Below are 54,266 nucleotides of genomic sequence, written 5' to 3' on the forward strand. Positions count from 1 at the left end.
ATTTAGGAGATTTTGTTGTTTTTTTTAACTATTTATTTATACTATTGTTAAATAAATTCATAATTTTGTTACGGTCCATGGCTGCCTTATCAAAGTCATAATTTAAAAATATAGTATTATATATGTTTTTGTTGTTTTCTTTTGTTGATGTTGCCTTTGAATAATTAGATAAATTATCTGAAACTTCTTTTGATAATATAAAATCTATAAAACTTTCTGCTGCATCTTTATTTATACAATTTTTAAGTTCAGCAACTGAATCAACATTCCAACCAGTATCTTTAGGAACTATACTTATTATATCTTTATTAAATTTACTTTGAAGTAATTGATCACCTAAAAAATTTATAGTAACTGCATATTCACCTGATGAAACTCTCTGTATTGAATTAAATCCGCTTACAGTATATGCAGGAACATTTTTGGTGAATTTAGATAAATAATTTTTATAATTTTTTTCACCTAACTTTTGATAAAGTGATGCTAAAAATGTATAACCTGTTCCTGAAGTTTCAGGATTAGGCATTATTATTTGTCCTTTATAATCTTTTCCTAATAAATCATTAAAAGTTTTAGGAAGTTCAATACCTTTACTTTTAAAGTTTTTATCCCAAATTTTTTTATTTATTCCTATTGCTAATGTATCAATTTGAAATCCAGTCCAATAATCATCTGAATCTTTATATTTAAGTGGTATATCATTAGAATTTGGAGATTTGTACTTTGCTAAAGCACCACTTGATTTTAAAATTTCATAGGCATCACAACTTCCTCCTATGAATATATCTCCATTTGGTTTTTCTTTTTCAGCCAATATTTTATTTACAGCTTCTTCTGTAGGGAGTTTTATACATTCATATGTACAACCGGTTTCTTTTTTAAATTTTTCTAAAAGGGATATAGCTTCTTCTTCTCTTAATGCTACATAAACTGTTAAGTGTTTTCCTTTTAGGTTGAATTTCTCCTTTTTATTATCCTTAGGCTTAAAAGTAAATACGATAAAAAGGAATGATACAAGTATAAAAAAGATAATTATAATTTTTTTATTTAAAATCTTTTTCATTTAATTCACCTTTAACATAAATATTTTTTCCATTTTCATCACCTAAATATTGAATTGCTAAATAATTTTTATATATAGCAATATATATGGTGTTATTTGAATTATTATTATCTGCTCCGTCTATAAAAGTTTTTAATATTCCTTTTGGTTTTTCATTAAGGTCTGTATTTAGAAAATCTTTATTATCTTTCATAGTGCTAAATTTATTTAAGTGATTTAGTAAGTTAGTTTTTACTTCTTTATTAAGTACATAAGAAGAGTTTCCTTTTTCATAAATAATTTTTGCCTTAGGAGATTTTAATATATTTAATATGTTTGTATATGTATATAAGTTGTTAAATAGAGTATTTCTTAGAGTATTTATTAAATATGAATCATCATAAAATTTTTTATTTTCAATAGTTAAACAGTTATTTATTTTATATTTTTCAGAAGTTCCATTTGAATAAAATATTTCACCTGATATAGTTATAACATTAGTATCTTTAACATCAGTATCATTAGGCATTTTAGAAGATGTTATATTATTGAAATATTGAACTACATCATTCATAAGTAAGTTATCAGTTGATGTAGTAGTGCCTAAATATTTATTATGTATATTTATTTTTGTTGGAACTTTAGTTGAAAAAACTTTTTTGTTTGAATTAGAGCTATCTATAACTGTTAAATTATTATAAAGAGCTTTACTTGAATAAAATAAAATAAATAAAATGACAACTATAAAAGTTATATATAACATAAATATATTTTTAAAATTTTTATTCATAAAAAAATCCTTTCTTTTATAATAAAATCCTATTTACTTTGTTTAAAAAATGTTAGTGTTACAGTTGTTCCTTCATCTAGAACACTTTCAATTTTAAAACTTCCATTTTGAGTAGATAATATTTCTTTGCAGATATTAAGTCCAAGACCATTCCCTTTTATATTCTTTAAATTTTTTATATTATCTACATCAAATCCTATACCATCATCTGATATAGAAATTTCGATTTTATCAGAAAGATTTTTTGATGATATATTTATAGTTTCGCATCCGCTGTATTTAATTGAATTAATTAATATATTTATAAAAACTTGTTTTGTTTTATCATAATCACCATATATAAAAAGATTATCGTAATTTTTTATTACTTGAATATGATATTTTTGAAGATTTACACTTAAAATAGATAAACATTCATCAATTAAAGCTTTTATATCTATATAAGTTGATTCAATTGAAAAGTTTTCTTTATTACCTTTTGATATAGTTAATATTTCTTCAACTAAAGATAATAATCTTCTTCCTTCTTTTTCAATGAGAGAAGAACTATGTATTATTTTTTCTTTATCTGATAATTTAGGAATTATTTCAGAAAACCCAATTATTGCAGTTAAAGGCGTTTTAAATTCATGAGATATATTGTCAAAGAAGTTTTTTTGTTTAATTTTTGCAGATTTTAATTCTTTAACATAAGTATCTATATTTTCGCTCATTATATTAAATGTATTTGCTAAATCTTCTACTTCATCTCCACTTTTTATTTCTATTTTTTCACCAAAATTACCATTAGCAATTTCATGGGTTTTGTTTTTTAGCATAAGAAGTGGTGTTACTAATTCTTTTGAAAAATTATATATAAGTACTATACCTATACCTAATGAAATTAGGCTAACTAAAATCATTATTATTAATGTATTGTTTAGTATATTTGCATAAGAATCATTTTTTAGTATAAGTCTTAATACACCGCAATTAGCATTTTTATAAAATATTGGTGTAGATAAGAATATATAAGGAACACCATCTATTTTTTTTATTATGTAAGCTTCTGAACCTTCTAATGCTTTATCTACATCTGAATTATAAAGACTTACTTGATTTTTATCTGAATCATAAAATATTTGCCCAGAATTACTTATTATTTGAACTCTAGTATCAAATCTATTACTTAAGTTAGTGGCAATAAATGGGGAAAGTGATTTAAAAACTTCCTCTTTATTTGGATTTTTATTTGATTCTAATAAATTTTCTATGTAAGCGCCCATTGTAATATTTTCTTTAAGCAAATATTGGAGAGAATTGTCCAATAAATTTTCAGAAAGAGTATTGAAGGTTATTATGTATATAAAAGCTATGATAGGGATTAAAATTGATATGTTAGTTAAAATTATTTTTTGTTTAAGAGTTAGATTCATCTTCGATATCAAATTTATATCCTGCTTTATATAAAGTTTTAATGTATCCTTGGCAAGGACCTAATTTTTTTCTAAGTCTTTGAATTAAAATATCTACAGCTCTTGTTGTTCCTTCAAAATCATATCCCCAAATTTTATTTAGTAAATCTTCACGGCTAAATACTCTACCTTTATTTTCAGAAAGACAAAGTAATACTTCAAATTCTTTAAATGTTAAATCTACATAATTAGAATTTATAGAAACCTTTCTTTCAATAGGATTTATTTCAAGTTTTCCAAATGAAAGTAGAGTAGTTTTTTCCTCAGAAGTCTTATCTAATCTTTTTGAGATAACCTTTACTCTAAGTAGTAATTCAGTACTATTAAATGGTTTAGTAATATAGTCTTCTGCTCCAAGTCTAAATCCTAATATTTTATCATTAATATCATCTTTAGCTGTAAGCATTATTATTGGTACATCTTTAATTAATTTAATTTTATTAATAAGTTCAAAGCCACTAATATCAGGAAGCATGGCATCTAATATTATTATATCTGGTTTATTTTTAATAATAAGATCTAAAGCTTCATTACCACATGTTGCTGTAATAACATCGTAATTTTGTAACTCTAAATTCATTTTTATAAGTTGTAAAATACTAATTTCATCATCAACTACTAAAATATTCAATTTTTTTCTCCTTTTAATTAAATATTGTTAAATGTTATACAATAGATTATACAAAAGGAGTTCGATTTTTACAATTAGAAAGGTTTTCAATAATTAAATATTAACAAAAAATATTATAGAAAAACTTTTCAAAAGTGAGTAATAATCAGATAAAAATTTAAATTAATATAAAAATAAGTACAAATTTAACAAAGATTAATGAAAAGTTACAATTGTATTAAAGTAATAATTTCTTGTTGACGAAATTTGATTTAGAGAATATAATGGCATCATATAAAGTAATTTTTATAAATTGAATAAGTTCTCGGTAGGTGAGGCTACCATAGGGATACGGGTTGCTGCCGCGAAATAATGGAGACACTATTTTGATGGTTAGCAGTATACGTCGAATTCAAGGCGTATTCTAATGCAATTTCATTGCCCTACGGAGTTGAAGCTTGAACGGGTTAATTTTATTAAGATTTTATTATCCTTGTTTTGCTTCGCGTAGAATAAGGATTTTTTTATTTTTAAAAATTATATATTTTAAGAAATAAGTGAGGTGAGAATAAATTGGAAACTGGGAGTAGTCATTTGGGAATAGATGGGCACCTGAGAAGCCTATATTTGATAAAGCAAAACAAAAATAATCTATTAAAAAATACGAGGCCAGTATCTGGTTTATTTGTTTTGCCTAAAAATATAGATGCTTAGAAAATTAAGGATGCCTGTCTTACTAATATATTTAGTTTGGCAGGTTTTTTTACGCCCAATTCTCATTACTATTAAAAAGTAAGGAGGGTTTTAAAATGAAATTATTAAAGGAAAAAAATTTAAATAAAAAAATTAATTTAAAAAAAGAAGAAGCAAACAAAAAATTAATTCAATTTGGATTATTAGAAAAAAATGATTTTTTCAAGAAACTAGATACAAGAATAGAAGGGTTAGAAAATGAAGAAGCCCAAAGAAGAATAGAAGAATACGGATATAATAAAATTAGTTATGGTGAAGGAGTAACATGGTATAAAAGACTTTTTGACGCATTTATAAATCCATTTTCATTAGTATTAATATTATTAGCAATAGTATCATTTTTTACTGATTATGTTATTCCAGCTCCACAAAATAAAGATTTAACTACTGTAATTATAATTGTAGTTATGGTAACAATTAGTGGAGTTTTACGTATAGTACAAGAAGGTAAATCTAACAAAGCTGGTGAAAAGCTTAAAGAGATGATTGAAACAACAGCAACAGTTGTTAGAGGTGGTAAAACTATTGAAATTCCTATGGATGAAATAGTTAAGGGCGATGTAATAAAGCTTAATGCAGGTGATATGATTCCAGCAGATGTAAGAATTATTTTTGCAAAAGACTTATTTGTAAGTGAATCAGCAATGACTGGAGAATCAGAAGCTGTAGAAAAATATGGTGAGTTATCAGAAGAAACTAAAACTAAAGATATAAAAAGTAACTTTGAATTAGAAAATTTAGCTTTTATGGGAACTAATATTATAAGTGGTACTGCAATAGCCGTTGTATTAAGTACAGGCAATGATACAGTACTTGGAAGTATGGCAAATGTTATAACTGAAAAAAAAGAAATGACAAGTTTTGATAAAGGTGTAAACTCAGTAAGTTTCGTATTAATAAGATTTATGGCAATTATGGTTCCTGTAGTATTTGTTATTAATGGAATTACAAAAGGCAATTGGGTTGAAGCATTTTTATTTGCATTATCAGTAGCAGTTGGATTAACTCCAGAAATGCTTCCAATGATAGTTACAACAAACCTTGCAAAAGGTGCAGTTAAAATGTCAAAGTATAAAACAATAGTTAAAAATTTAAATTCAATACAAAACTTTGGTGCTATGGATATACTTTGCACAGATAAAACAGGTACACTTACAGAAGATAGAATAGTTTTAGAAAATCATCTTGATATACATGGAAATGAAGATATTAGAGTTCTTAAGCATGGATATTTAAATAGTTATTTTCAAACAGGTCTTAAAAACTTACTTGATGTTGCAATACTTCAATATGGTGATGAAGAAGGTTTTGATAACTTAAGTGAAAAATATACAAAGGTTGATGAAATTCCTTTTGATTTTTCACGTAGAAGAATGTCTGTTGTATTGAAAGACAAGAGTGGAAAAACACAACTTATAACAAAAGGTGCAGTTGAGGAAATGCTTGAAATATCTTCATATGCAGAATATAAAGGTGAAATAGTAGAATTAACAGAGGAATTAAGAGAAGAAATATTAGAAACTGTTAGTAATCTTAATGCAAATGGTATGAGAGTAGTTGCAGTATCACAAAAAAATAATCCATCACCAGAAGGTAGTTTTTCTATAAAAGATGAAAGCAATATGGTTCTTATGGGATATATAAGCTTTTTAGATCCACCAAAAGAATCATCAAAAGATTCTATAGAATTCTTACATGAATATGGAGTAGAAGTTAAAGTATTAACTGGGGATAATGAAAAAGTAACTAAATATGTATGTAGTCAAGTTGGAATAAATGTTAAAAATATTTTATTAGGTTCAGAAATTGAAGATATGACAGATGAAGAACTTAAAAAAATAGTTAGACATACAAATGTTTTTGCAAAATTATCACCAAGTCAAAAAGCAAGAATTGTTTCAGTATTAAGAGATGATGGACATGTTGTTGGATTCATGGGAGATGGTATAAATGATGCTCCAGCAATGAAGAAGGCAGATGTTGGTATTTCAGTAGATACAGCAGTAGATATAGCAAAAGAATCAGCAGATATAATTCTTTTAGAAAAGAATCTTATGGTACTTGGAAAAGGTGTTGTTGAAGGACGTAAGACTTTTGCTAATATAATAAAATATATAAAAATGACAGCAAGTTCTAACTTCGGTAATATGTTTAGTGTGTTAGTTGCAAGTGCATTCTTACCATTTTTACCAATGCTACCAATTCAAATATTAGTATTAAATCTTATATATGATATTTCATGTATAGCAGTTCCATGGGATAGAGTTGATATGGAATACTTAAGAAAACCACGTAAATGGGATGCTTCATCTATTGGAAGCTTTATGGTATGGTTTGGACCAACAAGCTCAATATTTGATATAACAACTTATGCTCTTTTATATTTTGTAATATGTCCATTAGTAGCAGGTGGACATTATGGAGATCCAGGAGTTAACAATGTATTATTTGTAGCATTATTTAATGCTGGTTGGTTTGTAGAATCATTATGGACACAAACTTTAGTAATACACATGATAAGAACACCAAAAATTCCATTTATTCAAAGTAGAGCATCAGGTCCAGTATTCTTATTTACAGGACTTGCAATATTAGTTGGAACAGTTATTCCATATACTCCACTTGGAAGAATTCTAGATATGGCAGCAATGCCACCAATATATTTTGCATATTTAGCAGTAACAATATTAGCTTATATGATTTTGGTAAATGTTGTTAAGAAAATATATATAAGAAAATATGGAAATTTATTATAAAATAAAGGTGCGAGAATTTATTCTCGTACCTTTATTTTTATTTTAAATTATAATTTTAATTTATTATTGGAAAATTGCTTTAAAAATAAACTATATTTTTTATTTAAGATAGTTTTTAATAAAGAGAATTTTTTATTAACATGCAAATGATAATATTAAAATATAATTATGAGAGTATATAATAAAAGCATAGAATTCAGTATTTGTAGAAGAATATATTTAAAACTTCAAATAAAAAGGAGGAAGACTATGTTTTCAGTATTTAATAAAAATTATAAATCTGTAAATGTAAATGAATTAGAAAATAAACTTAAATCAATAGATTTAATAGATATTAGGGAGCCTTATGAATATAAAAGTGGTCATTTACCTAATGCAAAAAATATACCAATGGAAAATATCATTTCAAATCCAGATAAATATTTAAATAAAGATAAAGAATATTATATAATATGTCAATCAGGAGCAAGAAGTAGTAGAGCTTGTAGTGCTTTAGATAAAGAGGGATATAAAATAATAAATGTTTCTGGCGGAACAGGAAGTTATAATGGAAACTTAGAAAAATAATAAAAAAGTTTGTACTAAATAAAATATTAGTGCAAACTTTTTTGCATAAAATATTATTACATTCATAATATAAAGTATATTAAGTGTAAGGGGAATAATATGGGAAAAAGAAGGAGAAAAATATGCTGTGATATATTTGATGATACCAGTTTGCCACCTTGTGCTCAATTTTTAGGTAATATCAATCCTATAATAAAGGATGGAAAAATAATATATAGAAATAATAATAGATTATATTTTTTCTTAAGTTTTGATATTAGTACAAATAAAAATTCTAATGTAGAGTATGATCCAGCAGATCCAAGTACCTTTATGAGTAATTCTATTGGGCATATTCAAATTAGTTCATATAATTTTTTTATTGGGATATTTATTAATGAAATACAAAAAGGGAATATTAAATATGATACTTTAAAAAAAATTCATGATGATTGCAATGCAGATAAATTTATAAAAGAAATATTAAATAATGATTATGAAATAGAAAATTCATTTACACCATCATTAAGTTATGCCATATCAAATTCAAATGCTATATTGCCTTTTTATTATAGTAACTATGTAATAAGTCCAATAAATTATTATATAGTTTTAATATTAAGTAGGCTTTATGGTGAATATGGACTTCTTTTTGGAAACAATTCGTATATAACTAATGATTATATCAATTATGTATTGTCTAATGTTTATACTGGATATAGCAATTATTAATATTAATGTAATAATACATATTGAAGAAAGTATTTTAAATAGTATACTTAATAATATGACAAAAATTAAGTTTAGGAGGATATAATGAACGGATTTGAATTTTATACTGATGTAATAAACATATATAGAGAAGTAGATTTAAAATTAAATTATAAGTTAAATGATCTTTTAAAAATGATAAATAATAAAGGAGCTATAAATGCAGCTAAATTCATTGTAAAAGAAGATCGAGATACATATGGATTAGAATTGTTAATGAAAAATGGTATGGAAGATTTAACAATAGAGAGACTTATTCTTAATGAAAAATATAAAAAACTTTTTAATGATGAAGATAGAGAATTGAGTAGGATTAGATTAAAAAAATATAAAAATGTTGAAATTGAAAATAAAGATTCTGAAGAAGAATAATAAACGCTATATCAAAAGAAGTTAATGTATATCTTTTGATATAGCGTTTTATATTTAAGTTTAAAATACCTTTCCTATGTAAGAACTTTTTTCTAATTTTTCAAAATCATAATTTCTAAGTTTATCTATTGAATCTATATAAGCATGTAAGCTATCACTTATCATTAAGTTTACTGGCTTACCAGTTAAATTAACAACTATAACTGGTTTACCTATAGCATGTGAATATCCACATTCCCAAGCAGTACCACTATCTGAATAATTACCGTTACTTATAATAGCAACAACAATATCAGCTGATTTTATGTTTTCAGTATCAGCTAAAAATGTTTCATGTCTCCATTCTAATGAACCAAATTCTAATTCGCTTTTAAGTTCGTAGGGTGCAAATACGTCAAATTCTTTTTCTTCTCTCAATACTTTAAGAACACTTTTCATTCTATTAAGCTCATCATCATTGAAAAATGGACTTGCTAAATAAACTTTTTTCATAATATTACCTCCAAGTTATATGTTTATCGATAAATATATTATGAGATATAAATAATAATTTTACAATAATTATTAATATTATGATGTAATAAAATAATACACTATAGTTATATAAAGCTATAATAGTAATAAAATGTTACAAAATATGAACTAAATGTTAAAATTGTATTGAAGTTTTAAACAAAATAATATATTATTTTAAACAAGATATAAAATAATTAAACTTTTTGTAAAACTTATGAGAAATGGAGTGAGAGGAATAAATGATAAAGCTAATTGGAGTTTTAATTGTAATATTAGGTTTTGTATTTAAATTAGAAACTTTATTTACAGTTTTAGTAGCAGGACTTGCAACTGGATTTGTTGCAGGAATGGATTTAAACGAAATTTTAACAGTTCTTGGTCAATCATTTGTATCAAACAGAGCTGTTTCATTATTCATATTAACATTACCAGTAATCGGAGTATTAGAAAGATATGGATTAAGGCAAAGGGCAATTTACTTAGTTAGGAAATTGGGCAAGCTTACTACAGGAGGAGTTTTAACAGCATATACAGCTATAAGACAAATTACAGGAGCTCTTTCAATTAGAATAAGTGGACATCCTCAGTTTGTTAGACCACTTGTTAATCCAATGGCTCAAGCAGCAGCTAAAAATAAATATAATAATATAGATGAAGAAGATGAAGAAAAAATAAAGGCTTTATCAGCAGCATCAGAAAACTATGGTAACTTCTTTGGTCAAAATCTTTTTGCAGGAAGTTCAGGAGTTTTATTAATATCAAGTACATTAACAGAGTTTGGATATAATGTTACAGCGTTAAGTATAGCAAAAGCTAGTATAATAATGGCTTTAGTGGCTTTCTTAGTTTCATTATTACAAAACTATTTATATGATAAAAAAATGGCAAGAAAATATTCAAAGAAATAGTTTAAACTAAAGAGGAGGAGAAATATGCAACAGTTTATAAATGTAGCTTTAGAGATTTTTTATGTAACAATGGGCTTGTTTATGCTTGTAATAGCATATAAGTCATTTAAAACTATAGATTCAAATAAAAGATATTTTACAGCATTATTTTGGTTTATGATGGCTATACCATTTATATTTGGAAAGTTACTTCCTTATAATGTGACTGGTGGAATATTAGTATTATCAAGTTTATTAACAGTTTCTAAAAAGGTTGTATTTGCAAAGTATGATACAGCAACTGAAGAGGAAGGACAAAAAGCATCAGAAAGAATTAAAAGTAAGATATTTACTCCTTCATTAGTATTAGCTTTTGCGGCAGTTATAGTAGCAATGGGATTATCTGATTACAAAAATTCATCACAATTTGCAATTGGAGTTGGAGCAATAGCTGCAATGGTGGCAGCTTTTGCAATAACAAAGGCTAAACCTAAAGAAGCAGTTAATGATGGAGCAAGACTTCTTCACCAAATGGGTCCAACAAGTATGTTACCACAATTACTTGTTGCACTTGGAGCATTATTTACACAAGCTGGTGTTGGTGAAGTTATATCACAATATATTTCAGGGGTAGTACCACAAGATAATAGATTTTTTGGAGTAGTTGCATACGTGCTTGGAATGGCATTATTTACAATGGTTATGGGAAATGCATTCGCAGCATTTTCAGTAATTACAGCAGGTATAGGAGTACCTTTTGTATTAGCTCAAGGAGCAAATCCAGTAATAGTTGGAGCATTAGCGCTTACGGCTGGATATTGCGGAACACTTTTAACACCAATGGCTGCAAACTTCAATATAGTGCCATCTGCATTATTAGAGTGTAAAGATCAAAATGAAGTAATCAAGGCACAAATACCAACAGCTATAATATTACTAGTTGTACACATATTTGCTATGTACTTCTTAGCATTTTAAAAACATAAGGGTATAGTAACAAAGGAGGAATTAAATTGAAAATATTATTAACAGGATTTGATCCTTTCGGAGGAGAAAAAATTAATCCAGCACAAGAAGCTGTAAATAGAGTTTCAGATAATATAAATGGAGCAGAAGTAATAAAGATTATAATACCAACTGTATATGAAAAATCATTAAAAGCCATAGAAGAAGCTATAATAGAACATAAACCAGATGTAGTAATATCAATTGGTCAAGCTGGAGGAAGATTTGATATAACTCCAGAAAGAGTTGCAATTAATATAAATGATTTTAGAATAAAAGATAATGAAGGAAATCAGCCTGTGGATGAGGTTATAAGAGAAGATGGAAAGGCTGCATATTTTTCAAGCTTACCAGTTAAGGGAATTGTAAAACATTTAAATAAAAATGGAATACCAAGCACACTTTCAAATACGGCAGGAACTTTTGTATGTAATCATGTAATGTATGGGGTTTTATACATGATAGATAAAAAGTATCCAAATATTAAAGGTGGGTTTATTCACATACCATATGTAACATCTCAAGTTTTAGATAAAAAGAATATGCCTTTTATGTCATTATATGAAATAGTAAAAGGATTAGAATTAGCTGTAGAAGCTTGTACTATATACGATAAAGATATAAAAGCTATAGGTGGAGAAATATGTTAGTGAATAAAGTATTTGTTTACGGAAGTCTTAGAAGTGGGATGTTCAACTATGAGAAGCTATTAAATGGCAAGGTTAAAGGGTTAGATAAAGGAACAATTTGTGGGGAATTGTTTCATATAGAAAATAAGGGATATCCAGCAGTAATTTGTGGGGATGAAGAAGTTGCTGGAGAATTAATGGAGTTTAAAGATTTTGAAAAAACGTTAGTTGAGTTAGATGAACTTGAAAATTTTAAAGAATTAGATAATAACTCAGAGTATTTAAGAGAAATAGTTGAGGTTTCTTTAGAGAATGGGACTAAAGAAAAAGCATATTTTTATAAATACAATACTAAGTCTATTTTAAATAAAAAAGATAAATTATTAAAAGTTAACAGTGGGGACTGGATTAAAAGATAAGATTTAAAGAAGTTATCAAATTATTGATAACTTCTTTTTTAGTATAAAAATATAATAGTTTATAATTATTACTAAAAATAAAAATACAAAACTATTTTTATATGTTTATAGATTATAAACTAAAAATACAATAAATATTAACAAAAATATAGTAAACTAGGAAAATATATATAAATATTAAATTTATTAGGGGGAACCATGGAAAATAAAGAAGAAAGAAAAAAGAAAAGTCCAATATCAATAATCTTTAATATTATATTTTATTTATTTATAATTGCAGTTTTAGTACTTGCAGTATGTAATATAATGGGTGAAAAAGAAGGAGAACATCCAAGTATATTTGGATATAGCACATATTACATAATGACAGGAAGTATGGAACCAAATATTAATCCAGGAAGCTTAGTTGTAGTTAAAAATGGGGTTGATCAATCAATAAAAGCTGGAGATGTAATAACTTTTAGAGGAATAACAGGTGAAACTATAACAACTCATAGAGTAAATAAAGTAATAGATAATGGAACAGAATTTATAACAAAAGGTGATGCAAATAAAATAACAGATCCAGTATCAGTTAAAGAAGGACAAATTATAGGTAAAGTAGTATTTCATATACCTTACTTAGGTAAAGTATCACAATTTATTCAAAAAAATTTAATTGCAGTAATAATAGTTATTTTAGCTTTATTTGGAATTGGAGTAATTATCGATAAGGCTAGGAGTAAATCAATAAAATAGTTTAGGATTAGACTTATATTTTTAATAAATTATAAACAAATTTAAAAAAATATAAAATGTATTGTATAGCAAAGTTATAAATGGTAATATCTTCTTAGTTAGTAATAATAAACAAGATTTAGGAGCTAAGAAGTATATTCTATATGTGGGCACTTGGAATATATGGAGCTAGTAGTGCAACCGACTAATTTATATTATTTTAAATATAGATTAGTCTTTTTTTATATAAAAATATATTAATAGACTAATGCGATAAAAACTAAAACTTTATAGAAGCTTCGAAGTATGTTCTGTATATGGGCACTTGGAACATATGGAGCTAGTAGTGCAACCGGCTAATTTTACATGATTAGCTTATTTTCTTAGCTAATCCTTACAAAAAATTCTAAAAAAATAAAAAAAAGGAAAATGGAGGATTAACAAATGAAAAAGAAAAAGATTATTAGTGCAATAGCAGCAGTCGTAGTAGTGGCATCATTAGCTGTAGGATCATTAGCTTATTTTACATCAAAGGAAACAGTGAAAAACTCATTTAGTACAGTAGCTCAAGGAAAAGAAGATAAAGGCGGAGATTCAGGTATAGACATAGATGAAAACTTCGATCCGGATCAAGCAAAGAATATGATTCCTGGAGATACAGTAAATAAGGATGTTCAAGTTAATAGTACAGCAAATTATCCACAATTTGTTAGAGCTAAATTATCACCAAATTGGGTTAATAATGATGGAAGTATAAATACTCAATTAAATAATACTGATTTAGATGATATTTTGTTAAATACAGTGAATGTATCAGGCAGTATTACAGAAAATCAATGGTTTAAAGGTTCAGACGGATATTATTATTATATAGGTGTTTTACAACCACAAGGTACAAAGGGAGCAAATACTCCAAGATTACTTGATTCAGTAACTTTAGCTAGTGATACTGAAAAAGCAGCACTTGGAAATGGATTTACAGTAGATGTAACAGCAGAAGCTGTTCAAGCAACTAATAATGCTGTAGGAAGTGTATGGCAAGGAGTACCAGATGATGTTTTAAATAAATTAAAAGCTCTTCAACCAACTGGAAAAACACAAGATAATACATCTGTAGATGCAGATAAAAGCACTCCTCAAGTTAATAAAGTTACTGAAGATAATAAGAATAAATAATAAAATAAATTATTAATTGAAATTTAGGAGTGATATTATGAAAAACGTAATTAAGGTTTTAGTAATATTAATTTCACTTCTTTTGGGTATAACTACTAAGGGGATGGCAGCAGAATTGTCATCCCCTAGTATTACAAGTGGAACTGATGGATTTAAATTTGTTTATACTAGTAATAATAAAAGTAGTGATGTTTTTTTAAATAAAAATGGAATGTTACCTGGAGATTCAATAAGTGGTAAACTTACTATATTTAATAATTTAAAAGAACCATTTAAAGTTTATTTTAAATCTAATCAAATTGGGGAAAATCCAAAAGTTGATTTAGGAGAGGTTATAAATATTTCTATAAAAGAAGGAGATAAATATATAGCAAATAGTACTATGAAAAATCAAAATGGTACTATTAATAATATGTATCTAGGAATAGTATATCCAGGAGAAAAAAAGGTGCTTGATGTAAGTGCAACATTAGATCCAAAAGCAGATGATAAATATAAAAATAAAAAAATAGAAAATGAATGGATTTTTACAGCAATAGGAACTAAAGACAATAAAGAAATAACAAGTTTAGATGACGGAATGGATAACTCAACTAAAATTTTAGAAAAATCAGTTAATAAAATTAAGGCGATTTTACCTAAGACAGGATATAACTACATAATTCTAATATTAATTGGAATAGTATTGTTGGTGATAGGTATTTTAGTATTAAAAAAAGAAAAGAAGAAGAAACTTCTTAATTAGAGCAAAAGATTAAATGGAGTGAGCTTAAATGAAAAAGAAAGTATTATTAATATTGGGAATATTTTTAGTTTTTGTAACGACTACTATATCTTTGGCTTATTTTACAAGTAAAGAAAATAAAGAAAATAAATTTTCTATTGGTAGCATACAAACTAAGATAAATGAAGATTTTGATAAGAACTCAGAAGAAGTAAAAAACCTATCCACTATAGCAGTAAAGAAAAAAGTATGTATAGAAAATACAGGCAAAAATCCAGTTTTAGTAAGAGTAATAATAACACCACAATGGGAAAAAACAGATGAAAATGGAAACATTATAGGTAATATAGTTTCTGCATCAAATCAAGTTCAATTAAATTTTTCAAATGATATAAGTAAAAATTGGATTAAAGGAAATAATGGATATTATTACTATAATAAAGTGTTGGAACCTAAAGAAACAACAAGTTATTTATTAGAATCTGTACAATTAAAGGATAATATACCAAGTGATGAAAAAGATGAGTACAAAGATAGAGAATTGGCAATTAATGTATCATCAGAGGCAACTCAAGTTAATGAAAAAGCACTTAATAATAAATGGAACTTAAAGGAAACTAATAAATCTTTAAATGATAAATTAGAAAGTATTATAGAGGAATATAATAAAAAATAAAAAAGAAAGGAGGTAACTTAAAATATATGAAGAAAAATAAAAAAAATAGAATTAATACTAATAGAATTATAGGTTTTAGTATTTCTTTTATTATATTAATAACTTCTATATTTTCAGGGAATATAACAATAAAAGCAAACTCAGCACAAGTAAAAAGTACATCAAATGAAAATGGTGTTATAGAAATCCCATTGAAGTGGTCAAGGAACAATATGAATTTTGTAAATTCAGATTATAAAACTACAAATTCGTATTATACTATAAATAGTAATAGAAATTATATTTCAGTAAATTATTTAAATATGATCAATGAAAATAATTTAATGTCACCTAAAGATAGTTATAATTGGATACATGATAAGTATTATATTGATGATGGGCATAATGGTGATGTAAATGTTACTGGTTTAACTGGAAATATTTTAAGAACACCTATGCTTGTTAATCCAGATGAAAGTAATTTATATACTATAGATTATAGAAATTTGGAGAGTTGGTTTGAACCTGTTGGATCTACTGGAGAAGAACCAGTAAGTTTACCTGTAAAAGGTAATGATATATGGAATGAAAATAATGAGAATTCTGTAGGGTGGCAACAATCCATTAATGAAGATTCTAATTTACAATATAAGACTCAAGATTGGTATATGTTTAGAGGAATTTTTGATTTAAGTAATGAAGGAATAAATAAGAATAATATAGATGATTATGAATTTTATTTAGCTATGCCAGATGGAAAGATGATATTAGGAGCTAATGATCTTATTTCAGTTTTTGTTGATGAACATTCTACAAAAATAAATTATGCAACTCCACCAAGACCTGAAGATAGATATGGAGATAGAAAAATAAATTTTATTACTAGAAATGAAAAAAATAGTAATGAATTTGTTAATAAGACTATTACATATAATAATTTATCAACAGATAGATATGGTGGTGAAACTGATGATAGTGGTAAGCATGGATATAATGGTTTAAGTTTAGGTTCATCAGATGGATGGCATGTTGACTTAAATAATGAAGAAAAAGATAGTAATGGAAATGTTGTCTTGGGAAATGTAACAGATATAATTAAACAAAATGTATACGGTAATAATAAACATATGATTGATATGTTAGCAAGTGAATGGTGTAATACTGGTGGGATGACAAGACTAGCACTTTATGCTGTTAAGAAACCTCAAATAACTGTTAAAAAAATTGCTTATATACATCCACAAGATGAAAGTAAGGTTAATAAATCTGAGTTAGTATTAGATAAGAATGGAAATATACTAAGGGATAGTGATGGAGATATTATTTTAAATACTGAAAATCATATACCAGAAATTCCGGCTGATGTTACTGTATATTTTAAATTTAAACTTACGAATACTGGTCAGATTACAGTAAATAATATAAAATTCAAAGATGCTATATTAAAGATTACTTACGATAATGAAAATTTACATGGGGCAAGGATAGTAGGCAGTTCAGGATATTATTCTAATTTGAATAATTTAAGTCCAGGAAAAAGTATAACTTTAAAAGATGAAAAAAATCTAAAGTATTTAAGTGATTCAAATAGGTATTCAGACTTAAACAAAGAATTTACTAATACTGTTGAAGCTAGTGGAACATATTTTAATAATCAAATAACATCAAAAAGTTCAAGTACAGTAAATATAAAAATAGTAACAGAGTCTCCTAAAGTTGATTTAACTAAAACTATATTAACTATAAATAGAGATGGAAAAGAAATTAATTATAATAAAGATAATCCAATATCTATAGTTGATGGAGATAAGGTTACTTTTAAAATATCATTAAAAAATAATACAAAATTAGGAGATGAAAATTTATCATTAAGTGGATTAAGTTTATCTGATATATTAAATTGTGATGACGGAAAAAAAGTCACATATAATAATGAAAAATGGAAGTTTAGGACAGATAAAAATAATTTAAATACAACGATTGATACTAATAAAATTAATATTGGAGCAGGAAAGACATTAATATTATATACGGATTGGATAGCAAAAAGTAATTCAGGAAATAGAGGAGTTAATTATGCATCTATAAGTTATAATGGGAAAAAACTTGATGAAGATAGAGTTGATTTTAAAACTAAAATAAAAACTGGAATAATAAATGTAACAAAAAATGTGGGAAATTATTCCGAATTAAATGCAAATCAAAAAGTAGATGTAGATAATCAATTATTTACAATAAATTTAATTGATAATAATGATGGTACAATTCAAAGTGTATCCATTAAAAATGGACAATCAGCTCAATTTGAAGGTGTTAAATATGGAGATAGTTATACAATAAAAGAAAGTATACCAATGAATTATAAATTAGATTCAATTGTAAATAATAAAACTAATAATGATACATTTACAATGACAAGTGATATAGATAATTCAAAAGTAACAATTACTAATTCATATTCAAATACTGGATTCTTTGATTGGGTTGAAAATAAAGTAAATCAATTAAAGACATCAAATAATATATAGTAGCCTATAAAGCATTATTTATATATTGAGGTATTTACTTAAATTTATTTAAGTAAATACCTCATTTTTTATTACAAAAATTTCTAATGAATATAGAATATTTTAAAAAGTTATGATATATTAAACACATAATTTATAAGAAGGAGTTGATTATTTGAAAGTTACAATTAAAGATGTAGCAAGAGAAGCAAATGTAGCCCCTTCCACAGTATCAAGAGTTATATCAAATAGTCCTAAAATAAGTGAAGAAACTAAAGAAAAAGTAAATAAGGCCATTAATAAATTAAATTATAAGCCTAATGCTATAGCAAGAAGTTTAGTTAGCAATAAAACAAAAATATTAGGTGTAGTATTACCTAATGAAGCTGATGATTTATTTAAAAACCCATTTTTTGTTGAGGCTATGAGAGGAATGAGTATTTCAGCAGAAGAATATGGTTATCATATAATGTATGCATTTAGCAAAAATTCAGAAGATGAACTTAAAAGTGTAAAAGAATTTTCAAGTAATAATTTATTAGATGGAATGTGTCTTTTAACAGTTAGAGAAAATGATAAATGTATAGAATACTTAAAGAGTATAAACTTTCCTTTTGTAGTAATAGGAAGACCTGATAATGAAGATGATGTATTATGGGTAGATAATGATAATTTTAAAGCTATGTATGACTTAGTAGAAAATCTTATAAATGATGGATATTACAATATAGCTTTTATTGGTGGTAAAAAGAATTGGAAGGTTTCTAAAAATAGATTAAATGGATTTAAAAAAGCTTTAGAAGATAACAATATAAAATATACTTTAGATAGCATTGTTGAAGGAAAAGATTTTACAGAAGAGTGTGGATATAATGCAATGAAAGAAATATTAGAAAATGATAAGCCTAGTGTAGTAGTTACAACAGAAGACCTTTTGGCATTTGGAGCAAATAATTTTTTAAGGGATAATAATATAGATGGAATTAAACTTATAGGCTTTAATAATACACCAATGGCAAAATATCAAAATCCTCCAATATCATCAATTGATATAAATGCAAGAGAACTTGGATATCAAGCAACTAAGTTACTTATAGAAAGTTTAAACTATAATAAAGAAAAAAAGAAAAGTCATTATATTGTTGAAACAGAGTTTATCGAAAGGATATAAATAATATCCTTTGCAATTTAAGGCAAACGTTTGCATGGATTTTTTAGGATTTAATAGAAATTAAGAGTATTTTAAAGAAAAATATATGAAATTAACTTTAAATGAGCTTTGATAAATATAAAAAATTTTGATAATATATAAAAAGAAAAGTATAGAAAATATTTACAAAAATGTTTTGTTAAATATAAAAAAACAGTTTAAGAAAAATTTTTTTGAATTTTGGACAAACGTTTGCATAAATGAGAATAAAGGAAAGGATTTAATAAAATGAAAAATTGGTGGAAAGAGTTAGTTGGATATCAAATTTACCCGAGAAGTTTTAAAGATTCAAATGGTGATGGAATAGGTGATATAAAAGGAATAATTTCAAAACTTGATTATTTAAAAGATTTAGGAATTGACTTAATATGGATATGTCCAATATATAAATCACCAAATGATGATAATGGATATGATATAAGTGATTATAAAAATATTTTAGATGAGTTTGGAACTATGGAAGATTTTGATTTGTTACTTAAAGAAGTACACAATAGAGGAATGAAATTAATTATAGATTTAGTTGTAAATCATACTAGTGATGAACATCAATGGTTTATAGAATCAAAGTCATCAAGAGATAATCCAAAAAGCGATTGGTATATATGGAGAGATGGTAAGGATAATAAAGAACCAAATAATTGGGAAAGTATTTTTAAAGGATCAGCTTGGGAATATTCAAAAGAGAGAGAACAATATTACCTTCATTTATTTAGCAAGAAACAACCAGATTTAAATTGGGAAAATGAAGATGTAAGAAAAGAAATATATAAAATGATTAATTGGTGGCTTGATAAAGGAATAGATGGTTTTAGAGTTGATGCCATAAGTCATATAAAAAAAGAAGATGGATTAAGTGATATGGATAACCCAGAGGGACTTAAATACGTTTCATCATTTAATAAGCATATGAATGTTGATGGAATACATAATTACTTAAAAGAGTTGAATGAAGAAACTTTTAAAAAGTATGACATAATGACTGTAGGGGAAGCAAATGGGGTAGCTGCAGAAGAAGCAAAAGATTGGGTTTCAGAAGAAAATGGAAAGTTTAATATGGTATTTCAATTTGAACATCTTCATCTTTGGGGATATGAAGATGAAAATAATTTTGATGTAAAAGCATATAAAAATGTTTTAACAAGGTGGCAAAATGAGTTGGATGAAAATGGATGGAATGCATTGTTTGTAGAAAATCATGATATACCAAGGGTTGTATCAACTTGGGGAAATGATAAAGAATATAGAGAAGAATCAGCAAAGGCATTTGGAGCAACATATTTTCTTCAAAAGGGAACTCCTTTTATATATCAAGGGCAAGAACTTGGTATGACAAATGTAAAATTTGAATGTATAGATGAGTATAAAGATATAAGTACTATAAATTCTTATAACGAGAGGATAGAAAGTGGTGTATCAGAAGAAGAGGCGTTGAAGGAAGTATGGGCAGTATCAAGAGATAATTCAAGAACTCCTATGCAGTGGGATAATAGTAAAAATGCAGGATTTACAGATGGTATACCTTGGATAAAAGTTAATGAAAACTATAAGGAGATAAATGTAGAGAAAGAAGAGAGAGATGAGAATTCAGTATTGAATTTTTATAAAAAACTTATAAAGCTTAAGAAGTCTAATAAAACATTAATATATGGTAAATATAATTTAATATTAGAAGATGATGAAAATATATTTGCATATGCAAGAGTTTTAGATGATGAAAAGTTTTTAATTATAGGAAATTTAACTAACAAAGAGTCAGAATATAATTATGATGGGGAAACTTTAGAATACTCAAATTTACTTCTTAATAATTATGTTGTTGATTATCATGATTCACTTAATAAGTTTACTTTAAAGCCTTATGAGTGTAGGGTTTATAAGGTTTAAAATAAATTTTATTTAATATGAAATTTTAAATTTATTAAAAATATATTATTTATTTTCCTCTAAAGTTTTTGTTTGGAGCATCATAAATAATATATTTCTAGATAAGTTTTTAAAAACATTTTGGAGGTATAAAAGGATGAAAAAATTAAAGCTTGGATCTTTTGATTTTTGGCAAAAGTTTGGGAAGGCGTTATTAGTAGTAGTTGCAGTAATGCCAGCAGCTGGACTTATGATATCAATAGGGAAAGTTATAGGAATATATGTTGATATTGATTTCTTTAAAACAGTTGCAAAAGTTATGGAGGATATAGGTTGGGCAATAATTGGTAATTTAAATCTTTTATTTGCAGTAGCTATTGGTGGTTCTTGGGCAAAGGAACGTGCTGGGGGAGCATTTGCTGGAGCGATAGCCTTTATTCTTACAAATAGAATAACAGGTGTAATTTTTGGCGTAACTAATGAAATGCTTGCAAAAACATCAACTGATGTTGTACATTCACTTACAGGACAACAACTTCTTGCAAAAGATTACTTTGTATCAGTACTTGGAGCACCAGCTTTAAATATGGGTGTATTTATTGGTATTATTTCAGGTTTCTTAGGAGCAGCTTTATATAACAAATATTATAATTATAATAAGTTACCTAATGCTTTAGCATTCTTTAATGGTAAACGTTTTGTTCCTTTCATGGTTATAATAGGTTCAACAATAACAGCAATTATACTTTCATTTATATGGCCTTTTGTTCAATATGGATTAAATTCATTTGGTCAGTGGATAGCAACATCAAGGGATACAGCACCGGTAATAGCGCCATTTTTATATGGTACATTAGAACGTTTATTATTACCATTTGGATTACATCATATGCTTACTGTTCCTATAAATTATACAGAACTTGGAGGAGTATATCATATACTTACAGGACCAACAGTAGGACAAGTTGTTGCGGGACAAGATCCTTTATGGCTTGCATGGATAACGGATTTAAATAATTTAAAACAAGCAGGAGATATGGCTGCATATAATAATTTATTAACATCAATTACTCCAGCACGTTTTAAAGCAGGACAAGTAATATTATCAAGTGCATCACTTATAGGTGTAGCTCTTGCAATGTATAAAAATGTTGATAAAGAAAAGAAATCAAAATATAAATCAGTATATTTTTCAGCAGCAATTGCAGTATTTTTAACTGGAGTTACAGAGCCTTTAGAATTTATGTTTATGTTTATATCACCAATACTTTACGTAGTTTATGCAGTAATAACAGGAATAGGATTTGCACTTGCAGATATTATTAACTTAAGGGTTCATGCATTTGGTGCAATAGAACTTATAACTCGTTCACCTCTTATGGTTAATGCAGGATTAACAGGAGATTTAATAAACTTTGTAATAGTTGCAGTAATATTCTTCTTTGTAAACTTCTTTGTATTTAATTTCTTAATTAAGAAATTTAAAATTGCAACTCCAGGACGTATGGGAAATTATATTGATGATGAAGGAAATAAATCAGAAGATAATTCAAAAAGCAAAAAAAGTGGATCAGATATAAATAATGAAATTGCAATAAAAGCTATTGAATTATTAGGCGGAAAAGATAATATAGTAGATGTAGATGCTTGTATGACACGTCTTCGTGTTACTGTAAAAGATACAAGTAAAGTTTCAGATGAAACAGAATGGAAAAATAATAAAGCATTAGGGCTTATTGTTAAAGATAAAGGTGTACAGGCTATATATGGACCAAAAGCAGACTTAATAAAATCTGATGTACAAGATATTTTAGGAGTTTAAATATGAAATTACTAACTTTAAATTGTCATTCATGGCAAGAAGAAAAACAATTAGAAAAAATAAAATATTTAGCAAAAGTAATAGTAGAAAAAGAATTTGATGTTATAGCTCTTCAAGAAGTTAGTCAAAATATAAATTCAAAAATAGAGTATGATAATATAAGAGAAGATAATTTTGGACTTTTGTTAATTAATGAAATAAAAAAAATAAGAGAAGATAATTATAATCTAGTTTGGGATTTTTCGCATATTGGTTATGATGTATATGAAGAAGGGCTATGTATAATATCAAATCATAAAATAGTAAATAAGGAAAGCTTTTATATTTCTAAAAATGAAGAAATAACTTGTTGGAAGTCAAGAAAAATAGTAAAAGCAACTATTGATTATAATGGAAAAGCTATTGATGTTTATTCATGTCATCTAGGTTGGTTTAATGATAAAGAAGAAAGTTTTGAATACCAAGTAGATAGATTATGTTCGAAGGTTTTAAGAGGAAATAACTTATCATTTATAATGGGGGATTTTAATAATAATGCATTAATTAGAAATGAAGGTTATGACTTATTAAAGCAAAATGGTTTAATTGATACTTATGATTTATCAATAGAAAAAGATAGTGGTATTACAGTAAGAGGAAGCATTGCAGGTTGGGAAGATAATAAAGAGGATGTTAGGGTAGATATAATTTTTACTAATAAAAATGTTAAAGTTTTATATAGCAATGTTATATTTAATGGAAAAAATAAAAGTGTAATATCAGATCATTTTGGTGTAGAAATTAAAGTTGAAATTTAAAATTTTATAATAAATTTATGGGACTGTTAATAGCAGTCCTATTTTTTATATATAAACGTAAGTTATACAACTTTAATAATGTGTAAAAGAAATAATAATGTACTTTAAAATAGAGGATATATTAGGTATTTAAATATTTTCCTAATATACTTTAGATTAAATAGATATTAAGAAGAAAAATAAAGAAATAAAAAACAATATGGACATTAGTATATTTTACCTATTTTATAATAGGTGTTAATATAAAGACAAGATTTGGACAGATAATACCTTGAAAGGAATGAGATAAATGAGTCAAAAAAGATATGATGAGGTAGTTATAAAAAATGAAAAGTCAAAAACTAATGAAGTTAGAAAAGAACAAGAAAAAATGGCTAACAAAATAAAAGAAAAAGAACAACATAAATAGGTTTTATAATAAAGAAAAAAAAGAAGAACATATTGTTTGATTAAGTATAACTTAATTAAGCAATATGTTCTTTTATTTTATAATATTAAAGTTACATTAAAAAAATATTTATTTTTATATTGTCATTATTTTTAAAGTATCATTTTTAAAAGATGAATTTCTATCAGAAGCAAGGACTATTACTGTATCTAATCTATTTGCAATTTTATTTTTTAATACAAAATTACGAGCATCTTCTAAAAATTTATTATCATTTATAAAATCATCATATATAAAAGGTGTTACACCATATTCTAATATTAAATTTTTAGCAACTTGTTTATTATTAGTTACTGCAATTATATTAGCATTTGGTCTATATCTTGAGATTTCTTTAACTACTTTACCATTTGTTGTACTTATTAATATAGCTTTAGTTGGAAAATTATTTGCCATATTAACTATAGAGTTTGACATTATTTCATCATAACCTAATGTCTTATTATTGTAGTTTTCTGATAATATAGTTTTTATTTCTAATTTGCTTTCTCCGTCTTTTAATAGCTTACATAATGTATCTAATACTTTAACTGGATGTTTACCAATAGAAGTTGATTTTGTAAGCATAATAGCATTTGCATTATCAGATATTATTGTAAATATATCACTTATTTCAGAACGATTTGGTTTATTGAATTCAGTCATTGAACTTAATATTTGATTAGCAACTATAGAAATTTTATTGTTTTTAATACATTTATTTATTATATCTTTTTGTGCATAAGGTATCTCTTCATATTTAATGCTTATTCCCATTTCGCTTCTACAAATAATAACACCATCACAAAAGTTTAATATATCATCTATATTATTAACGCAATCAATATTTTCAATATTACATAATAATTGAGGTAGTGAGTTTTTAGTGTATTCTAAAATTTTATCAAAATATAAAGACATATCACTTTTATTTCTTACAGAAGATACAGAAATAAAGTTAGATTTTACATCGCAAGCAAATTTTATATCTTCATCCATTATAGTAGTAATTAAAGGAGTATGTTCTTTTATCTTTGAACAATTTAATTGTTTGTTAGAAGAAATAAAGCCAGGAACTATAACTTTACATTTAATTTCACGACCATTTATTTCTATAACTTCAAATTGAATAAGACCATTATCGATAAATAATTTATCGGAAGGAGATAAAATTTTATGTAAATAAGAATTTGATATAGAACATCTAGTACTATCTCCTACAATTTCACTTCCGCATAAGAAAGAAAAATATTGATCTTTCTTTAAATTAAATCCATTTTTTATAAATGAGTTAGTTCTAATTTTATTATCGCGTATGTTTATAAGAACTGCTGTTAATGTATTTAATTCTTCATCAGCTTCTCTTAAGTTATTAATAGCTAATTTTGCTTCGTCATATGAATAATGCAATAAATTGATTCTTGCTACATTCATACCATGATTTATTAATATTTTTAAATTTTCTTTATCCATATTAGATTTATTTAAAGTAACTATTATTTTTGTCTTTTGCATTATATCACCCCAAATAATAAATTTATAAATTGTTATAATAAGATTATACATATTTAAACATAAAAAAAGAAATTAAATCAATTTAATTATTTAAATGTTTACAAAGATTATCTTACGAAAATGTAAGGTAAATGAAACCTAAATAAATATGAGATAATGAATGAAGAGAGTAAGATATAAACATAAGATAAGTTCAAGGAGGACATAGAGATGAAAAATATATTAGAAGTTAAAAATATAGAGAAATATTATGGAAATAAAGATAATGTTACAAAGGCTATTGATGGAATAAGCTTTGATGTTCAAGAAGGAGAGTTCGTTGGAATAATGGGGGCATCAGGAAGTGGTAAAACAACACTTTTAAATTGTATTTCAACAATAGATACAGTAACAACAGGACAAATACTTTTAGATGGGGAAGATGAAACAAAATTAAAAGGTAAAAAATTAGAAGAATTTAGAAGAGATAAATTAGGTTTTATATTTCAAGATTATAATCTTTTAGATACATTAACAATATATGAAAATATAGCTTTAGCATTAACAATACAAGGTAGAAAACCAAAAGAAATAGATAAGTTAGTAAAAGATATAGCAAAAAAATTAGGTATAGATACACTTTTATCAAAATATCCATATCAAGTATCAGGTGGTCAAAAACAAAGAGTTGCATCAGCTAGAGCAATAGTTACTAATCCTACGTTAATATTGGCAGATGAACCAACAGGAGCACTTGATTCAAAATCAGCAAGACAGTTATTAGAAAGTTTTGAAAAGATAAATAAAGAATTAAGAGCAACAATACTTATGGTAACTCATGATCCTTTTACAGCAAGTTATGCAGATAGGATTTTATTTATAAAAGACGGAAAACTATTTAATGAAGTAACAAAAGGAAATGATTCTAGAAAAGAATTCTTCGATAAAATAATTGAAGTTGTTACTCTTCTAGGGGGGGAAACTAATGTATTCTAAGTTAGCGATAAATAATGTAAAGAAAAGTTTTAAAGATTATACTATATACTTTCTAACATTAACATTTGCAGTATGTATATTTTATAGTTTTAACTCAATTGATGCTCAAAAAAATATGATGGGTATAAATAAAGAATATTTAGAAATGATTACGAATGTAATGTCATATATATCAGTATTTGTATCATTAATACTTGGTGGACTTATTATATATGCAAATAATTTTCTTATAAAGAGAAGAAAAAAAGAGCTAGGCCTTTATATGTCACTTGGCATGGGAAAAGGAAAGATGTCAAAACTTTTAGTTATAGAAGAATTAATAATAGGTATAGGTTCATTAATAGTTGGATTATTTTCAGGAATCTTATTATCACAGATTTTAGCAATTATAACTGCAAAATTATTTGAAGCTAATATAATAAAATACCAATTTATAATATCAATTGATTCAATAATAAAAACAATAATATATTTTGGTGTTATATTTGTTGTAGTTATGGTATTCAATACATTTAATATATCAAAATATAAACTTATTGATTTACTTAATGCACATAAAAAAGGTGAAAAGAATAAAATTAAAAATCCTATAATTGCAGGTGTTCTTTTTATAATTTCAATAATAATTATAGGTATTGCGTATAAATTAATAATTAAAGTTGGATTAGACTTTACAAGACCTGAATTTAAGATATCAATATTATTAGGTGTTATAGGAACTGTATTATTTTTTTATGGATTAACAAGTTTCTTAATTGTTATAATACAAAAAAATAAAAATATATACTTAAAGAAATTAAATATATTTACTTTAAGACAAATGAATAGCAAAATAAATACAAACTTTATATCAATGGCTGTAATTTGTTTAATGTTATTTTTAACTATTAGTATATTATCAACTGGTGTAAGTTTTAAAAAGCAAAATATGGATAATATTGCTAAGTATGATGCTTCAATTACTGCGTATTTAGATAAAAATGCAAATGTTTCTGTTAAAGATATATTGTCTAAAACTAATTTTAAGTTTGTAGATGGAGATAAATATGCTTATGTAAATCTTTATAATACAAAAACAAGTATTAAGGATGTATTAGGTAAATATGCTGATAATAAAGTTAATGAAGCTATAAATGAAAATAATATGGGAGATGTAAATGCAATTCCATTATCACAATTTAATGAACTAAGAAAACTAAATGGAGAAAAGCCTTTAACATTAGATGAAAATAAATTTTTAGTTCAATGTAACATGGATCAAATAAAGCCAACAGTAGAAGAGTTTATAAAAAATTCAGGAAAGATAAAAATAAGTGGAAAAGAATATTCAGTACAAGATGATAAGTTAATAGATAATACTTTATCCACTGAATCAGCAACACAAATTATATTTAATGTTATAGTACCTGATAATGCTGTAAAGGGACTAAGAATAGATCAGTCATTCTTAGATATACAATATGGAAATGAGAAAGATAAATCACAACAATATTACAGTGAATTCTTTAAAAATAATAATAATTTTAAAGATGCTTATTTAAGATTAACTACTAAAATTGAAACATTAGGAAATATGCAGGCATCAACAGCTTTAATATTATATATTGCATTATACTTAGGAATTATCTTCTTAATATCAAGTGCAGCAGTACTTGCACTTCAACAATTATCAGAAGCAAGTGATAGTACTGACAGATATAATTCATTAAGAAGAATTGGAGCACCAGAAAGTATGATAAATAAAACAATATTTATACAAACATTATCATATTTTATGCTTCCATTAGTACTTGCTATAGTTCACTCAGTAGTTGCTATAAAAGTTGTTAACTCATTCATATCATTATATGGAAAATCAAGTATACTATCTTCCTCATTATTAACTATGGGATTTATAATAATAGTATATAGCGGATACTTTATTGCAACATATTTTGGCTATAAAAATATAGTTAAAAAGATTTAATTAAATTTAAAATAGGGCTAATAAAATAGCCCTATTTTTATTAAGTTTAAATATATTATTTAATATTATGTAAATTGATTTAAAATTATATATAATATAGGTTAAACTAAAAGTATAGGAGGGTTTTATATGTTTAATATAGCAATAATAGAAGATACTGAAATTATAAGAGAAGAACTTAGTAAGCTTCTTTTAAAATATGGATATAAAACTACATTGCTTACTGATTTTGAGAATGTAATAGAAGATGTCTTAAAAAGCAATGCAGATTTAGTGTTATTAGATATTAATTTACCATATTATGATGGATATCATATATGTAGAGAAATTAGGAAGAAATCATCAGTTCCAATAATAATAGTAACTAGTAGAGATAGCGATATGGATGAACTTATGAGCATGAATTTAGGTGCAGATGATTTTATAACAAAACCTTATAATACTCAAATACTTCTAGCAAGAATAGAAGCTATTCTTAGAAGATCAAAGGGAGTAAAGGATGATTCAAATATACTTACATATACATATAAAAATTTAAAACTAGATTTATCAAAAGGGATAGTTATATTAGAAGATGGAAATACGTTAGAACTTACTAAAAATGAAATAAAAATATTATCATATTTAATGGAGAGAAAAGGTGAAATTGTAAGTAGAGAAGATTTAATGGAATACTTATGGAATTCTGATTATTATGTTGATGATAATACATTATCAGTTAATGTAACTAGAATAAGAAAGAAACTTCAAGAAGTTGGAGTTACAGATGTAATAGAAACTAGAAGAGGACTTGGGTACATAATGCCATGAGTTTCTTAAGTTATTTAAAAGATAAAAGTATATTTTTAATAATAAATTTAGGATTATTTATTTTAATGGCTATATTAATGGGATTTTTAAAATTTGGAAGTGGGATAATATTTATAGTGTTTTGTATATGGTTTATGCCATTAGTTACCTATATAATATTTCAATTTTTAATAGAGAGAAGATTTTATACTGAAATAACAGAAATAAGTGAAGGGTTAGATAAAAAGTATTTATTAGCTGAAATAATAAGTAAACCTGAATTTTTGGAAGGGCAAATAGTTTATGAAGCATTAAAAGAAGCGAATAAAGATATGCATGAACATATAAATATTTATAAAAATATGCAAAATGAATACAGAGATTATATAGAGATGTGGGTTCATGAAATAAAAACTCCAATTGCATCAACAAATCTTATTATAGAAAATAATAAAAATGAGATAACAAAAAATATTTCAGGTGAACTAAAAAAAATAGATGATATGATAGAACAAGTTTTATATTATTCAAGAAGTGATGAAGCAAATAAGGATTACATAGTAAAACAGTTTCCATTAAAAAAAGCTGTAATGAATTGTATTAAAAAGAATTCAAGAGATTTTATAACTAAAAAAATTAAATTAAATATTGGAGAAATAGATATAAATATATTTAGTGATATAAAGTGGATTGAATTTATAATAAATCAAATATTAGGTAATTCATTAAAATATACTTCAAATGGAGGCGAAATTTCTATAAGATGCGATAAAGATAAAAATAAAGTTGCTTTAAGTATTGAAGATAATGGTGTTGGAATTAATGAATCAGAATTAAATAAAGTATTTATAAAAGGTTTTACCGGTGAAAATGGTAGAATATTTGGTAAATCAACAGGTATAGGATTATATTTATGTAAAAAGCTTTGTGATAAGCTAGGACTTGGAATAGGGTTAGAATCTAATAAGGGAAAAGGAACAAAAGTTATTATAATTTTTCCAATAGGAAATACAAATATATAAAAAATCACAAATATTTTAGTAATTATGATTAATATTGTATTTTAAGTGCAACAATATTTATATATGCAAAAAATAGGAGTGATTAAATATGAGTAAAAGGGTATTAATTACAGGGGCAGGAACGGGTATAGGTAGAGATGCTGCAATAGAATTAGCAAGACTTGGTCATCGTGTGTATGCTACTACTCATTATAGTGATGAATCAAAGTGGCTCAATGAATATGCTAGAGATAATGAATTGCAAAATAATTTAATATCATTTAAACTTGATTTATTATTACAAGAAGATAGAAAAAAAATTTTAGAATATGATATTGATGTTTTAATAAATAATGCAGCTATTGGTGATACAGGTTCTGTAATAGAAATTCCAATTGATTCATATAGAAGAACATTTGAAACAAATGTATTTTCAGTACTAGAATTAACTCAATTAGCACTTCAAAATATGATAGAAAAGGGAAAAGGAAGAATAGTATTTGTATCGTCATTGGCAGGTCGTATATCAATGCCATTTTTTTCACCATATTCAGCTACTAAATTTGCAATAGAAGGAATAGCAGAATCTTTAAGAGATGAAGTAAATATGTTGGAGAATTGTGATATAGATATTGTTATAATAGAACCAGGAGCATATGCTACAGGGTTTAATCAATTAAATATGGAAAAAAAGTATGTGTGGATGCGAGATAATTCATATTTTAAGGCGAAATTTAATAAAATTAAGTGCAATGAACAAGAACGATTTAAAACACTTGAAGAAAAAGCTACAGAATCAATAGTTGTAAAGTATATAAGAGCTGTTGAAGCTAATAGACCAAGATTTAGATATTCTTCGCCTACATATCAATCAATTGTTATACAAGGTTTAAGATTAATTGGAAAATAATTTTTATTAAATTTTATAAGAACTTAGTAAAATCTAAGTTCTTTTTATTTAACTATATTTAGTTAGTAAAGTTTGGTATTATATTTAACAAGAAAAAGAAATTATATTAAAATATTTAATAGAAACTTTTTAAGGAGGAATAGATGAGAAAAATATTTGATTCGTTATTTAGTAGAATAGCTATAGTTGGACTATTAATTTTCATACAATTACTTATTTTAATAGTTGGAATATGGAAACTTAGTGAGTCTTTTGTATATGTATATGTATTTTTCTTTGTAATAAGTCTTTTAGTAGTAATATACATAGTTAGTAGAACAGATAATCCATCTTATAAATTGGCATGGACTATACCTGTATTATTATTTCCTGTATTTGGAGGAATGTTTTATTTATTATTTGGTGGAAAGAAAATAAATAACAGCTTTAAAAGAAAGATAATGAGAGTTTATTATGAATTTAAAGGGGCTCTTATACAAGATCCTACAATAATACGGGAACTAGAAGAAGAGGATAAGTCAATAGCAAATCAAGCAAAATATACTAGTAAGTATGCAGAATCACCTGTATATAAAAATACATTAACAGAATATTTATCACCAGGAGAAAAGTTTTATGAGAAATTAGTTGATGAACTAAAAAAAGCAGAAAAATATATTTTTATGGAGTATTTTATAGTTCATGAAGGAAAGATGTGGAATACTATTTTAGATATTTTAGAAGAAAAGGCCAAGCAGGGTGTAGATGTAAGAATGATATATGACGATATGGGATGCTTAACTACACTTCCTTATAAATATAATGAGGAGCTTGAGAGAAGAGGAATAAAATGCAAAGTATTTAATCCATTTGTTCCATTCCTTTCAATAATATTAAATAATAGAGATCATAGAAAGATAACTGTAATTGATGGTCATACAGCTTTCACAGGAGGAATTAACTTAGCTGATGAATATATAAATGAAATAGTTAGATTTGGGCATTGGAAAGATGCATCAATAATGATAAAAGGTGAAGCAGTATGGAATCTAACTATAATGTTTTTACAAATATGGAGCTTTAATAGCGGTGAAAATATTGATTATAATGATTTTAGATTTCCTAAAGATAAATTTAGTTTTGAAAGTGATGGATATGTTCAGCCTTATGCAGATAGTCCATTAGATGATGAGATTGTAGGGGAAAATGTTTATTTAAATATAATTAATAAAGCAGAAGATTATGTTTATATATGTACACCTTATTTAATAATTGATAATGAGTTAGTTACAGCACTTACATTAGCAGCAAAAAGTGGAGTAGATGTAAGAATAATAACCCCACACATAGAAGATAAGTGGTATGCACACATAGTTACTAGAGCGTATTATCCTCAACTTATAAAATCAGGAATAAAGATATATGAGTATACACCGGGATTTATACATTCAAAAACTGTAGTTTCAGATGATAAAGTAGGAACAGTTGGTACTATAAACTTTGATTATAGAAGTCTATATCTTCATTTTGAATGTGGAGTTTGGTTATACAAAACAAAATCTATAAATGCAATAAAAGAAGATTATATAAATACGTTAAAAGTTTGTACAGAAATTACATTAGAAGATTGCAAACATGTTAAGGTATATAACAGAATATTAACAGCTATATTTAGAGTTTTTGCACCACTTATGTAATTTTTGATTTATAATTAATTAAGGAGGACTTTTGAATAAAAGTCCTTTTATATATTTATTTTTACAAAAGATAGAAAATTAAGGGGGAGACTTATGGTTTTAATATTGACGTTTATATTATTTATGGCAATATTTCTTTTGGTTATAGATTTTTTCTCAGTTCTTTTTAGACTTACAGGAATGCCTTTAAAGAAAGCTAGATTTCAAGTAATATCATTATTAACTAGTACAGGCTTTACAACAAAAGAAAGTGAAATGATAGTTAGAAATCCATTAAGAAGGAAACTTGCAAGTTGGTTAATGGTAATTAGTTATGTAAGTACAGCTACATTTATATCATTTTTTGTAAGAATGCTTTCAGATAGTGTTACAAGTATTGGATTTTTTTCTGTAGTTATATTTTTTGTTATTGTGGTAGCTTTTTTTCATAAAACATCATTACTTGAAAAGTTTGAATCAAAAATTGAATTATCAGTTTCAAAGTCAAAAATATGGGAAAAGTTAAATGTTAGACATTTTACTTTAATTACAGATACAAAAGGATATGGAATATATGAAATATATTTAGCAAAAGATTCAAGTTTAATTGGAAAGAGTATAATTGAAAGTAAACTTAAAGATTTAGAAATTGAAGTTTTAAATATAGATAAAGGGGATGATTTTATAAAATTCCCATCACCTGATTATGTATTTGAGATATATGATAATATAACTGTTTATGGAAACTTAAAAAATATAAGATCAGAATTTAGATATGTAAGTAGGTAATAAAAAGGACTAATTGTAGTCCTTTTTATTTATTTAAAATTAAAAATATAATAATTATTTGAAATACAATTATTAAAGGTATTCCATATTTGAATTTGATATGTTTAGTTTTATGCCTAAAAGTATTCATACCTATTAAGCTGCCGATACTTCCTCCTAATATGGCAATAAGCATTAATGTATTTTCTGGAATTCTCCATTTATGTTTTTTAGCTTTTTCTTTATCGATATACATAAAAATAAAACCTAAAAGATTCATAACACATAAGTAAAATATAATTAAGTTATTCAAATTTTTAATCCTCCTATAATCTTATTTTAAATATTTTATCAGATAAATAAAATGAAAGAACAAAAAGTTTGCAGTTATTTACAAAATATGGTAATATATTTTTAAAGAATATTGGAATAAAATAGAATATGGTTGGGATATTTAAAAGTTTTTAAGAGGTGATTAAGTATGTCAAGTACAAGTTACGATAAACTTAGAGAAATTGAGATGTTTCATAAAAAAAAGATGAAATACAAAAGAATTATGCAGAAAAGAAGAAGAAGAACTTTTACAATTATTGCAATAGCCTTAATAGTATCTAGCTTTTTAATTTATACTAAAATATCACAAGATAGATATTCAGCTTTTTTAATGAATAATAGTAAATATGGAAAAGTAAATAACAGTCTTTTAGCAGAAAATATAGATGATTTAACAAAGAAATTAAATATAAATGAAGTTGATTATAAATGGAGTGAAAATATTATAGAAAATAATAAGCCTGATAAGATAGTAATACATCATGCCGTTACAACTGGAGCTAAACCGGAAGAAATAAATTCTTGGCACATAGAAAGAGGATATGGTGGTATAGGATACCACTATTACATAAAAAAAGATGGAACTATATATAGAGGTAGGGATGAAAAAATGCAAGGAGCACATGCTTTGGGAGAAAATAGTAGCAGCATAGGAATTTGTTTAGAAGGAAGTTATGATAAAGAAAAATTAGAAGAAGTACAAATGAATAGCCTTATAAATTTATCAGCAAGTTTAGTAGTAAAATATAATATGGAAAATATAATTGGACATAGAGATTGTAATGATACATTGTGTCCAGGTGAAAATGTAAATATAGATAAAGTGAAAGATAATGTTATAAAAGTTATGACTAATTCTATAGAATAAACACTCTTAAAATAAACAATAATAATATTAAAATATTATTTATTTTAGGAGTGTTTTTAATATGAAATTATTGCATATAATAGTCAATTCAAAACCTGAAGAAGAATCATCTAGTAGAAAAGTAGCAAGACACCTTGTAAATACTATAATAGAGAGAAATCCGCAATATAAGTTAGAAGAAATAAATTTATATGAGGAGCATATTCCAAGGTTAGAGTATAAATATTTTAAAAGTAGAAATAGTTTAGTTGAAGGTACTGATTATGAAAAATTAAGCACTGAAGATAAGAAAGAAGTAGATAGAATAAATGAACTATGTGATCAATTTAGAAGTGCTGATATGTATGTAATAGCAGCTCCTATGTGGAGTTTATCATTTCCAGCTCCATTAAAGGAATATTTAGATTGTATAGTTCAAGTTGGAAAGACTATGGAGCTTGTAGATGAAAGAATAAAAGGAACTTTAGATGATAGAGATAGAAAAATGATTTATGTTCAATCTTCAGGTGGAGAAGTTCCTTGGATATTAAGAGGAAGGTTAAGCCAAGGTGTAGAATACTTTGAAGATATAATGAAATTTTTGGGTATTAAAAAATTTAAAGAATTACTAGTTGATGGAACTGGATTTGATAAATATACAAAAATGGATGCAGAGCATAAAGCAATGAAGAAAATTGATACAATTATAGAAGATTTTAATTCTTAATATATAAATAAAAAATCTAGGATTTATCTATTGATTTAGATTAAAACCTAGATTTTTTATATAAATATGGAGTTTGTTGGAATGTGTAACATAAAAATCATAATTATTCAAAAAAAATATCTATCATGTAAATAAAAATTCTGTTATTCTAGTTATTGTGTTTGACAAAAGAAAAATTTTTACTTGTATTAGGAGATGTTAATTGTGAAAGAAAATATAAAAGAATACGGAATAATAACTATAGGAGTTCTTCTAGTTGCAATAGCCATAGAATATTTCTTTGCACCAAATGATATAGCAGCAGGAGGAGTAAGTGGACTTGCTGTTGTAATAACACATTATGTGCCTAGTTTAAGTGTTGGTAGTTTAACATTTATAATGAACTTATTTTTATTTATACTAGCATTCATAATTGTTGGTGGAGATTTTGGATTTAAGACTATATATGCAAGTTTTGGACTATCTTTTGTATTATGGTTTATGGATAGATTTATGCATCCAGAGGCATTAACAACAGATTTAATGCTTGCAACTATTTTTGGAACTATAATAACAGCAATAGGTCTTGCAATAGTATTTAATATAAATGCATCAACAGGTGGAACTGATATATTAGCAAAGATATTAAATAAATATACTACTTTTAATATGGGTATAGCATTACTTTGTGTAGATTTTTTAGTAACACTATTAGGAGCTATAACATTTGGAGTTGATAAAGGTTTTTATGCATTACTTTCTGTTTTAATAAATGGACCACTTATAGATAAAATAATAGCTTTTATGAACCAGAAAAAACAAATTACAATTATAAGTAGTAAAAATAATGAAATATCAAGTTTCATAATAAATGAATTAGAAAGAGGATGTACAGCTCTAGCAGGAGCAGGAGTATATAGCAAAGAAGAAAAAGAAATAATATATTCAGTTTTAAATAAAAAGGAATTAGATAAGGTAAAAGAATTTATAGGAAAGGTTGATGAGGAAGCTTTTTTTACAATAGGACATGTTGAAGAAGTTCAAGGAAAAGGATTTTTAAAAGTTAGTGGACTTTAATAAAAAAAAGACAAGTGATTATTAAATCACTTGTCTTTTTTATTAAATCATAATTTTATATATTTTTTATAAAAGTAATTAACAAAATAATACTATGTTAAGGTAATCATTAAATTTAATGTTAACAAGATTGGAAAGAATTAATAATAATATTATTATATTGGTATAATAAAAATATATGATATTTTAGGAGGTGCATAAATGAAGAGGGTATTTTCAGTATTAATTATTTTAATAAGCATTTTAGGGTTAATCGGATGTAGTAACAATAAACCAGTACAACAAAATACTACTAAGGTTTCGCCAGAGAATGTTATTAATGCATTTTTCACAGAGTTAAAAAAAGGGGATTTTGAAAAAGCAGATGAGTATTTAGTTGGTGATAAAAAAAATATAGAAAAGAAAGATTATGAGCAATTAACAGAGGGGGAAAAAGCATCAGTAAAGTATTGGCTTGAAAAAATAGGTTATGATATAAAATCATTAAATATTATTTCTGATAATGAAGCTAATGCAGATGTTAATATTTCTACATTAAATGGTAAGAAATTATACAATGAATATAAAGAAAAAGTATTAGAGTATAAAACAAAATATATGTCAGAAGAAAATAAAGAGGAAAAAGAATTAGATTTAAAAGAGTATGATAAAAAGCTTATAGGAATAATTAAAAATAAAAATAATGAAATTATAACAAATAAAGTTAATATAAAATTAGAGAAAAAAGATGATAATTGGTATATAGTCTTTGATGATAAATTAAAGGAAGCTATGTCTGGTGGATTTAATTTAAAATAAGTTTTTAATAATAATTAAATATAAAATTACAAAAGAAGAAGGGATTAAAGTGAAGAAAATAATAGCAATCATAGCTACGATTTTATTGCTAGCTAGTTTAGCATCTTGTAGTGGAGATAGTAAAATTTATGATAGCGTTAATGACTTTTTTAAATCATATAAAGAGTTAAATTTGAGTAATGCAAATAAATATGTTGAGGATGGCGGACTATTAGCAAAATCAATAAAGTCCTTTGATAATTATAATGATAAAAGAAAAGAAGCTATAAAATATTGGGCAAGTAAAATATCTTATAAAATAACTAAAACAGAAGAAAAAAATGGAGAAGGAACTGCAGATGTTGAGGTTACAGCACTTGATGGAAATTATATTTATAATAATTATATGCAAAATGTTCAGGCTCTTCAATTTAATGAAAATCAGTTAAATAATAATAATGAAGATGGTAACCCAATAGGTGGTGATTTTGATTCTGCATTTTTAAGTGCTTTAGAAAATCAAGAAACTCCACTTAAAACAAGTAATATTCAAGTTAAGTTAAAAAAAGTTGATGGAACTTGGAAAATTACAAATGATAATGAAGTTCTCACAGCAATATTAGGGGGACTTAATCCTAATGAAATAATAGATTAATTTAATTATTGGAAAATCATTCTTTTATTAAAGAATGATTTTTTTTATTGACACATTTATCACTATATCGTAATATTACGATATAGTGATAAATATTTAATAAGTAAATTAGGAATAATAAAACAAAAAAAGAGGTAAAAGTTATGGAAAATAATTATAAGGAATTAGAAAAACAAGCTGAGTTTTTAAAAGTTTTAGCTCATCCAGTTAGATTATGTATAGTAAGAGGATTAATGAAAAAGGATTCTTGTAATGTAAGTTTTATGCAAGAATGTTTAGATATGCCTCAATCTACAATATCACAACATCTTCAAAAGCTTAGAAGTGTTGGAATAATTGAAGGTGAAAGAAATGGACTTGAGGTTAATTATAAAATAAAAGATAAAAAAGTTGAAGAAATAATAAAAATTCTTTTAGATATGAATTCTTAAAATAATAGGAGGAAAGATTTATGAGTAAAAAGAGAGCTCTAATTGTTGGTGGAGTTGCTGGTGGTGCATCAGCTGCAGCAAGACTTAGAAGATTAGATGAGAATATTGATATAGTTATTTTTGAAAAAGGAGATTACATTTCCTTTGCAAACTGTGGATTACCATATCATATTGGTGAAGTTATTAAAGATAGAAATAATTTAATACTTCAAAGTCCAGAAAAAATGAAAAATAGATTTAATATAGATGTAAGAGTAAACAGTGAAGTAGTAAGTATTGATGCAGAAAATAAAATAGTTAAAGTTGTTTCAAAAAATAATGGAACTTATGAAGAAAAATATGATTATTTAGTATTATCACCAGGAGCTAAGCCAATACAACCTAATTTGCCAGGAAAAGATAGCAAAAGAATTCATACTTTAAGAACAATAAATGATATGGATGGAATAAAAGCAGAAGTTGATAATGGAAATGTAAAAAATGCTATTGTAATTGGAGGAGGATATATAGGGATAGAAGTTTGTGAAAACTTAAAACATAGAGGCGTAAATGTAACATTAGTTGAAGCTGCACCTCATATATTAGCACCATTTGATTCAGAAATAGCAGAACTTTTAGAAATGGAAATGAATGATAATAAAGTTTCAATAATATTAAATGACAGAGTTGAAGCGTTTAATGATATAGAAGATAAAATAAAGGTTACTTTAAATAGTGGAAAAGAATTAAGTGGAGATATAGTTATATCAGCAATTGGAGTAATGCCAGATACAGGATTTTTAAAGGATACTGGAATTGAACTTGGAGAAAGAGGACATATATTAGTTGATAGTAATATGAAAACTAATAAAGATGGAATTTTTGCAGCAGGAGATGCTGTAGCAGTTAAGGATTTAGTAAACGGAAGTACTACATTTATTCCTCTTGCAGGCCCTGCCAATAGACAAGGTAGAATAATTGCTGACAATATAAGTGGATTAAATTCAAAATATAAAGGAACACTTGGAACATCAATAATAAAAGTATTTGATTTAACAGCAGCATCAACAGGGAATAATGAGAGGACTCTTAAAAGATTAGGAATTAATTATAAAAAAGTATATCTTTATCCAATGACGCATGCAGGTTATTATCCAGGAGCTAAACAAATTTCACTTAAAGTATTATATGGCTTTGATGGAAAAGTTTTAGGAGCACAAGCAGTTGGATATGAAGGTGTTGATAAGTTTATTGATGTTATTGCGACAGTAATAAAACTTAAAGGAACTATGGAAGATTTAAGAGAATTAGAGCTTGCATATGCACCTCCATATCTTTCAGCTAAATCACCAGCTAATATGGCAGGATTTATAGCAGAAAATGAAGAACTTGGTCTAAGTGATTTAGTATTTGTAGAAGATTTAGATAAATTGAATAATAATAATATATTACTTGATGTAAGAGAAAATATTGAAGTTGAAAATGGAATGATAAAGGGAGCAATTCATATACCTGTTGATTCTTTAAGAGATAGGTTAAATGAGCTTGATAAAAATAAAGAAATATGGGTTTATTGTGCAGTTGGAGTTAGAGGCTGGATTGCAGAGAGAATATTAAAACAACATGGATTTAAAGTTAAAAATTTAGCTGGTGGATATAAAGCTTATAGTACTTATGGATATAAAGCAAAAGAATTAAATAATGATAATAATAGAGAAAATACAGAAGAGAAAGAAGTAGCAGTAGATAATATGAAAAAAAGAAAAGTCAGAGAGCTTAATGCAGAGGGACTTTGCTGTCCAGGACCATTAATGCAAGTTAAAATGACAATGGATATGATGGAAAAAGGAGAAATATTAAATATAAGTGCATCAGATCCTGGTTTTTTTAAAGATATAGAAGCATGGGCAAAGAGAACTAAAAATACTTTAGTTAGTCTTAAAAAAGAAAATGGTTTGATAAAAGCATCAATAATAAAAGGAATTGAAGGTAGTGAAGTAGCAATTACAAATAATAATGAGCAATTAGTGCAAGAAAAGAATGGGCAGACTATAGTTGTTTTTAGTGGAGATTTAGATAAAGCTATAGCATCATTTATAATAGCAAATGGAGCAGCTGCAATGGGTAAAAAAGTTACTATGTTCTTTACTTTCTGGGGATTAAATATACTTAGAAAACATGAAAAGGTAAATGTTAATAAAAGTTTTATGGAAAAGGCTTTTGGAACTATGATGCCAAGAGGAAGTAAAAAATTAGGTTTATCTAAAATGAATATGGGTGGAATGGGCTCAAAAATGATAAGAGGCATAATGAAGAAGAAAAATGTGCAATCGTTGGAAGAACTTATTCAAGCTGCAATAGATAATGGGATAGAAATAGTCGCATGTACAATGTCTATGGATGTTATGGGAATAAAAGAAGAAGAACTTATTGATGGAATAAAATATGGTGGAGTAGGATATTACTTAGGTGAAGCAGAAGATGCAAGTTCAAATTTATTTATATAATTTGAATTATTTTGAAGATACACAAATAATATTATTTGTGTATCTTTTTATTTCAAATAGAAAAAATTGACAAATATATTTGGTGGATGATAGGATTAATCAAAAGGGAAGTTTAATAATTTTTTGTTTTATAAAGGGGGATTTATTATGAAAAGGCTTGTAATTGCTTTTATTATTGGTATTGGGTCAGTATCTTTAATTGGATGTTCTGGAGTGGATAAAAATACATCTGATAATTCTAATGAAATAATTAATCAGGAAGATAACAATAAAGAAAAAGAGGCAGAAGAGGCTAAAAGAAAAGAAGAAGAATTAAAAAAAGTTAAAGAAGAAAAAGAGAAAAAAGAGGCTGAAGAAAAAGCAAGACTAGAGAAAGAAAAAAAGGAAGCTGAAGAAGCCAAAAAGAAGGAAGAAGCTAAAAGAAAAGAAGAAGAAAAAAGGAAGGCTGAAGAAATTAAGAAAAATCAAAATAAAGTTTTTAAATTATATTCTTTAGATGAATTAGGAAATAAAAAAATAACTATTGGTGAAGTTAAAAGTTCATCAAAATCTATAAAAGAAAATTTAAATAAAATAGCTATATCATTATCAAATAAAAAATTTAACTCAATGAAGATAGAAGTAAAGGAAGTTAAAAATAATATAGCTTATATAAACTTAAAAGATAGTGGGAAAAATGAATGGGTGCAAGAATGGTTTCAAGGTTCTTATGGAGGATTAGTAACTTATACAGCACTTACAGAAAGCTTTTTGCAAAGGTCTTATAAGGGAGATTGGATTAAGGGAGTAGTATTTACTTATAATAATAAACCTATTGAAGAATATAATCATGTTAATTTAACAGGAACAATATATAGATAATAAAAAAAGAGGCTACATATACGTAGCCTCTTTTTAAAATCCTAATCCCATTGGATAATTCATAAATATGCTAGAAAATACTGAAGCAAATATTGATACAAATATCATAGCAATTATTGAGCCTATAGCCAATAATACTAAAGGAGCTACTAGGTTAGTTCCACCATTTTCTTTAATTGCTTCTGTACTATTTCCAAATTTAGTGAAGAATGATTTTAAAGAAGATATTTTCTTTTTGCTGCTATAAACATAAATACAGTTACCATAAACTCCAAGTAAAATCATAATTGCTAAATCAAATATTGTGGCTAATGTAGAACTAAATGTACTTATTAATAGAGTACCAAATAGTTTTACTAATAAAACTCCTATAAACCATTTATAAAGCTTTCTATATAACAACCAGTATGTTCCTAAGAAAAATGAAGCCCAGTTCCATGACGCAAAATTTTTCTTGTTTTCATTAGCTTTAAATTTTTCAAAATAATACTCAGTATTTTTATTTCCAATGAAATGAATAAGTTCTAAATCACTTATTTCATTAGAAGCACTTGTACTATTTTCTTTCTCTAAATTATCTTCAGTGATTATGAATTCTTGCGAATCAGTATTAAATTCTTCTGAAGTCATTATAAGTCCCTTCTTTCTGTGAAATTTTATAATATATAAATCCTTATTATATTATAACAAAATAGTTAGGTATAATTGTATTGAATATAAGAAGGTATTGTTTCAATAAAGTAAAAATTTATTATAATATTGAAAATTATATAAATATGAGGAAAGAGGAGATTTATATCTCCTCTTTAGTGTAGTTAAAAATTATAGTTAGGCATGAATAGTTATTGTAGGTAAATTACTTAAATTGTTTGACTCATCACCATCTGGTAGGCTCCTTAAATATTCTTCACCTTTAGCGGAAACACCAACTCCAACTCCTATGATTTCGCCTCTCTTAGCCATTTCAACTGCAGCGGCTTTATCAATTTGATGTCCGTTTTGAAGTTCGTAACCTACTATTAAGCCACCATGCTTAACAACTTTAGTAATTTCCTGTGCATCACTTTTAGGTGTTGGAACTACTTTGTTAATATCTTTTGGTAATCCGCCGATCATATCATCTTTAATAGTATCCTTCATATTAATACACCTCCATTTGATACATTAATAGTTTAAGTAAATTAAAAAAAAATATTCAAAAAAATCCTTAATTATTAGTCTAATATAAATTTAATTTTAATAAATTTATTATAAGACCATCATAAATTTGGTTAAATATTAGGAGGTTAATATGGAGTTAGATTTGTATACTTTATACCTTTATAGATATGCAAAAGAATATTTATTTGAAAAAAATGTTGATATTATAAAGATAAAAGAATTCTCAAATTATTCTAAGGTAAGATTTTTTGATAACTTCATATTTGAAAAGGATATTGCTCATAATGTAATAGAGTTTTATGAGTATTTAAAAAGAAGAAAATGCTTTAAGATTAAGATGTTGGTTCATAATAAAAAGCACTTAATATTAAAGTTTTGGTGTAGTTTTTCTTTGGAATATTGGTATGGATATAAAGAAGATGATAAAAGTAATATAATGAATTTTGAAAAGGTAAAAGAAGATATTTGGGCAAAGAAATATTTAAATATTTCTGATGAGGAAGAAAAGGAATTACGATTAAGATTTAAAATGAATAATTATATAAATATATAAATGAATCACAATATACAGTAATTGAATTTTGTATATTGTGATTTATTATTTTTTAAAGAGAAATTTAAATTAAGAGTAAGTATTTAAAGGCTGATGTTTAGTGAACTTTAAATAATCTTTTTTAGTTGATAAAAATATAATTAAAGAAAAGGTATAAAAGGTTACTTAAAAATGTTTAATACTTTTCCATCACAAGATTTTTTATTATAATTTAGTAATTTAAATATAGTAGTACCTTCATCAATTAAGTTCATATCTTCAATATAATTATTTTCCTTTATATTAGGGCCTTTAATCATAAAAATAGTTTTATAATCATTATCTTTTGGAAAATATCCATGAGTTGCAATATCATGTTTACCAAAAGTTTTTTCTATTATATTTCCTTTATATGAATTTATAAAGTAATAATCATCATTTGCTTCTAACATAAAGGCACAATTTTTATCAGCTCCAAAGTTTAATGCTTCATTAGTCGAAAATATAGATTTTATACAATTATTATTTTCTTTAGAAAAATTGTTTATTAAGTTATATAAAGTTTCTTTTTTTAGGGAAGAATTTTTGTTTATATAAATATAAGCAGACCCATCACAGTAATTACAGTATGTATCGAAACTTTTTATATTTCCTTTACTATCCAATGAAATAAGGCCATTTTCTAAAAATAATTTATTTAGTTTTATTACATAGTTTGCGTTTTTAAAACTATGATCTCCAAGAACTATTAAAGTGCTATCATCATAAATATTATTTTCTTTTAAAAAATTTATAACTTGAGATAGTCTATTATCTTGTCTTTTTAAAGCTTCTTTAACTTCATTAGAGTTAGTTCCAAATTTATGTTTATGGGCATCAACATCAGTAAGATGAACTAATATAAAATCAGCTAAATCCTTTTTCAAAACATACATTAAAGATTCAAAAGTAAAATTATCTAAATTAGGTTGTTTTAATCCATCTCTCAAATTCCCAAAAAGCTTATTAACTTTTAGTTGAAAAGGTATAGTTCCATTTAGTGCAGAAACTAATATTTGATTTTGCCATGGTCTATTAGCAAATATTTCTGGTAAATTTAAATCTAATGTTTTTGACTTTGCAGTAACTGGCCAAAGTAATGCACACGTTCTAAAACCTTTTTCTTTTGCAACATCATAAATAGTTTTTGATTTTATATATTTTTGCTCCCAATACCAATCAGGAGAATTTCTTTTAGGTTGTAATTTTATATTGTTAATAATTCCATGGTTTATAGGTAACATTCCAGTTGAAATTGATGTATGACATGGATATGTTAATGAAGGATATACAGATTCAACTTTATCTGAATATGAACTATCCTCAATCAAACCTTTAAAACTATGTAGTGTTTTTATATATTTAAAGTCATTAGTATCAATTGCATCGAAAGATATAATAATAAATTTTTCTTTCATAAAAAAATCCTCACTTTACTTAGTAAAATATTATAATAATATTTTACTAGTAATGTGAGAATTTTTATATAAGTTATTTTAATGTATGTTTATAACTCCAGATTCAGCTGATTTAATATTTAAAATATTTTTTCCGTTACCAAATTTTTTGCTATAAGTTTTTTTATCAAAAGTTTCATCATTAAGTGCTATTAGTTCGCCGTTACGAGTCCTTGCATTTAATGAATAATCACTTACATCTCCTCTATTGTATACATTTATTATTCCATGATCATTTGAAATATTAGTAGAAGAGCCTAGTTTAGTAAATGAAAAATCAATCTCTCCAGAATAACTTTCTATGGATGAAGTTCCAAAATATCCAGTACAATAAATTTTGCCATAATCATTTTTGATTTTTGAAGTTTTAAAATTTGAATTTGTACAACTTATATTTCCCATACTATCTATATTAACATTGTTTGCTGATGTATCAACAAGTTCGATTGATGAATTGCCACCTTTTATATTTAATGTATTTAAAGAAAAGTTAACTATAGATATTTGAGATGATTCTGTTTTTATAGTTAAATTTTTATTGTAACTTTTAGGAATAGAAAGACTTATTGTATTGTAATCTGGAGATAAATTTAAGTTTGCAGTATTAAAAGTTAAGGCTCTATCATTTTTATCAAATTTTAAGTCTTTAGAATTAAATTTTTTTATTACACTTTCTTTTCCTGAGATAGAGAATTCTAATAATAATTCATTTGAATCATTAGGATATATGTTTATATCAGAATGACTAGATAATATATTTATAGAATTTATATCTTTATTTAAATTAAATTTAGCTTGCTTTGTTGTTGTAACATTGTTTTCAAACCAAGTTTCTGCATTAAATAATTGAGAATTAAATCCAAAAAATTCGCTAGCTTCTTCTTTATAATTAGATAATTTATAATTGCTGTTATAAAGTATCGTAATAGAACTTATATATGAAACTATACAAATTATAAGGAGAACTAATAAAGTTATTTTATATTTCTTTTTTATAAGAGGTTTTTTCATATTATTTAGCCTCCTTACTAAAGATTTTTTTGATTAATTTGATTGTATAAAATAAAGCAAATTTTAATGCATAATAAGTTATCATTACAAAAAGAATAGTTAATGAAAGTGATCCTATTATAAACATTATTATTGAAGATGTAGGAAAGTCAGTTATAAAATTTGGTGTATTACTTGCACCTAATATAACAAGTCCCATTTTACCTAATAATATAGATATTCCACCAACATTTAAAGCTATTCCTCCAGCAATTACAGCTATAAGCAATCCAATTAATGAAATAAACAATGCAAAAGAAAAACCTAAAGTAGCTAAAATTATTGGTATACATAATAAACATAAAAAGCAGATTAAAGCTAGTTTAAGTAGTCCACGAGCATTTATTGAAAAGTTTTTAGAAAATCTTTTTTTAGTACTACTATGATTCAAATCGTTAATTTGAAATGGCTTTTTTTTGCTTTTATTATTAGAATCATTATTTAAATTATCTTTAGATTCAAAAGAGTTGTTATTTTCTTTTTTTATATCTTCAGATTTTTCATTAGATTTACTATTAGAATTGATATTAGATAAATCATTAGGGAACTGTTCTGTGTCATCTATATTTGTAGATGCAGTTTCTTCTGAAGCATTATAATAATCATCATTACTTTTGGTGAATTCATTTTTAGAGTAAAGATTTTTATAATGAATAATTAAGTCATATGGATTTCCAAGTTCCTCTATAATTTCTTCTTCGGTTTTTCCATTAGAAAATCCAGTTGTGAAATTTTCTTGATAATCAAAAATAATTTCAGCAAGCTTTCTATCAGGAAGTTCTTTAAGTCCATCAGCAAGTGTGGATAAAAATTCCGATTTAGTCAAGTTAATAACCCCCTATTTTAGCAAAACAAAAAGCTAATAGCTTTTTGTAAAAAAATTCATATTCATAGTATAAGCTTGGCTTAATGACAATGCAATAATTTCATAAGGATTTAAAGTTTATTTTAAGAGACTTAAGAATTTAATAAGATTTATTAAGAAATTAAAATAGATAAATTATTTATAATGTTTTGATGAATGTGGTTAATTTAAGAAGAAAATAAAAAGAATTTTATAAGTCAAATAGTAAATATATTGTTGATATAATCTAAAAGTTTTATATTTATTAAATGATAAAAATTCTTTTTATTTAAATGAAATGTTTATATATAGAAATATTTCATTTTTATATTAGAATTTAAGTTTTGAAATTTGCTTATACATTGATAATTCTTTTTCAGATGACACTTCCTCTAATGATTCATTCCAATCTTTATCAAACCTAATTTTAAATATTTCAATATGACTTGGCGAATTAACAGGTGCTAATGCAACATATTCAGTCCCACATAACAATTTCTGCTCTAAAATGGAATAATCCATTTTATTATTATTTTCATCTAAAAATGTCATTATGTTTCCAGTATTCAAAAAAATCACTCCTTAAAAGTTATATCACTATATTTTTCTACAAAAAAATATAATTATTCAAAAAAATAATCAACAGGCTGGAAATGGCTTGTACAAAGGGATATAGCTGAAGTGATGTTGATAATGTGGATAACTTTGTGATTTGTGTATATAGTATTTAAAAAATTTCCAAAAAAATCATAGTATAAAAATAACACAACATATATTAAAAAATAAAATAAACAATCAATATAATGGGTATTGTAGAAATAAATATTATTAGTTAGAATTTATTTAAGAAAAATAATTTATATTGGTGAAAAATGTTAACAGTATTCACAATGCTGTGGATAAAATCTGTGGATAATGTTGATAAGTTTTAAGGAGATATATAATGAATTATAATAAAGAAATAGTTGAGGCTAAGTTTATAGAAAGACCAAATAGATTTAATGCTGTTGTTGAACTTAAGGGGGAAGAGATAACAGTACATGTTCCTAATACAGGAAGATGTAAAGAATTGCTTACAGAAGGAGCTACTGTGTTTTTAAGAAAGGAAGACAATCCTACACGAAAAACTAAATATGATTTGATTTCAGTTTATAAAGGAAATCAATTAATAAGTATAGATTCACAAATACCAAATAAAGTAGTTTTGGAAGCTTTACAAGATAAGAAAATAAAAGAATTAATTAAATATAATAATATATTAAAAGAAAAAACTTTTGGGAATAGTAGGTTTGATTTTAAATTATCTGATGATAATGGGGAAGAGTATTATTTAGAAGTAAAAGGTGTAACATTAGAAGAAGATGGTCATTCAAAATTTCCAGATGCTCCTACTGAAAGAGGAAGAAAACATTTATTAGAACTTATAGAAGTAAAGAAAAGTGGAAGGGGAGCTGGTGTATTATTTTTACTTCAAATGGATAATATGAAAGACTTTGCTCCAAATGATGAAAGAGATATAGCTTTTGGTGAAGCATTAAGGGAAGCCAGAGATAATGGTGTAGATATATTTGTGTATGAATGTGAAGTTTTAATAGACTCAATAACATTAACTAAAAGAATTGATGTTAATTTTTAGAAAATTTACTTCTAAAACATAATATTGTATTTTATAATTAAATTAATAAATATAAAGTAAAAGGGAGTTATATATGAAGTATAAGTTTTGTCCAAAGTGTGGTAAAGAGTTAGAGATGGTTAAGTCTTGGGATGAAGGATATGTACCTTATTGCCCTGTAGATGATACGTTATATTTTGATACTCCAAAACCTTGTATAGTAGTAGGAGTAATTAGAGAGAATGAAATTCTTTTATTAAAGCAAAGTTATATATATAAAAATTCAAAAGTATTGATATCTGGATATGTAGGTCAAAATGAATGTGCAGAAGATACAGTTTATAGAGAGGTTCTCGAAGAAGCAGGTGTAGAAGTTAAAAATATAAAGTATTTAGGAACTGATTTTGTTGAAGATAAAGATTTGTTTATGATAACATTTATGGCTGATTATAAAAGTGGAAATATAAAAAAGTCAGATGAAGTTGAAGGAATTGAATGGATTAACATAAATGAAGCTATATCTCAAATGGAAGAAGATAAGATAGGTAAGAGAGTAGTTAATAAAATATTAGAAAATATGAAAGAAAAATAATTAAAATCAACATAACTATATAGTTATGTTGATTTTTTTAATGGGTTTCTACTCGTTCAACTTCTATTGTTAATATGTTATTTTCGTAGGAAACTTTTGATTTATCAACCATCATGCCAACTAAAGATAATTCAGAATCAAATTCGCTATCTCCTCCTAAGTGCCAATAATATTGTTCCACTTCATGTTGACGAGGAATATTAAGAGTTTGCTCTAAATTACTTAATGTTTCATTAGATAAATTATCAATTTTTGATTTTATTAAAATTACAGAAGTATTTCCTATAGTTTTTACATTTACATTTATATCAGTAGTATTGAAGTGATAACAAAATGACATAATTTCATTAATTATCTTAAGTTTTTTTTCAACTTTAAACTTCATTTGTACGGACCTCCTTTTTGAATGTTGTTATAATTGGTATTAAAATCATTGCTACAAATCCACCTGCAAGGCCATTATTATACAGGTTTAAACCTCCATGTAAATATCCAACATTTGTTACTAATGCAACATGAAGTATACCAGCTAGTATACCATATTGCCATCCAAATTTCCCCGATATTGGAGCAAGACAAGTACTAAAAAGTATTGCTAGTTGAATTCCAGGATCAGATACATTATATATGCTTATGATAGCTCCAAGTGTTGCACCAAACATTACTGGTACTATGTTTTTTATATGTTTCCCAAAACATCCAAAACCTATTATAGTAAATAATCCTCCAAGGGTTGGACCATTTAAATTACCACCAAATAATAGTAAGTATAGGCTTGAAAATAGTCCTATTATTCCCATATTAATATAAGATGTTTCGCCAAATAAAATATAAAAGTCAGAAACAAGTTTACCTGAAAAGCTAGTTATTTTCTTTAAATTATCCTTATTATTTTTCCCAAAGTAAATTCCTACACAAATTAAATAAATAGATATTATAAACATAAATATAAATAAAAAAGTATTGTTTCCTGTACTCCATATTAATTGAGTCTTAAAGTCTATGCCAAATATTCTAAATAATGACATAATAAGAGTTGCAAGTAATCCACACGCGAATCCTATATTATAAAGATTATATCCACCATGAGATGAAATACAATGAGTTGCTATAGGAGTTAAAATAAATCCAGTAAATATTCCGATTAGTGCACCTATAATTACACCTAAGAATACGTTATCAGAAAAGAAACTAAGTTGTGTAACAGTTGGTGCAAGTGTTGTTGATAATAACATAACTAAAGAATAATTCATTAAAGGTTGTTTTTGATATTTAGAAAATAGATAAACGCCAAACATAACAGGCCATATGTTAATTATATTTTTCCCAAAGAAAGAAAATCCAGTCATAAGCCATAATGCCATTATAGTTGAACCATTAGGTTTTATTTTTAAAGCAACTAATATAAAAATACTTATAAGACTTGTTAATGCTGCATTAATTAATGTAGCACCAATTCCAGCAATTTGAATATAATCAGTTATTAGTATATCAGGAGTTAGAATTATGTTTTTAAGACCATTAAATATTTCAGTTGGAGAATTAATAAAAAAAGCTGTAATTATAAAAAATAGATATATAGAAATTAAAATTCTATACGGGAGAAAAAATTTTTTTGCCTGAAGCATAAGCACACCACCTTTAAAGAAAATAGTATTATTTGTAAACATTATATTATAAAAAATGCATACTTATCTATAAAATAAAGAAATATTTTATTTAAATACAAAATAAATATTTTATTTAATATAAGTTGGATATATAATAAGTTGTAAAGCTAAGCAATGTAATTTTTGGAGGGATGAAAATGAGCAAGGATAATGAAAAATATGTTCCAGAGATATTAGGTACATTTAGGAATCATATAATTGAAGCACCTTCTGCCATAAGAAAGTGTAGTGGTATAAAAATATTTGGGAAAAGAATTAAATCAATAATGTTTTCAACTGATGTTGCTATGATAAAGAATACAAATGCAGATGCAATAATGGCAGTATATCCTTTTACCCCCCAGCCAAAAATAACTGAAGCTATAATAACAGCTGCTGATGTTCCGGTATTTTGTGGAGTAGGCGGTGGAATAACTCAAGGTAGAAGAGTTATTAACTTAGCTTTGGATGCTGAATTTAAAGGTGTAATAGGTATAGTAGTAAATGCACCAACGACAAATAGCGTAATAAAGAAGATAAGAAAAACAATAGATATACCAGTTGTTGTAACTGTTGTTTCAGAAGATACAGATATAGAAGAAAGACTAAATTCAGGTGCAACTATATTAAATGTATCAGGTGGAAAAAATACACCTAAAATTGTTAAGAAGATAAGAGAAAAGTATCCAATGGTTCCTATAATTGCAACTGGTGGAACTACTGAGGAGAGCATTTTAGCAACTATAGAAGCTGGAGCAAATGCAATAAGTTATACTCCACCATCTTCAGCAGAAATAATGGGAGATTTAATGAATATTTATAGAGAAAAAGAATATTAACAAATTGTTAATAAATAAAAGTGTTTGAATTTAAATAAATTTATAGTATCATAATTATTAAAAAATAATAATATATTAGGAAAGAACAAATCTTAGGGTAGAGGTGCCAAGATTAAGAGTAATCTTTAGGAGTTTTGCAGACTGTGAATAAAGATGAAAGGATGATTGGCCGAAGTTAAATTATAATGCAAATATAATTTTTCTGGGTATACATATAATATATGCATAACTGTCACATAACGTGGAGAGCTACAAGGATTTTTAAATTACTATATCAGTAAGTCTATTATAAAATTCATAGATTTAAGTTAGCGTAATTATAATACCTTAATGTCATACGTTATTACCCGTCACAGAAATTTTTCTGTGGCGTTTTGTTTTACTTAAATGAATTGGAGGAATTTAAATGAAACTATTTGGTAATATGAAGACTGAAGAAAACACATTAGTAATTGGAGGAATAAAAACAACAAAATTAGTAGAAGAATTTGGAACACCTTTGTATGTAATGGATGAGAATTTAATTAGAGAAAATTGTAAAAGGTATTTTGAATCTTTTAATTGTTCAGATAGAGGAAATAAAGTTGCTTATGCTGGGAAAGCATTTTTAACTTTAGCAATGTGTAAAATTATTGAAGAAGAGGGATTGTGTTTAGATGTTGTTTCAGGAGGAGAGTTATACACTGCTTACAAAGCTGGATTTCCGTTAGAAAAGGTATTGTTTCATGGAAACAATAAAACGTTAGAAGAAATTGAAATGGGAGTAAGGCTTGGAGTAGGAACTTTTGTAGTAGATAATTTATTTGAAATAGAACAGCTTAATAAAATTGCAAAAGATTATGGAAGGAATCAAGATATATATTTAAGAATAACTCCAGGTATTGAAGCTCATACTCATGAATATATAAAGACAGGACAAATAGATTCAAAGTTTGGATTTGCGCCAGTTGGAGATAATATAATAAATGCTATAAAAAGAGCTATAAGTTTGGAAAATATAAATTTACTTGGGCTTCATTGTCATATAGGATCACAGATATTTGAAATAACTCCTTATGAAGATGCAGCTGATATAATGCTTAATTTAATCAATAGGGTTAAAAATGAAACTGGATATATAATTAAAGAGTTAGACTTAGGTGGTGGATTTGGAATATATTATAGTGATGAAGATAGACCAAGAGAAATAGAAGAGTATTGTAATGCAATAATAAATAAAGTAGATAAAGTATGTAATGAAATAGGTTTAGAAAGACCAACACTTATTATAGAACCTGGTAGATCAATTGCTGGGAATGCTGGGATAACATTATATACTATAGGTTCAATAAAAAATATACCATCAGTTAGAAAATATGTATCAGTAGATGGAGGAATGACAGATAATATAAGGCCTGCATTATATAAAGCAAGATATGAATGCATAGTAGCCAATAGAGTTATTTATGACGCTAACGAGAAAGTAACTATTTCAGGAAAGTGTTGTGAATCTGGTGATATATTATTAAATGCAATAAAAATACCATCAGTTTTAAGTGGAGATGTACTTGCAGTTATGTCAACAGGAGCATACGGTTATTCAATGTCAAATAATTATAATAAAATACCAAAGCCAGCTGTTATTATGGTTAAAAATGGAAAAACTAAAATTATATGTAAAAGGGAAAGTTATGATGATATAATTAAAAATGAAGTAATTTAAATTTAACTTAAAGGGTATAAAGTGGGGAAGTTTATGGGGAAAAGATTTATAAGGGATATAGTTTGGCCTATTATTTTAGCGATAATAATAGCCTTACTAATAAACAAATTTTTAATATTTAAAGTAGAAGTTCCTACATCATCAATGGAACCTACTATAAAAATAGGAGAAAAATTTTTAGTAACTAAAGTATATAATTTTAACAATTTAAAAAGAGGAGACATTATAGTCTTTAAAAATGAAGAAAAAAATCAACTTATGATAAAAAGGCTTATTGGGCTTCCAGGAGATAGTATTGATATAAGAGGTGATGAACTGTATATCAATGGAGAATTTGTTAAAGAAGATTATGTAAAAAATCCAGATGGATATTTTGGTGAATTTAAAGTTCCAGAAAATAAATATTTTTTCTTAGGAGATAATAGAAAAAATTCAGCAGATTCTAGAGAATGGGATAATCCTTATATTCCTAAAGAAGATATAAAAGGAGAAGCACAACTTAGAATATATCCAATAAAGGAATTTGGAAGTGTAAAATAAAAAAACGGTATAATAATTTAAATAATTAAAATCAAAAGCGAAT

At 25.6% G+C, this 54,266-nt stretch carries 53 protein-coding genes and 4 riboswitches; of the genes, 38 read left to right on the forward strand and 15 right to left on the reverse strand.

Annotation, left to right across the window (positions count from 1 at the left end; translation table 11 throughout):
* Positions 1-28: 28 nt before the first annotated feature.
* From O212_RS0106640 to O212_RS0106655, 4 genes are all read right to left on the reverse strand, one after another.
* On the reverse strand, positions 29-1,063 hold the full coding sequence (locus tag O212_RS0106640; RefSeq protein WP_024614345.1) for an ABC transporter substrate-binding protein: 1,035 nt from the start codon (positions 1,061-1,063) through the stop codon (positions 29-31).
* Positions 1,044-1,832 (reverse strand): DUF3919 family protein, encoded by a 789-nt coding sequence (locus O212_RS0106645; protein ID WP_024614346.1) that lies wholly within the window; start codon positions 1,830-1,832, stop codon positions 1,044-1,046. Before O212_RS0106645 ends, O212_RS0106640 begins: the two co-directional genes overlap by 20 nt.
* Before the next feature lie 29 nt (positions 1,833-1,861).
* On the reverse strand, positions 1,862-3,097 hold the full coding sequence (locus tag O212_RS0106650) for a HAMP domain-containing sensor histidine kinase (RefSeq protein ID WP_242829562.1): 1,236 nt from the start codon (positions 3,095-3,097) through the stop codon (positions 1,862-1,864).
* 133 nt (positions 3,098-3,230) lie between these two features.
* A complete protein-coding gene (locus tag O212_RS0106655; protein ID WP_024614348.1) occupies positions 3,231-3,917 on the reverse strand; it encodes a response regulator transcription factor in 687 nt (228 codons plus the stop codon).
* A gap of 296 nt (positions 3,918-4,213) precedes the next feature.
* A riboswitch (M-box (ykoK) riboswitch) is annotated at positions 4,214-4,372 on the forward strand.
* A 333-nt stretch (positions 4,373-4,705) separates the two neighbouring features.
* Between O212_RS0106655 and mgtA the strand changes: the two genes are divergently transcribed.
* From mgtA to O212_RS0106680, 4 genes are all read left to right on the forward strand, one after another.
* A complete protein-coding gene (mgtA, locus tag O212_RS0106665) occupies positions 4,706-7,405 on the forward strand; it encodes a magnesium-translocating P-type ATPase (protein WP_024614349.1) in 2,700 nt (899 codons plus the stop codon).
* A 249-nt stretch (positions 7,406-7,654) separates the two neighbouring features.
* Positions 7,655-7,972 (forward strand): rhodanese-like domain-containing protein, encoded by a 318-nt coding sequence (locus O212_RS0106670; RefSeq protein ID WP_024614350.1) that lies wholly within the window; start codon positions 7,655-7,657, stop codon positions 7,970-7,972.
* 99 nt (positions 7,973-8,071) lie between these two features.
* Positions 8,072-8,683, forward strand: coding sequence for a hypothetical protein (locus tag O212_RS0106675; RefSeq protein WP_024614351.1), 612 nt, complete (start codon positions 8,072-8,074; stop codon positions 8,681-8,683).
* A gap of 84 nt (positions 8,684-8,767) precedes the next feature.
* Entirely contained in the window at positions 8,768-9,094 is a 327-nt protein-coding gene (locus tag O212_RS0106680; protein ID WP_024614352.1) for a hypothetical protein, read from the forward strand.
* Positions 9,095-9,154: 60 nt separating this feature from the next.
* On the opposite strand, the gene O212_RS0106685 is transcribed toward O212_RS0106680, so the two are convergent.
* Positions 9,155-9,586 (reverse strand): nucleoside 2-deoxyribosyltransferase, encoded by a 432-nt coding sequence (locus O212_RS0106685; protein WP_024614353.1) that lies wholly within the window; start codon positions 9,584-9,586, stop codon positions 9,155-9,157.
* A 266-nt stretch (positions 9,587-9,852) separates the two neighbouring features.
* On the opposite strand from O212_RS0106685, the gene O212_RS0106690 reads away from it, so the two are divergent.
* From O212_RS0106690 to O212_RS0106750, 13 genes are all read left to right on the forward strand, one after another.
* On the forward strand, positions 9,853-10,518 hold the full coding sequence (locus O212_RS0106690) for a DUF969 domain-containing protein (protein ID WP_347452293.1): 666 nt from the start codon (positions 9,853-9,855) through the stop codon (positions 10,516-10,518).
* A 24-nt stretch (positions 10,519-10,542) separates the two neighbouring features.
* The gene (locus O212_RS0106695) at positions 10,543-11,475 is read left to right on the forward strand and encodes a DUF979 domain-containing protein (protein WP_024614355.1); all 933 of its coding nucleotides are present in this window, start codon (positions 10,543-10,545) and stop codon (positions 11,473-11,475) included.
* 35 nt (positions 11,476-11,510) lie between these two features.
* A complete protein-coding gene (gene pcp / locus O212_RS0106700; RefSeq protein WP_024614356.1) occupies positions 11,511-12,152 on the forward strand; it encodes a pyroglutamyl-peptidase I in 642 nt (213 codons plus the stop codon).
* Positions 12,146-12,550, forward strand: a complete 405-nt coding sequence (locus O212_RS0106705) for a gamma-glutamylcyclotransferase family protein (RefSeq protein WP_029699222.1) — start codon at positions 12,146-12,148, stop codon at positions 12,548-12,550. Before pcp ends, O212_RS0106705 begins: the two co-directional genes overlap by 7 nt.
* Positions 12,551-12,748: 198 nt before the next feature.
* A complete protein-coding gene (locus tag O212_RS0106710; RefSeq protein WP_024614357.1) occupies positions 12,749-13,288 on the forward strand; it encodes a signal peptidase I in 540 nt (179 codons plus the stop codon).
* A gap of 111 nt (positions 13,289-13,399) precedes the next feature.
* Positions 13,400-13,483: riboswitch (cyclic di-GMP riboswitch) on the forward strand.
* A 67-nt stretch (positions 13,484-13,550) separates the two neighbouring features.
* A riboswitch (cyclic di-GMP riboswitch) is annotated at positions 13,551-13,631 on the forward strand.
* An 80-nt stretch (positions 13,632-13,711) separates the two neighbouring features.
* Positions 13,712-14,443, forward strand: coding sequence for a BsaA family SipW-dependent biofilm matrix protein (locus O212_RS0106715; RefSeq protein WP_024614358.1), 732 nt, complete (start codon positions 13,712-13,714; stop codon positions 14,441-14,443).
* 37 nt (positions 14,444-14,480) lie between these two features.
* Positions 14,481-15,188 carry an LPXTG cell wall anchor domain-containing protein gene (locus O212_RS0106720; RefSeq protein WP_024614359.1) on the forward strand — a complete coding sequence of 236 codons (708 nt, stop codon included), beginning with the start codon at positions 14,481-14,483 and terminating at the stop codon, positions 15,186-15,188.
* Between the two features lie 28 nt (positions 15,189-15,216).
* A complete protein-coding gene (locus tag O212_RS0106725; RefSeq protein ID WP_024614360.1) occupies positions 15,217-15,843 on the forward strand; it encodes a BsaA family SipW-dependent biofilm matrix protein in 627 nt (208 codons plus the stop codon).
* Between the two features lie 26 nt (positions 15,844-15,869).
* Complete coding sequence (locus tag O212_RS0106730) at positions 15,870-18,350, forward strand: DUF5979 domain-containing protein (protein WP_024614361.1); 2,481 nt, start codon at positions 15,870-15,872, stop codon at positions 18,348-18,350.
* Positions 18,351-18,504: 154 nt separating this feature from the next.
* A complete protein-coding gene (locus O212_RS0106735; RefSeq protein WP_024614362.1) occupies positions 18,505-19,500 on the forward strand; it encodes a LacI family DNA-binding transcriptional regulator in 996 nt (331 codons plus the stop codon).
* A 267-nt stretch (positions 19,501-19,767) separates the two neighbouring features.
* Entirely contained in the window at positions 19,768-21,426 is a 1,659-nt protein-coding gene (locus O212_RS0106740) for an alpha-glucosidase (RefSeq protein WP_024614363.1), read from the forward strand.
* Between the two features lie 136 nt (positions 21,427-21,562).
* The gene (locus O212_RS0106745; RefSeq protein WP_024614364.1) at positions 21,563-23,227 is read left to right on the forward strand and encodes a PTS transporter subunit IIBC; all 1,665 of its coding nucleotides are present in this window, start codon (positions 21,563-21,565) and stop codon (positions 23,225-23,227) included.
* A 2-nt stretch (positions 23,228-23,229) separates the two neighbouring features.
* Positions 23,230-24,024, forward strand: a complete 795-nt coding sequence (locus O212_RS0106750; protein WP_024614365.1) for an endonuclease/exonuclease/phosphatase family protein — start codon at positions 23,230-23,232, stop codon at positions 24,022-24,024.
* Between the two features lie 523 nt (positions 24,025-24,547).
* On the opposite strand, the gene pyk is transcribed toward O212_RS0106750, so the two are convergent.
* Positions 24,548-25,966 (reverse strand): pyruvate kinase, encoded by a 1,419-nt coding sequence (gene pyk, locus O212_RS0106760; protein ID WP_024614366.1) that lies wholly within the window; start codon positions 25,964-25,966, stop codon positions 24,548-24,550.
* Between the two features lie 210 nt (positions 25,967-26,176).
* Here pyk and O212_RS0106765 point away from each other — a divergent pair, with 210 nt between their 5' ends.
* The 7 genes from O212_RS0106765 to O212_RS0106795 all read left to right on the forward strand — a co-directional run bounded on the left by O212_RS0106765 (position 26,177) and on the right by O212_RS0106795 (position 34,051).
* A complete protein-coding gene (locus O212_RS0106765) occupies positions 26,177-26,941 on the forward strand; it encodes an ABC transporter ATP-binding protein (protein ID WP_024614367.1) in 765 nt (254 codons plus the stop codon).
* Positions 26,931-28,907, forward strand: coding sequence for an FtsX-like permease family protein (locus O212_RS0106770; RefSeq protein ID WP_024614368.1), 1,977 nt, complete (start codon positions 26,931-26,933; stop codon positions 28,905-28,907). The genes O212_RS0106765 and O212_RS0106770 overlap by 11 nt, the downstream gene beginning before the upstream one ends.
* 129 nt (positions 28,908-29,036) lie before the next feature.
* The gene (locus tag O212_RS0106775; protein WP_024614369.1) at positions 29,037-29,717 is read left to right on the forward strand and encodes a response regulator transcription factor; all 681 of its coding nucleotides are present in this window, start codon (positions 29,037-29,039) and stop codon (positions 29,715-29,717) included.
* Positions 29,714-30,718, forward strand: coding sequence for a sensor histidine kinase (locus tag O212_RS0106780; protein ID WP_024614370.1), 1,005 nt, complete (start codon positions 29,714-29,716; stop codon positions 30,716-30,718). Before O212_RS0106775 ends, O212_RS0106780 begins: the two co-directional genes overlap by 4 nt.
* 88 nt (positions 30,719-30,806) lie before the next feature.
* Positions 30,807-31,607, forward strand: coding sequence for an SDR family NAD(P)-dependent oxidoreductase (locus O212_RS0106785; RefSeq protein WP_024614371.1), 801 nt, complete (start codon positions 30,807-30,809; stop codon positions 31,605-31,607).
* Positions 31,608-31,750: 143 nt separating this feature from the next.
* On the forward strand, positions 31,751-33,283 hold the full coding sequence (gene cls / locus O212_RS0106790; protein ID WP_024614372.1) for a cardiolipin synthase: 1,533 nt from the start codon (positions 31,751-31,753) through the stop codon (positions 33,281-33,283).
* Positions 33,284-33,376: 93 nt separating this feature from the next.
* Entirely contained in the window at positions 33,377-34,051 is a 675-nt protein-coding gene (locus O212_RS0106795; protein ID WP_024614373.1) for a TrkA C-terminal domain-containing protein, read from the forward strand.
* A 25-nt stretch (positions 34,052-34,076) separates the two neighbouring features.
* Here O212_RS0106795 and O212_RS0106800 read toward each other — a convergent pair whose 3' ends face one another.
* The gene (locus O212_RS0106800; RefSeq protein ID WP_029699224.1) at positions 34,077-34,310 is read right to left on the reverse strand and encodes a DUF1294 domain-containing protein; all 234 of its coding nucleotides are present in this window, start codon (positions 34,308-34,310) and stop codon (positions 34,077-34,079) included.
* A 201-nt stretch (positions 34,311-34,511) separates the two neighbouring features.
* Between O212_RS0106800 and O212_RS0106805 the strand changes: the two genes are divergently transcribed.
* From O212_RS0106805 to O212_RS16655, 8 genes are all read left to right on the forward strand, one after another.
* A complete protein-coding gene (locus tag O212_RS0106805) occupies positions 34,512-35,231 on the forward strand; it encodes a peptidoglycan recognition family protein (RefSeq protein ID WP_024614375.1) in 720 nt (239 codons plus the stop codon).
* A 61-nt stretch (positions 35,232-35,292) separates the two neighbouring features.
* Positions 35,293-35,937, forward strand: a complete 645-nt coding sequence (locus O212_RS0106810; protein WP_024614376.1) for an NAD(P)H-dependent oxidoreductase — start codon at positions 35,293-35,295, stop codon at positions 35,935-35,937.
* A gap of 195 nt (positions 35,938-36,132) precedes the next feature.
* Positions 36,133-36,993: a YitT family protein gene (locus tag O212_RS0106815; RefSeq protein ID WP_029699226.1), complete on the forward strand. Its 861-nt coding sequence runs from the start codon at positions 36,133-36,135 to the stop codon at positions 36,991-36,993.
* A 201-nt stretch (positions 36,994-37,194) separates the two neighbouring features.
* Positions 37,195-37,791 (forward strand): DUF4878 domain-containing protein, encoded by a 597-nt coding sequence (locus O212_RS0106820; protein WP_024614378.1) that lies wholly within the window; start codon positions 37,195-37,197, stop codon positions 37,789-37,791.
* 49 nt (positions 37,792-37,840) lie between these two features.
* Entirely contained in the window at positions 37,841-38,425 is a 585-nt protein-coding gene (locus O212_RS0106825; RefSeq protein WP_024614379.1) for a hypothetical protein, read from the forward strand.
* A gap of 143 nt (positions 38,426-38,568) precedes the next feature.
* Complete coding sequence (locus tag O212_RS0106830; protein WP_024614380.1) at positions 38,569-38,856, forward strand: metalloregulator ArsR/SmtB family transcription factor; 288 nt, start codon at positions 38,569-38,571, stop codon at positions 38,854-38,856.
* Between the two features lie 20 nt (positions 38,857-38,876).
* Positions 38,877-41,342, forward strand: a complete 2,466-nt coding sequence (locus O212_RS0106835; RefSeq protein WP_024614381.1) for a DsrE/DsrF/DrsH-like family protein — start codon at positions 38,877-38,879, stop codon at positions 41,340-41,342.
* Between the two features lie 147 nt (positions 41,343-41,489).
* Positions 41,490-42,203, forward strand: coding sequence for a hypothetical protein (locus O212_RS16655; RefSeq protein ID WP_024614382.1), 714 nt, complete (start codon positions 41,490-41,492; stop codon positions 42,201-42,203).
* Positions 42,204-42,236: 33 nt separating this feature from the next.
* On the opposite strand, the gene O212_RS0106855 is transcribed toward O212_RS16655, so the two are convergent.
* Positions 42,237-42,833, reverse strand: coding sequence for a DUF2628 domain-containing protein (locus O212_RS0106855; RefSeq protein ID WP_024614383.1), 597 nt, complete (start codon positions 42,831-42,833; stop codon positions 42,237-42,239).
* A gap of 198 nt (positions 42,834-43,031) precedes the next feature.
* Entirely contained in the window at positions 43,032-43,343 is a 312-nt protein-coding gene (locus tag O212_RS0106860) for a DUF3892 domain-containing protein (RefSeq protein ID WP_024614384.1), read from the reverse strand.
* 151 nt (positions 43,344-43,494) lie between these two features.
* On the opposite strand from O212_RS0106860, the gene O212_RS0106865 reads away from it, so the two are divergent.
* Complete coding sequence (locus tag O212_RS0106865; protein WP_024614385.1) at positions 43,495-43,917, forward strand: hypothetical protein; 423 nt, start codon at positions 43,495-43,497, stop codon at positions 43,915-43,917.
* 161 nt (positions 43,918-44,078) lie between these two features.
* Here the strand turns inward: O212_RS0106865 and O212_RS0106870 are convergent, their stop codons facing one another.
* From O212_RS0106870 to O212_RS0106885, 4 genes are all read right to left on the reverse strand, one after another.
* A complete protein-coding gene (locus tag O212_RS0106870) occupies positions 44,079-45,353 on the reverse strand; it encodes an ectonucleotide pyrophosphatase/phosphodiesterase (RefSeq protein ID WP_024614386.1) in 1,275 nt (424 codons plus the stop codon).
* Between the two features lie 78 nt (positions 45,354-45,431).
* A complete protein-coding gene (locus O212_RS0106875) occupies positions 45,432-46,403 on the reverse strand; it encodes a DUF4097 family beta strand repeat-containing protein (RefSeq protein WP_024614387.1) in 972 nt (323 codons plus the stop codon).
* 1 nt (position 46,404) lies between these two features.
* Positions 46,405-47,268 carry a DUF1700 domain-containing protein gene (locus tag O212_RS16190; RefSeq protein WP_024614388.1) on the reverse strand — a complete coding sequence of 288 codons (864 nt, stop codon included), beginning with the start codon at positions 47,266-47,268 and terminating at the stop codon, positions 46,405-46,407.
* Positions 47,269-47,616: 348 nt separating this feature from the next.
* Complete coding sequence (locus O212_RS0106885) at positions 47,617-47,856, reverse strand: DUF1292 domain-containing protein (protein WP_024614389.1); 240 nt, start codon at positions 47,854-47,856, stop codon at positions 47,617-47,619.
* Between the two features lie 373 nt (positions 47,857-48,229).
* Between O212_RS0106885 and sfsA the strand changes: the two genes are divergently transcribed.
* Positions 48,230-48,922, forward strand: a complete 693-nt coding sequence (gene sfsA, locus O212_RS0106890; RefSeq protein ID WP_024614390.1) for a DNA/RNA nuclease SfsA — start codon at positions 48,230-48,232, stop codon at positions 48,920-48,922.
* A gap of 73 nt (positions 48,923-48,995) precedes the next feature.
* Positions 48,996-49,493 carry an NUDIX domain-containing protein gene (locus O212_RS0106895; RefSeq protein WP_024614391.1) on the forward strand — a complete coding sequence of 166 codons (498 nt, stop codon included), beginning with the start codon at positions 48,996-48,998 and terminating at the stop codon, positions 49,491-49,493.
* A 37-nt stretch (positions 49,494-49,530) separates the two neighbouring features.
* On the opposite strand, the gene O212_RS0106900 is transcribed toward O212_RS0106895, so the two are convergent.
* Positions 49,531-49,878, reverse strand: coding sequence for a hypothetical protein (locus O212_RS0106900; RefSeq protein WP_024614392.1), 348 nt, complete (start codon positions 49,876-49,878; stop codon positions 49,531-49,533).
* Entirely contained in the window at positions 49,868-51,121 is a 1,254-nt protein-coding gene (locus O212_RS0106905) for a DUF1576 domain-containing protein (RefSeq protein WP_024614393.1), read from the reverse strand. Before O212_RS0106905 ends, O212_RS0106900 begins: the two co-directional genes overlap by 11 nt.
* Positions 51,122-51,300: 179 nt before the next feature.
* Here O212_RS0106905 and O212_RS0106910 point away from each other — a divergent pair, with 179 nt between their 5' ends.
* From O212_RS0106910 to lepB, 3 genes are all read left to right on the forward strand, one after another.
* Positions 51,301-51,981, forward strand: coding sequence for a hydrolase (locus O212_RS0106910; RefSeq protein ID WP_024614394.1), 681 nt, complete (start codon positions 51,301-51,303; stop codon positions 51,979-51,981).
* Between the two features lie 90 nt (positions 51,982-52,071).
* A riboswitch (Lysine riboswitch) is annotated at positions 52,072-52,241 on the forward strand.
* A gap of 146 nt (positions 52,242-52,387) precedes the next feature.
* Complete coding sequence (gene lysA, locus O212_RS0106915; RefSeq protein WP_024614395.1) at positions 52,388-53,683, forward strand: diaminopimelate decarboxylase; 1,296 nt, start codon at positions 52,388-52,390, stop codon at positions 53,681-53,683.
* Positions 53,684-53,716: 33 nt separating this feature from the next.
* Positions 53,717-54,223 (forward strand): signal peptidase I, encoded by a 507-nt coding sequence (lepB, locus tag O212_RS0106920; protein ID WP_024614396.1) that lies wholly within the window; start codon positions 53,717-53,719, stop codon positions 54,221-54,223.
* Positions 54,224-54,266 lie beyond the last annotated feature (43 nt).

The sequence above is a fragment of the Clostridium sp. Ade.TY genome, from assembly GCF_000498355.1.
Classification (GTDB): Bacteria; Bacillota; Clostridia; order Clostridiales; family Clostridiaceae; genus Clostridium.

Bases quoted from the DNA above. Each gene is read 5' to 3' on its own strand.
- O212_RS0106640 (WP_024614345.1), bottom strand. From the start codon at position 1,063: ATGAAAAAGATTTTAAATAAAAAAATTATAATTATCTTTTTTATACTT.
- O212_RS0106645 (WP_024614346.1), bottom strand. From the start codon at position 1,832: ATGAATAAAAATTTTAAAAATATATTTATGTTATATATAACTTTTATA.
- O212_RS0106650 (WP_242829562.1), bottom strand. From the start codon at position 3,097: ATGGGCGCTTACATAGAAAATTTATTAGAATCAAATAAAAATCCAAAT.
- mgtA (WP_024614349.1), top strand. From the start codon at position 4,706: ATGAAATTATTAAAGGAAAAAAATTTAAATAAAAAAATTAATTTAAAA.
- O212_RS0106670 (WP_024614350.1), top strand. From the start codon at position 7,655: ATGTTTTCAGTATTTAATAAAAATTATAAATCTGTAAATGTAAATGAA.
- O212_RS0106675 (WP_024614351.1), top strand. From the start codon at position 8,072: ATGGGAAAAAGAAGGAGAAAAATATGCTGTGATATATTTGATGATACC.
- O212_RS0106680 (WP_024614352.1), top strand. From the start codon at position 8,768: ATGAACGGATTTGAATTTTATACTGATGTAATAAACATATATAGAGAA.
- O212_RS0106685 (WP_024614353.1), bottom strand. From the start codon at position 9,586: ATGAAAAAAGTTTATTTAGCAAGTCCATTTTTCAATGATGATGAGCTT.
- O212_RS0106695 (WP_024614355.1), top strand. From the start codon at position 10,543: ATGCAACAGTTTATAAATGTAGCTTTAGAGATTTTTTATGTAACAATG.
- O212_RS0106705 (WP_029699222.1), top strand. From the start codon at position 12,146: ATGTTAGTGAATAAAGTATTTGTTTACGGAAGTCTTAGAAGTGGGATG.
- O212_RS0106710 (WP_024614357.1), top strand. From the start codon at position 12,749: ATGGAAAATAAAGAAGAAAGAAAAAAGAAAAGTCCAATATCAATAATC.
- O212_RS0106715 (WP_024614358.1), top strand. From the start codon at position 13,712: ATGAAAAAGAAAAAGATTATTAGTGCAATAGCAGCAGTCGTAGTAGTG.
- O212_RS0106720 (WP_024614359.1), top strand. From the start codon at position 14,481: ATGAAAAACGTAATTAAGGTTTTAGTAATATTAATTTCACTTCTTTTG.
- O212_RS0106725 (WP_024614360.1), top strand. From the start codon at position 15,217: ATGAAAAAGAAAGTATTATTAATATTGGGAATATTTTTAGTTTTTGTA.
- O212_RS0106730 (WP_024614361.1), top strand. From the start codon at position 15,870: ATGAAGAAAAATAAAAAAAATAGAATTAATACTAATAGAATTATAGGT.
- O212_RS0106740 (WP_024614363.1), top strand. From the start codon at position 19,768: ATGAAAAATTGGTGGAAAGAGTTAGTTGGATATCAAATTTACCCGAGA.
- O212_RS0106745 (WP_024614364.1), top strand. From the start codon at position 21,563: ATGAAAAAATTAAAGCTTGGATCTTTTGATTTTTGGCAAAAGTTTGGG.
- O212_RS0106750 (WP_024614365.1), top strand. From the start codon at position 23,230: ATGAAATTACTAACTTTAAATTGTCATTCATGGCAAGAAGAAAAACAA.
- pyk (WP_024614366.1), bottom strand. From the start codon at position 25,966: ATGCAAAAGACAAAAATAATAGTTACTTTAAATAAATCTAATATGGAT.
- O212_RS0106765 (WP_024614367.1), top strand. From the start codon at position 26,177: ATGAAAAATATATTAGAAGTTAAAAATATAGAGAAATATTATGGAAAT.
- O212_RS0106770 (WP_024614368.1), top strand. From the start codon at position 26,931: ATGTATTCTAAGTTAGCGATAAATAATGTAAAGAAAAGTTTTAAAGAT.
- O212_RS0106775 (WP_024614369.1), top strand. From the start codon at position 29,037: ATGTTTAATATAGCAATAATAGAAGATACTGAAATTATAAGAGAAGAA.
- O212_RS0106780 (WP_024614370.1), top strand. From the start codon at position 29,714: ATGAGTTTCTTAAGTTATTTAAAAGATAAAAGTATATTTTTAATAATA.
- O212_RS0106785 (WP_024614371.1), top strand. From the start codon at position 30,807: ATGAGTAAAAGGGTATTAATTACAGGGGCAGGAACGGGTATAGGTAGA.
- cls (WP_024614372.1), top strand. From the start codon at position 31,751: ATGAGAAAAATATTTGATTCGTTATTTAGTAGAATAGCTATAGTTGGA.
- O212_RS0106795 (WP_024614373.1), top strand. From the start codon at position 33,377: ATGGTTTTAATATTGACGTTTATATTATTTATGGCAATATTTCTTTTG.
- O212_RS0106800 (WP_029699224.1), bottom strand. From the start codon at position 34,310: ATGAATCTTTTAGGTTTTATTTTTATGTATATCGATAAAGAAAAAGCT.
- O212_RS0106805 (WP_024614375.1), top strand. From the start codon at position 34,512: ATGTCAAGTACAAGTTACGATAAACTTAGAGAAATTGAGATGTTTCAT.
- O212_RS0106810 (WP_024614376.1), top strand. From the start codon at position 35,293: ATGAAATTATTGCATATAATAGTCAATTCAAAACCTGAAGAAGAATCA.
- O212_RS0106815 (WP_029699226.1), top strand. From the start codon at position 36,133: ATGTTAATTGTGAAAGAAAATATAAAAGAATACGGAATAATAACTATA.
- O212_RS0106820 (WP_024614378.1), top strand. From the start codon at position 37,195: ATGAAGAGGGTATTTTCAGTATTAATTATTTTAATAAGCATTTTAGGG.
- O212_RS0106830 (WP_024614380.1), top strand. From the start codon at position 38,569: ATGGAAAATAATTATAAGGAATTAGAAAAACAAGCTGAGTTTTTAAAA.
- O212_RS0106835 (WP_024614381.1), top strand. From the start codon at position 38,877: ATGAGTAAAAAGAGAGCTCTAATTGTTGGTGGAGTTGCTGGTGGTGCA.
- O212_RS16655 (WP_024614382.1), top strand. From the start codon at position 41,490: ATGAAAAGGCTTGTAATTGCTTTTATTATTGGTATTGGGTCAGTATCT.
- O212_RS0106855 (WP_024614383.1), bottom strand. From the start codon at position 42,833: ATGACTTCAGAAGAATTTAATACTGATTCGCAAGAATTCATAATCACT.
- O212_RS0106860 (WP_024614384.1), bottom strand. From the start codon at position 43,343: ATGAAGGATACTATTAAAGATGATATGATCGGCGGATTACCAAAAGAT.
- O212_RS0106865 (WP_024614385.1), top strand. From the start codon at position 43,495: ATGGAGTTAGATTTGTATACTTTATACCTTTATAGATATGCAAAAGAA.
- O212_RS0106870 (WP_024614386.1), bottom strand. From the start codon at position 45,353: ATGAAAGAAAAATTTATTATTATATCTTTCGATGCAATTGATACTAAT.
- O212_RS0106875 (WP_024614387.1), bottom strand. From the start codon at position 46,403: ATGAAAAAACCTCTTATAAAAAAGAAATATAAAATAACTTTATTAGTT.
- sfsA (WP_024614390.1), top strand. From the start codon at position 48,230: ATGAATTATAATAAAGAAATAGTTGAGGCTAAGTTTATAGAAAGACCA.
- O212_RS0106895 (WP_024614391.1), top strand. From the start codon at position 48,996: ATGAAGTATAAGTTTTGTCCAAAGTGTGGTAAAGAGTTAGAGATGGTT.
- O212_RS0106900 (WP_024614392.1), bottom strand. From the start codon at position 49,878: ATGAAGTTTAAAGTTGAAAAAAAACTTAAGATAATTAATGAAATTATG.
- O212_RS0106905 (WP_024614393.1), bottom strand. From the start codon at position 51,121: ATGCTTCAGGCAAAAAAATTTTTTCTCCCGTATAGAATTTTAATTTCT.
- O212_RS0106910 (WP_024614394.1), top strand. From the start codon at position 51,301: ATGAGCAAGGATAATGAAAAATATGTTCCAGAGATATTAGGTACATTT.
- lysA (WP_024614395.1), top strand. From the start codon at position 52,388: ATGAAACTATTTGGTAATATGAAGACTGAAGAAAACACATTAGTAATT.
- lepB (WP_024614396.1), top strand. From the start codon at position 53,717: ATGGGGAAAAGATTTATAAGGGATATAGTTTGGCCTATTATTTTAGCG.